A 57,671-nucleotide genomic window follows, 5' to 3' on the forward strand; every position below is an offset into this window, starting at 1 on the left:
TTCATGATAAATTGTTGATTCGTCTTTCCCCCTTCGGACCAGGAAATATGATTCCCCTTTTTCAAAGTAATCAAGTTTACCAAACTGCCCCACCCACCATTTTAAAGGAAGCTCACCTGAAATTATTTGTTCAAGATCACCCTGAAAATCCGGCTATGGAAGTCATTGCCTTTAATCTGAGAGCCGACTTCTACGAGGGCTTAATGGATGCCTATTTGAATCAAAAGCCTATTTCATTGGTCTATCATTTGGAAGTAAATGAGTTTAGAGGAAACAGAAAGCTACAATTGAGGGCATTGGATATGGCTTAATATCGGTGGCTTCGAGTACATCAGCCACCGAATATTTACAAGATTGGTAATAATAATTCACAAGCTTGTTATAAACCTAAAGCAGTCGACTTCGAGAACCTCAGTCGACTGTGCGCCATTACAAGTTGGATGAGGTGCTCGAAGTTGGCTGAGGCTCTCGAAGCCAACTTGATCCAATATTCGACATTACAAATGTCGAACAGCAGAATATTACTTATCGAATAAAACCTAAAGCAGTCGACTTCGAGAACCTCAGTCGACTGTGAGCCATTACAAGTTGGATGAGGTGCTCGAAGTTGGCTGAGGCTCTCGAAGCCAACTTGATCCAATATTCGACATTACAAATGTCGAACAGCAGAATATTACTTATCGAATAAAACATACAGCAGTCGACTTCGAGAGCCTCAGTCGACTGTGAGCCATTTCAAGTTGGCTGAGGTGCTCGAAGCCAACTTGCACAATCTAGTAATTTCAAGAGCCCTAGCCACCCGGGAGCTGATGTATATCATTTTTAATTCTATCACCTTCTCTTAGTTTTGAAGCAAAGGATTTAGGTTATGGAAAGAAAAACGATCATTTGGTTCAGTAGAATCTCCTTATTTATCATATACTTCTGGTTCGGCGCATTAAAAGTGATAGGCATTTCACCAGCAGAAAAATTAGTAGAACACCTGTATGAAGCAACTTTGCATCAAGCCTTAGAGCTTGAAACATTTTCTTTCTATTTTGGATTCATAGAATGTGCCTTAGGCCTGATTTGGTTATTTCCTGCCATAACTTCTTGGGCTTTTTACGCTTTGGTTTTACACCTTATCACCACTTTCCTCCCAACCATATTTCTTCCAAATGACACGTGGCAATTCATTTTCACCCCTACTTTGATTGGCCAATACATTATTAAAAACTTAGCACTTTTATCTACCGCTTGGTTTATACGTGAGGCACATTCCTTGGAAATAAAAATACAGCAAGAAGCATAGATATTACGCTGGCTTCGAGTACCTCAGCCACCGAATATTTACAAACTTGTTATAAACCTACATCAGTCGACTTCGAGAGCCTTAATCTACTTTGGAGCATTAAAATTGGCTTATCCACAAGAAGTTGGCTGAGGTTCTCGAAGACAACTTTATCTAATATTCAACATTACAAATGTCGAACAGCAGAAATAAAACTACTGCAGTCGACTTCGAGAGCCTCAGTCGACTGTGAGCCATTACATTTTGGCTGAGGTGCTCGAAGTTGGCTGAGGTGCTCGAAGCCAACTTTATCTAATGTTCGACATTACAAATGTCGAACAGCAGAAATATTTACAAGCATAGTAATAATTCACAAGCTTGCAATAAACCTACAGCAGTCGACTTCGAGAGCCTCAGTCGACTGTGAGCCATTACATTTTGGCTGAGGTATTCGAAGTTGGCTGAGGCTCTCAAAGCCAACTTCACTCAATCCTTATCTTCTTCTTTTTTCTTTACCGGAAAAATAAAAGCAGCTCTTTTAGGCCCAGGAAAGGGAATATTTCCTTTTAACCCATGCCAAAGCACTCGATTAAAGGCTACATCATTATTGGCATCTTCCTTGTCAAAATTGAATAATTCGGATTGTCTTTGCCATTCATTTCGAACCACATTTTTTTCCAATAAATTAATTTGAGGAATAATGGCTTTAAACTCAAATGGCTTTGCCACTGAATCAAAACTCCTCCACATAGGCGTTGCCGCGGCATCATATTGAGTCATTGGGGGCAAACCCAAAATCAACTCCATGGTTCTTAACATGGAGCTCGTGGTATACATCGTATGATCTACAAAATTACGTTTCACAAAACCTCCTGCCACATAAGCTGTACTGCGATGGGCATCCACATGGTCAGCTCCATTTTGGGCATCATCTTCCAAAATAAATACTGCTGTTTCATTCCAAATAGGGCTTTTTGCTAAAGTCTCGATCAATTGACCCACCGCTAAATCATTGTCCGCTACATGCGCATAAGGCGTTGGTCTTCCAATCCGTAATCCTTCCGTATGGTCATTTCCCATACGTAAAGAATTAAACTTAGGAACTCTATTTTCCTTAACCATTTGTTCGAATTCCTTCTTCCAAATAGACAAACGCGTCGTATCTTGAATGGATAAATTATAACTAGGAAAAGTAGGGTGAAAATGATTATTCAATACTGGAATATTCGCCTTTCCATTGGACACAAATTCACCATAAGTTCTAAATGAAACTCCATAACGGTTACACTGATCCCAAATATATCCATTCTTATTTTGAGAAACACTTCGCTCCGCTTCTCCATATATTCCGCCTCCACGGCCTCCATAGCTAGTAGGCCAACTTTTCTCCATGTAATCCGTAGCATAAGCTCCCATGGTCCAATGGTGACCATCCGCACTTACTTCGGCATCTACATAAAAATTATCTAACAAAACGAATGATTCTGCAATGGCATGTTGATTTGGTGTATATTTTCTTCCAAAAAGCAGTAAGGTGGTATCTCCATTTCCACCTTTCACATCAGCCAAAACTTGATCATAGGTCCGATTCTCTTTAATGACATAAAACACATACTTAATGGGAGACTTTTGCCCAGCCTTCATGGGAATAGGGAAAGTTGGAGCCTGCTGATCTGCCAAATCGGATTTATCAGGCTGATACGCTGAGTTTCGATAGGCTGCCTTCGTATAAACAGGTAATTCATTTGCTTTGGGACTCGGAATGACACTCATCGATCCTTTAAACATAGAACCAATATATTGTACTTCCTTCGGTGCATTGGAATCTCCAGCGTGCAAATTCACTTCTTCTCCTTTACGAATAGGTCTTGGCCCATAAGGATTAGCCATGGAGGTATTCCCCTTTCCATTAATAACCCAAATTTGATTTTGAATCACTTTAACATTGCTTGGATACCATCCCACAGGAATAAATCCCTTCGCTTGACTCTTTCCCGGATTACTTACATCAAAAACAGCAAGGCAATTATTATCCGCATTAGCTATGTATACATAATTATTTTTTGGATCTATAGCTAAGCCATTTGTGGTGGAGCCTGCAGGAGAATTAGGATATAAAGCTACATCCAAGGTTTCTATTACTTTTTGTGATTTTAAATCAATCACCGAGACACTGTTGTCGTTAGCATTGCAAACCAATAAAGACTTCCCGTTGGGATGAAGGACCATTTCATTTGGATTATCTCCAACCTCTATGGACTTTTTCCATAGATTAGTTTTTAAATCGAATACCAAAACCTGGTTACATCCCCAACATGAAACATACAATTCGTTTTTGGTTGGACTTAACACACACATATAAGCCTCACCATCCATCCCAAATTGTTGAATCACCTGGTTACTTTTCACATCAATGATGTATAAACTCCGATTATCTCTTGTGACAACATATAATCTTTGACGCAGATCATCAAAGGCTAAACCCGATGGGGCTATTCGATTAGGCCAAGCATCTCCTAACTTAATTTCTCCTAACAAGCTCAATTTGCCGGCACCTACTCCTAAGCGAAGTATTTTATTATCATGCCCGCCTGATACAAATAGCTGGGAGTCATCTGAATTAAAGGCCAAACCATACCAAGCCTTTGCCACAATCATAGAATCAACTACTTGCTGCTTGGCAATATCAATAAGGTATACGCTGTGTTTACTTTGCCCATTATTGGAGACTGCAGCCCATTTTTTGGAATGACTAATTACCATATTGAGAGGTAAATCCCCTAATGGAAATGATTTTCCTGCTGGACTTAACTTCCAGCCATTGGGTAAAGAAACGGTTGCACCTAAATGCTGGGCATAAGATAGGTAGGAAAGGCATAATATGCCTAAAAGCAAACAAAGCTTTTTCATAGTTGAAGTGAGGTTTATACGAGCAAGATAAGGTAAGTCCCTAGTAATACCAATAGGTATGTGTAAAGACCTTGTTAAATATGCCTAAATCCCTCTATTTCAAGCTACAAGCTTATCCTTATAAAAGCACCTGTATTCAATTTTTCAGCCTTGAACGGTCCATAATAATCGAAGTTCATTCCGAGGCCATAGGTAAACTTTTGGCGACTTATACCCGCCCGAAATTGATATCCGCTACGGGCATGTATTCCCCCTTCAATCACTTGATTATACAAAACTTGGGCTCTCGTATACAGTCGGGTTTTAGGACTAAGCACAGGTTTGAATTCTGCTAAACTCACAACCTCCATATTTGTGGTTGGTAAAAAACAAATATTGGGGGATACCAAAAGCAACCAGGTTGGATTGGCTTTAAAATATTGTACTCCCAATATGGGTACTAATCCCAATTTAAAATGCCACTGTGCTCCAGCACCGGCCTTAAAATTGCTTCCTAAATCATAATTAATAGAATTTACGACTACAATCTCCGTTTCTTCATTTTTATTATGATAATCCACCGCGCCATTAGTCACGTTGAAAAAGGAGAATTTTCCCTTGGCATCGATGGGTTTATTGAGTATCAACTGGAAGTTCATGCGGTTATTTCCAAACATTACCTCTACAGGAATGGGAGCAGGTGGTGGACCAACTTGCTGAGCAATTAAGGAACTACTTCCCATGAGTAAAATTCCTAAAAATAATAAAAGACCATTTTTCATGGCGACAAATATAAAAAGGAAAAATGGGCAGTGAACTATATTCGGCAAACGAACAAGCATAAAGCGACAAAAACCAGAAATTAGCAGGATGAAATGGAATAACTAATTGAAAAACATCTCGTCAACCAAAAATAAGGCTCGTTTATCTTTTGCGGGATGCCAAGCAGGAATTTTCTCCAGTGGCTTAGCCACTATTTTGATGTATTTAACGTTGGCTGTTTTGAATTTTGTCCCAATCAAAGGAAGGTTATGCGGAAAGTTTTCCTTAGGAATAATGGGTTTAAACTTGGTAATAAGCTTCCATTGGTTCTCCCCACTTGCCCCCCAAACTTCCACCAATTCCGGAGGGAAAATCCCAGTTTGGGTTTCTACCATAATTCTTAATTCCACAGAGGAAAGAGGAATAGCCTGCTTAAACATGGACACTAATACTAAGTCATTATTTCTAACTCCCGCCCAATTATTAGCCCAAGCTGGACTATTGGCATTAAAAGTACCCAATCTACCATCAAAAAATGTTTTGGCACCCGCGGCTTGATGAACTCGGTTGAGTGGAGTCAATAAAACGGCACTATCAGGTTTAAAATGACCACGATAAAAATCAAAAATAGCCTCATCACTACCTTTCCATCCCGGTTTAAAGGCCCTCGCCCGAATAGACGTATTCTGATTCAATCGTAAATTTCCAGCAAATACAGGCGACTGTGCGCTATCTGGTATACTACCATCGGTGGTATATCGGATTTCCACTCCTTTAATCGGATGACCTAGCTGGGCCATGATAAACTCATCAAAAATGGTAGATGGATTTTTTACTTGAGGGGGATTAAGTTTCAATGGATTGCTTCCATCATCTTGGAATCCTCCTATGACTTGAATTCCTTTTACCTGTTTTTGAAGTATTTGAATATCTTCTCGACTCAACCCAGCATCCCAAACATATACCTTCTTTAGGTTAGGGATGGCTTTTAAAGAATTAGCCAAGCCTGCTGCTTTTAACTTAGTTCCGGAAAGGGATAAGACCATTAATTCTTTTAATCCATTCAATTCTTTCAATCCCGCTTCCGTGATATCGGTAAAATTCAGGTTTAACGTATGAAGGTGTTCTAGATCTTTTAAATATGCCAAATCAGAATTCTGTACAGGCATTTTGGCGAGACTTAAGGTAACTACTTGCTCTTTGATCTCTTTAAGCTCCTCTAATTTTTGGGCTTTATATTGAGCCTTATTAAAAAAGTTAACCGATAAAGCTGGCGAATCTTTGGCAAACAACATTATCGTTCGATACTCATTGGAAAGCTTTTGAATAGTCTCTTCATCTGCTTCTGGGAAATCATACACCTCTTCTTTCGGGCCAGCGGAAGCAAGGAGTTTAGCAGAAAATATCCGTAAAGAATCATTGGAGGCTAAATCCACCACTTTTTTAGTAAAGGAGGCTTTTTCCTTAACCCACCAAGTTAATAATTGCAATTCATCATCGCTTAACTGTGGCCTACCGATTGGCGGCATATGTTTTTTGTCGTCTATGGACAAATGGGCACGCTGAATCAATAAACTCAATTCCGGCTTTCCGGCTACCCAAAGTGGTCCTGTTTTACCCCCCTTAGCCATGGACTTCGCATCTGTTAATAAAAGCTCTCCTTTGATTTTATCTGGATTATGACAAGCCACACATTTCTTTTCTAGAATAGGCTGTACTACATCTTGAAATACGACTGCTTCTTCCAAGGGCACTGATTGACTTTTAATCAAAGGCTCTAGGACAAAGTTTCCTCCGTGAGTAAGATTCCCTCCAAAATGGCCCACTAAAACGAGCAGCAAAGCCATACCAATCGAAGTACTCTTGGCTATATTGGCTTGATACCAATTCTTATTTCGAATCCAATATATCAGAGCTGCCAACACATAGGTGCTTACACCCAACCAGCGATGCCAATATAAATCTCCTCCTCCATAGCCAGGCTCTTTGGCAAGGAAAATACCCATAATAACCGTTATTCCAGCACTTAAGGCCCCAACAAGCAGCAGGTATTCTGTCAACTGAAGATAGGTCTTGTTTTCATGTAAGCTAGCTTGAAAACGGAAAAATTCCATGAACATAGCCAGTAATAACAAGACAATGGGGAAATGCAGAAGAAGTGTGTGCAGTCGACCGATTGGTTGCAAATACACCGGGATTTTTAATTCACTTTCGAATACCAGTAAAAAGCCTACAAAGAAAAAAGAGGCTAATAATATCTGTTCAAATATACCGGTAAGCTTACTGTTCTTCATATAAAGCACTTAACTAATGATATCTCGAACCACTTTTCCTGATACATCAGTTAAACGGAACCTACGACCCATATGTTTATAGACTAATTTTTCATGATCTAAGCCCAATTGATTCAATACAGTTGCTTGAAAATCATGTACATGGACTGGATTTTTTTGAACGTTATAGCCCAATTCGTCCGTTTCACCATATACCATACCAGGCTTAATGCCACCGCCGGCCATCCAAATACTGAAACAACGTGGATGGTGATCTCGACCATAATTTTCAATAGTCAATTTACCTTGACTGTAGCAAGTACGGCCAAACTCTCCGCCCCAAATGACTAATGTTTCATCCAACAATCCTCGTTGCTTTAAATCAGTAATTAAGGCTGCAGATGCTTGATCTGTATCTTTCGCCTGACTTTGAATTTCAAAAGGCAGATTTCCATGTTGATCCCAACCTTGGTGATATAACTGTACAAAACGTACCCCATTTTCAGAGAGTTTTCTAGCTAAAAGGCAGTTCGCCGCAAAGGTTCCAGGAACCAAACAGTCTGGACCGTATAATTTGATGATATCATCCGACTCTTTCGACAAATCCATCACCTCAGGAACGGCGGTTTGCATGCGGTAAGCCATTTCATACTGCTTGACTTTGGCAGAAATTTCTGGATCTCCAAACTCTTGGTATGACAAATCATTGAGTTCCGCTAAATGGTCTAGCATCTCTCTTCTTTCTTTGCGACCCATACCTTCTGGATCTCTCAGGTATAAAACAGGATCCTCTCCTTTGCTAAATTGTACTCCTTGGTGAATGGAGTCTAAGAAACCATTGGACCACAATTTTGAATATACCCCTTGCCCATTACCAATGCCACGTGAAAGTAATACAGTAAAGTCAGGTAAATTTTTATTCTCGTTTCCTAAACCATAACTCAACCAGGAACCCATACTAGGACGGTTTCCCTGCTGAGAACCCGTCTGAAAAAAGGTCAAGGCAGGGTCATGGTTGATAGCTTCCGTATACATGGACCGTATGATGCAAATATCATCTACAATCTTAGATGTATAAGGCATAATATCACTTATCCAAGCTCCCGATTGTCCATATTGTTTGAAATTCGTAAAGGAAGGCGCCAAAGGGAAACTTGCCTGATTGGCCGTCATTCCCGTCAAACGCTGCGAACCTCGTACAGAAGCAGGAAGATCTAAACCCATCATATCACAAAGTTTGGGCTTATAATCAAAAGTCTCTAACTGAGAGGGTGCCCCATTTTGAAATAGGTAAATTACCCGTTTTGCTTTCGGGGCAAAATGAGGAATACCGGGTGTAAAATCTGCTCCATCTTGGTCGCCACCATTTAATAAACTAGGGACCAAAAGGGAGCCCAAGGCCACACTTCCTAGCCCTAGACTCATCGTAGATAAGAATCTTCTCCGATTAAAACTTAGCCCGTGCTCTAATATCTCTTTTTCTAACATCAGCTTAGGTTCTAGTAATGGTTTCCTCTAAATTATAAATGGTATTTACCACACGCATTAAGGCCGCTAACAGTTGTCTATCTACTTGATTAGGAATAGGATATTCCCCCACGGCCAATATTTTATTGGCTTGTTTCAAATTGATTTTCTTCAACTCTTTGCTATAATAAGTGGTCAAGATAGTCAATTCCTTATCCGTAGGTTTTCGACAAACAATCAATCGGAATGCTTTTTTGATTTTATCAGGAACCTGATTATTTTCTTGTAAAAGCTTAGCTGCTAAAACTCGTGAAGCTTCCAGCACGGTCGGATCATTCATCATAACCAAAGCCTGTAAAGGGGTATTGGTTTTCAACCTTCTTACCTCACAAACATCGCGATTACTCGCATCAAAAATACTCATGGTGGGAGGAGGAACTGTTCTTTTAATTAAGGTATACATTCCCCGACGGTACAAACTAGCCCCATGGTCTTGAACATACATAGACAATAAACCGCGGCCTGATGTAGCACCCTCCCATAATCCAGGTGGTTGATATGGCTTCACACTAGGTCCACCTACCTGAGGTACTAACAAACCACTGCTAGACAAAACCACATCGCGAATGAATTCAGCATTGATACGTGAACGAGAAGAACGAGACAAATAGATGTTCTCTGGATCTTTGGCTAATTTTTCTGGGCTGAGTTTGGCTGACTGACGATAAGTGGCTGACATCACCATTTGCTTGACTAGGCGTTTGATATTCCAGCCATGCTCCATGAAGTCTACTGCCAACCAATCCAATAAGGCTGGATTAGTAGGTAATTCTCCTTGCATACCAAAATCTCCCGCCGTTTTAACAATACCCTTACCAAAAAACTCCTGCCACATTTGATTCACAAAAACGCGTGATGTTAAAGGATTTTTTCTGTCAAATAACCATTTGGTTAAACCAAGCCTATTCTTAGGCAAATTTTTAGCAAATGGCAAAATAACACTCGGCATGGCTGGTTGAACCACATCGCCAGGGGCATCATAATTTCCCCTTTTTAAAATAGTGCTGACACGTGGGGTATCTAAATCACTCATAACCGACACGATCAATCGCGATGTATCCTGTTTATTGATAAACTTCAAAATCCCTTTGACATCTTCATTACTAATTTCCATCAAAGGCTTTTTGGCATAGGTTTCTGGACCACCTATCACCGACTCTATCCCTACTTCCTTTACATTATTAAAAAAGGCAAATGTCTGGTAATAATCTTTCTGTGTAATGGGGTCATATTTATGGTCATGACAACGAGCACATTCCATGGTCACCCCTAAAAATGCTTTTCCAAATAAATCGCTTCGGTCGGCCACATAACTGACCCGATATTCCTCTTGAATGACGCCCCCTTCTTCCGTAATTTTATGATTACGGTTAAAACCCGTGGCCAATAATTGCTCCTTAGCTTGCGCAGGATTAGAAGTTGGTACTAAATCCCCTGCCAATTGCCACGTAACAAACTGACTGTAAGGAATATTTTTGTTGAGTGCATGAATGACCCAATCTCTCCAAGGCCATTGAGTACGATAGCCATCATCTTGATAACCATGTGAGTCGGCATAGCGCGCTAAGTCCAACCAATACACCGCCATCTTTTCACCATAACTTGGATTTCGCAATAACTCATCCACCATTTTTTCATAGGCCTTGGGTGAATTATCCGCCAAAAAACGATCCATTTGTCTAATGCTTGGAGGTAAGCCATTAAGATCCAACGCGACCCGCTTCAATAAACGCTCTTTGTCGGCTTCCTCATTCGGGCTTAGGTCTTTTTGCTCCATTTTATGAAGCACAAAATAATCAATCTCATTTTTTACCCAGTCCTTCTGATCTACCTCGGGAAGTGCGGGTTTTTTAGGCGCCACAAATGCCCAATGCTTTTCGTATTTAGCACCCTGTTTAATCCATTTTTCTATTAAGTCTATTTCCCTCGCAGAAAGCTTCAGATGCGATGCTTTAGGGGGCATCATTTTGATGGTATCCTCGGTAGTGATACGAAGAAAAACTTCCGATAATTCTGGCTTTCCAGGTACTAAAGCATAAGCATTCGGATGCTCTTTCAATGCCTTAAATACACTAACGGAATCGTCTAGTCGTAAACCGGCTTCTCGTTTGTTGGCATCTGGTCCGTGACAAGCAGAGCATTTATCAGAAAGAATAGGCCGTATATCAAAATTATAACTGACCAATTCGGGTATTGGCTCTTCCTTTACTTGAGAAGCGCTACTTGAAGAGCATGCATCTAAAGTCAGAACAAAACCAAGTGCCAAACAATACGTATAAAAAAGGTAAATTCCTTTCATTAGGCTTTTATCAATAAATCTTTGACTACTTGACCTTTACCATCAGGTGTCGTGTAGAAAGGTCTTTTTTCAATTTCATACTGTGTATCAGGTTTGATTCCCAAAGCATGGTACATTGTTTGGTGAATTCCCGCAATTTTCACTGGATTTTCAATGGTTTTACATGGCCTTTCATCGGCTGTTTTACCATAAACATGTCCACGTTTAATGCCTCCTCCAAACATCAGAATAGAGCAACCATCTGTAAAGTGACGATGCATTCCATAAAACTTCATATCATTCAGAATTTCTGGCTGGTTCACCTGTTCTTTCACGGTTTGATCAGGGCGCCCTTCTACCATCATATCTCTACTGAACTCTGATGCCACAATGACTAAAGTTCTATCTAAATGGCCGGTTTTATCCAAATCTTTGATCAATTGAGATATAGGTCCATCAATTTGTTTTTTCATACCCGCCATGCGCGTATGGCCATTTTCATGGGTGTCAAAACCAAAGAATGGTTCGTATTCAGTGGTCACTGAAATAAAGCGAGCTCCTTGTTCCGTTAATCGACGAGCCAAAAGACATCCTAAACCAAAACGGCCTGTATTGTAAATATCATAGCTTTCTTTGGGTTCAGAGCTTAAATTAAAGGCCTTAGATTCTGGAGAATTCAATAAAATATAAGCCTGCTCCATAGAACGGCGAAGAGATTCTTTTTGATAATCACTGCCAAAATCTCCAAAAGGACTCTTGCTGATTAAATCATTGTATAACTTATTTCTGCTTTCAAAACGCTTCATGTTCATTCCTACAGGAGGGCGAACGCTGTCCAATCCCTGACTTGGATCTGGGATGAAAAATGGACCAAACTCATTTCCTAAAAATCCTGCCGAATGAAAAGCTTTTAATTCTTCTCCTTCACCTACGGTGAATCGCTGGCCAATGTCAATAAACGCCGGAATTACTGGATTTTTAGGGCCTAATTCTTTGGCTATCCAAGCACCCATGTGCGGAGCAGCTACCGTTTGAGGAGGTTCATAACATGTATGCCAATTGTACTGATGGCGCGTGTGTAAGATGTGACCTAAGTCGGCAGCTACATAAGAACGGATTAAGGTTCCTTTGTCCATAACACTTCCTATTCCTTCCAAACCTTCTGAAAAATGAATGCCATCTAGCTTAGTAGGTACTGATTTAAACGTACTTAAAACCCGATTCCCTTCCATACCTTTTTCATAAGGAGTATATCGTTTGGGATCAAAGGTTTCCGTATGAGCCATTCCACCTGCCATCCAAAGTAAGATAACGGTATCTGCCGTAGCGGCTCTTTGGGCAATTGGATTATTAGAACCTGCGAGCAAACTTGCCATAGGCGAGTTCATTCCCATAGCTGCCAAAGTGGCCATGCTCGTATTCTGTAAAAATTCCCTTCTGTTATAATTCGTCTTCATATACAAAAATACACGATATTCTATTTCAAAACTTAGATAATTAATTGAAATTCAGGAAGTAGGGTAATAGCCCAAACAAAATCCTGAACACCTTCTACTGTAGGCTTTTTGCCCAAGTACCTAATAGCCAATTCCATCTCGCGAGGACTCGGATTACGACCCAATGCCTGACGATACAAGGTATTTACCAAAGCGTCACTGGTAGCATATTTAGCAACCCAAATCTTAGCGCCCGTATTTAAGGTATAATTAAATTTAACACCATTCGTCAATTCCAAAGCTTGTAATAAGTTAGCTTGTGAGGTTCTACTGGTAGAAACCGTCTCCCGGTTAGGTCTTCCTAAAGCCGTTAAGAATGGATCGTTTTTAACCAAAGCTGCCCGAGCAAAAGGAATTTCTTTCTTGATATCAGCTGGTAACATTTTTACAGCTAGAGCAGAATCTGAATATAAGGGGAAGAACGATTGACTCACGGCATCAGCAAATTGTTCCGCTGTTAAGCGTCTTTTCGTCATTCCTTTAAAGACATAATTGGAAGCTGTCAACATGGATACCTCTTTGAAGCCAACCGTCGGCAATTGGTAAGTTTTAGACGTCAATATCTGATACATTAAACGCTTCATATCTGAACCATTATTGGCAAAATCATAGGCTAAGTAATCCAACAAATCCTGGCTCCATGGTTCATTATCCATCACATCCACTGGCTCCACAATTCCTCTTCCCATTAATTGAGCCCATACCCGATTCACCAAAGTACGGTATAGGCGGCCATTTTTCTTCTGAACTAAAATATCCGCTAATTGCACTAAACGATCAGCTGTAATCGGGGTTTCTTTAATTTTACCTAAAGAATTATACAAAACACCTCGGCCAGCCATGCGGCCTGTAGGTAAGTCGCACTTATGAATTTCTAAGGTTTGATCCGCAAAAACATTGGCAAAGGCATAAGCATCATCCAATTTCCAATCACTGATAAAACTGTCGTGGCAGGAAGCACATTTTAAATTTAATCCTAAAAATACTTGAGCTACGTTTTGAGCCGCCTGCATCTCGGTACTTTGGCTAGAGTTGATGGTTCCTCTCCATTTAATTCCCTTAATAAACCCTTCAGACTCTTTGTTTGGACTGATTAATTCCTTGACAAATTGCTCATAAGGTTTATTGTTTTTCAATGAACCATAAAGCCATTTGGAGATGGCAAATCGGCCACCCGTGATATAACCGGTTCCTGTATAATCATTCCGCAAAGCATCATTCCAGAAACTAAACCAATGCTGGGCATAAGCAGAATTATCGTTCAGTAAAGATTGAACTAATTGCTCCCTTTTGTTTGGACGCTTATCTGTAATGAAATTTTGGATTGCTTGTGGAGAAGGTAATAAACCTTGAACATCTAGATAAACCCGACGGATGTAGGTAGCATCATCCACTGGTTTTTTCCAAGCAATTTTATTTTTCTTGAAATATTGATCCACGAATAAATCAATGGGCTGCTGAGCCTGGGCATTAGCCGCAGGTAAATTAGGTAAACGAGGCTCCAAGGCAGCTACTCGATACAAACTTTTTTCTGGACCAGTTGGCCAAGGAGCACCTTGTTTAATCCAAAATTCGAGTAAGGCAATGTCTTCCTTGGTTAAACGCTTTCCTTTAGTAGGCATGGCATCATCATGACCTTCCGGCAATTTAACCCGACGAATGATATCACTTTTCTCTGGATAACCAGCTACTAAAATAGGCCCGTTTTCACCCCCTTTAAACAGAAATTCCTTTTTGTCTAAACGAAGTTTTCCTTTGGTTTTGGTGGCATTATGGCAACTATAGCAATTATGGGCTAAGATGGTTCGAACTTTTATGTTCAATTCATCTACTTGATTCGCATTTAAAATTTGTGCTGCTGGACTTACTGTAGCACTTTCTAGTTCTTGAAAAGCAGCAGGAGCAGGTCCAGTAGGTAGGTCATTAGAAACTGATAAATCTGTTTCTTCAGGCAAAGCTAAAGGACGAGTGGTGTTGAGAGAATTAGGCCAAGGAGCGCCCTGCTTAATCCATGTTTCCAATACTTCAATTTCTGCTTTGGTCAGGCGCTTACCCTTGGTAGGCATAGCGTCATCATGACTAGCAGGTAATTTGATGCGATGAATGATATCGCTTTTTTCTGGATGGCCGATAATCAAGGCCTTTCCATTTTCTCCCCCTTTTAAGACGTATTTTAATTCGTCAAGACGAAGTTTTCCTTTTACTTTTTTGGTACCATGACAACTGGTACAATGTTTTGTCAAAATACTTCTAGCCTCTATGGCTAAAGCTTCTTTCTGATCGACGTTGATGTCGCCTTGTAATTTTTTAACATCTATTTTAGGGGCTACCGAAGTAGAATCTTTGGCTATTTCAGGATTCCAAACAGAACTCAAATAATCGTCACCATGGGTTAACATGGCTCCATAATGTCCGGCAAAAGTTACGCCAAACACGGAAAGGATTAACAAGGCCCGATAGGATTTGGTCTCATCCGCTTTAAATGCTAATAAGGCCAAAGCAGCCAACACGAGGGTTGCAATACCCGACCATTGGTGCCAGACTACAGTATTACCTGCATAATCATCTTGATTGGCTAGTATTAAGCCGAAAGTCACTGCCAATAGCGCAGAAATACTTACGACCCAAAGCATCAAATGAATGGCAGGTTTAAATTGATTGGATGATTGCTTCCAAGAAATGGCTTCAAGCAGCAATACTACCCATAATAAACTTAGGGGGAAGTGAACAATCAGCGGGTGTAATCGACCCAAAAAGGTAATAAATTCAGTACTATTTTGCACAGAAATGTTTGTTATAATAGGTTTAAATCTTTGTGTTGCCGAGGCTTGGAGAGCAAGTCCAAGCACTCGGCAATTTTACAAAGATTAATCTAAATAAAAAATCCCTTAGTTATACCCTGGGTTTTGGGTTAATTTACTGTTAATCAAAATTTGAGGAGCAGGAATAGGTAGGTAATATTCAAAATCAGAATATACATAATCCAAAGCGTTGAAGGCAATTCCTCCTCTTGAAACGGTAGGATTTGCTTTTTCTCTAGCTCCATGAGCATTCATAAATGCCGTCAATTCAGAAGGAGTCATGGTTCTTTGTAAATCAAACCAGCGGTGATTTTCAAAGGCTAATTCCACACGACGCTCTTGCATGATAGCTGCACGTAAACCTTCTTTGGATAAACCTGCCAATTCAGCCAATCCAGCTCTTTTTCTTACGGCATTCACATACCCTAATGCTTCGGCTGTTGGTCCAGCTGATTCATTGATTGATTCAGCTAACATCAATAATGCATCGGCATAACGCAATACCGGCCAGTTATTATCCGAGCGACCAGAAATGGTGTGCGGATATTGGTATTTAGCTACGAATGGAATACCAACAAAAGTACCGTTCAAGGTATATCCTGTTTTCAAGGAAATATCTTTACGCAAGTCTCCCGCCTCATAGGCGTTGATCATATCACGAGTAGGGATATTTCTACCACTTGGCGTTGTATTTGCATATCCTGTTACAGCACCTTGAGATAAACGAGGGGCAAACACATAAACAAAGTTACTTTGCTCTCCTAAGTCGTTACCTCCTTGATATTGAACTTCAAAGATGGACTCAGGCCCATTTTTCCTAGCTGGATCAAAGTTGTCTTTGTAATTCGCATTCAAAGAATACCCTAAGCTCAAAATATCTTTTAAGGTAGTAACTGCGGCTGTGTAGTTCTTTCTAGTTAAATAAACTTTTCCTAACAATGCCACGGCAGCTCCTTTGGTAGCCTTTCCTCTTCCTGAAGCAGGATATGAAGCAGGTAATAACTTGACTGCATCACCCAAGTCTGTTTCAATCTGCTTGTAAACCTCAGCTTGAGGAGAACGAACTAAATTAAATGACTCATTAGGATTTGATAAAGTCTTCGTTGCTAAAACCACATCTCCGAAATAACGCGTTAAGTTGAAATAATGGTAAGCACGTAAGAATTTCAATTGACCTTCAATCGCTCCCTTAGCCGTTGCATCAATAGTAGAAGCAGCTAATTTTTCCAAGGCATAATTGATGTTGTACATCGTTGCATAATGGTTATTCCAAAGTGTATTGATTTCTCCATTTCCTTGGTTAACCGTTGAGAATTCAAATGCCTCCCAACCAGCTGCACCTCCACGATCCAATGGATTGAAGTCTAGCGTGGTATTGTCTGACATAAATTCCTGCTGAATATAGGCCGAGTTGGTGATCGTTTGCAATTGACCATATATTCCATTCAAAGCTTGATTGAATTGAGTTTCGTTTTGATAAAACAAATCTCGACCAATCCTCGTAGGGTCTGTTGTCTTCAAAAAGTCTTCTTGACAAGAAAACTGAATGAAGCAAAAGGATAATAATATTGAAGCTGTTATTTTTTTCATTTCTGTATAATTAGAAGTTTAATTTAACACCAAGAGCCACTGTTCTAGGAACTGGATATGACTCATCGTCATTGTTCAATTCCGTTCCACCTCTAACACCTGCGTCCGGGTTATTTCCTGGGTAATTGGTAAATAAGAATAAGTTATTCGCAGTTAAGAATACTCTAGACTCGCTGAATATATTGTTCATTTTAGGAAGTTTATACCCTAAAGTCACTGCCTTTAACCAAACATAACTTCCGTCATATACATAACGCTCACTACTTTCACGAGACCACTTGAAATAACTAGTTCCTCCTTGTGAGTTTTTGTCATTCGGATTGGTACCCGGATTAGTAGCCGATCTCCAACGATCTTTGGCTTTATCTAATACGTTAAACACACCGTCCATGTTCATGGTAGATGCTTCAATGTTACGGTAGATATCAAAATCTTGAGCTCCTACAAATAATACGTTCAAATCCCATTGACGGTAATCAGCAGCCATGGTCCAAGCCCAAGTAAAGGCAGGATTTGGATTTCCAATTTCAGTCATGTCTTGTGTATCATATGAAATAACACCATCTCCGTTCATGTCTTTGAACTTCATTCCGCCAGGAATTACACCATCTTGCTTAGCCCAAGCATCAATTTCTGCCTGAGTATTGAAAATGCCTTCTTTTCTGTAACCGTAAATCATACCAATCGGACGACCCACTTTCATGACGTTATACCCACCATAAAAACTACCATACCAAAGTATGTCATTGGCTCCTTTGATGGCCAAAATTTTACTTTGGTTCATCGTTAAGTTCATGTTAGTTCTGAAATTCACAGGACCAAAACTAGTGCGATAATCTGCGCTTAATTCAACCCCTGTATTTTGAACCTGACCAATGTTGTCCAAACTGGTAGTAAAACCAGAAACCGCTGGAATCGAAACTGGTAATAACATATCGTTGGTTACTTTCTTGTAGTACTCAAAAGTGAAGGTCAACTTATTGTTAAACGTGGCTAAATCTAAACCAATGTCCAACTGATCTGATTTTTCCCATTTCAAAGAAGAGTTAGCAAAGTTGCTAATCACTTTACCTGGTGCAAAACTGTTTCCTAAGATGTAGTTATTTGCCCCTACGAATGCCAAGCTTGGATAGTTACCAATGTTATTGTTACCTGTAACACCCCAGCTCGCACGAATTTTCATGTCATTGATAAAGCTGATATCCTTCATGAAAGGCTCTTCTGAAATTCTCCAACCTACCGATGCTGCTGGGAAATCTCCAAACTTATTATTCTCTCCAAAACGAGAGCTTCCTTCTCTACGGAATGAAGCAGAGAAAAGGTATTTATCTTTTAATGCATAGTTTACACGAGCAAAATAGGCTAATAAAGACCAGCTATACTCATAAGAGTTAGATGAACGGATAGATCCAGCACCTAAATAAGGAACTAAATCATCAGGGAATGTATTGGCAGAACCATCAATGCCATATACTTGCTCTTTTTGAGAAGTAAAACCTAGCATTGCATCCAATTTATGGTCTTCTCCAATTTTTGGAGAATATGTCAATAACTCATCAAAAGAAACGTTTTGTAATTGCTCAGAAATATCACGAGCTGTGGCAATTCTAGGAGGTGCACCAGCTGTTCCTGAAGCTACAGATGCTCCAATGGTAGAGGGCACAAACTCCTTGAAGCGGTTAAAGTTCATTTTTCCATTGATGGAAGATCTAAACTTCAAACCCTCCATGATGGTAAACTCCGCAAAAGCATTGGCTAAAACATCCGAAATGTTTCTTTTACGAATAACATTCTTTAATAAGAATACAGGATTAGGGAAACCAAAAGCTCCATCTACTCCACCGATATAAGGACGCATCGATCCGTCTGCATTATAAATAGGCTCACGTGGATCCATCAATAATGCGCCACCTACTAAGGCACTACGACCATCTGTATTCGCTACATTTTGACGAGTCAAACTTCCGTTAACATTCAATCCAACGGTTAAAAACTTACTCACCTGACCACCGTTATTTGAACGAATAGAAATACGATCATAATCGGTATTCATGATAGCTCCATCTTCCTTGTAGTAACCTACAGAAAACATGGATTTAATTGGCCCTTTACCTGAACTAATGGTTAGGTTGGCATCTTGATATGCCGAATTCTTATTCAGGATAGCACCAAACCAATCTGTCGAATATTTAGTCTGCTCAGGAAAACGATATCCTAGCGGAACCTCCTCAATAGATGGCTCTCTTTTTTGTAAAATACGGATGGCATCCATGAAAACATCTTTCTTGAATTGCGCAAACTCCTGGCCTGTCAACATTTTCACACGACGAGAGTCAGGAATGGAGTTAACTCCATAGTCTACGGAGAAATTTACATTCACTTTTCCTTCTTGCGCATTCTTGGTAGTAATTAACACTACCCCGTTTGAACCCCTTGCACCGTAAATTGCCGTAGAAGCAGCATCCTTTAATACGGAGATACTTTCTATGTCATTTGGGTTAAAGTTAGCACCTACGGATGTACCTACAGGGAAACCATCGATTACATATAAAGGATCACTACCAGCTCCCAAAGAACCTATACCACGAACTCGAACCTCAAAGGCTCCACCCGGTGTTCCGGCTTTTTGCTTTACCACAACTCCGGATGCACGGCCTTGTAATAATTGGTTCATGTTATTGGCAGGTTGTTCTCCAATATCCTTCATACCGATCACAGAAACGGCTGAAGTAATATCTTGCTTTCTTTGGGAACCATATCCCACAACAACCACTTCAGTTAATTCTTTTTGATTTTCTTCTAAAAGGACATCGATTACCGTACGGCCTTGAACGGCTTCTGACTTAGGTAATAAGCCTACTGAAGAAAAATTTAGAACGGCATTTTTGGAAGATACTCGGATCGAGTACTCTCCATTTGCATTGGTAACTGCACCGTTGGTCGTTCCTTTCTCCAACACCGAGGTGCCAGGAACGCCTACTCCTCCGGTAGTGCTAACCTTACCTCGGACTTGCACACTTTGAGCAAGTCCTTGGTAAACCAGGAGCATACAAAAAATTAGTAATGATAGTTTTTTCATAATAAGAGGTTTGAGTTTGGTTATAAAAGGTTGAATAAAAGCTGCTTCATAAATAGAACTATTCATAGAAACAATAATATTATAAAGTACAACTAACTCATTTGAGCATAGTCAACCATCCTTAACTATCCTTATAAATTTATAGAGCTGTTTATTGTATCTTTTTGATAATCAAGCAGAAACAACGAAAGGTTGATTATACGGCAATGCGGAAAACATGACTTGGTCAGATAAAATGCTTTTTTATCAAAAAAAAATTAAATTATAGTCGTATCGTGAATCCTTAGAGGCCAATTCTCCCTCAAAGCATACTTTTAAAAATAGTAACTATTCAAGATTCAAAACTGCGGTATACAAAATATTTCTACCTTTGAACATTAAATATATGCCATGATTCATCATTCCGTTTTACTTCAATTTAAGTCTACGATAAACCAAGAGCAACAGGATCTTTTCTTTGTTGAAGCTAAAAAATTAGCACAAATACCAGGCGTACAAAACTTTCAGTGCCTTAAAGAAATTAGCCCTAAAAATCCATACGAATTTGGGCTAATCATGCAGTTTGAAAACGTAGCCTTATATGAAGCTTATACAAACCATCCTGACCATGTTCATTTCGTTGAAAACATATGGATACCATCGGTAGCAGATTTTCAAGAGATTGATTACACCGTAATTCCTTCCTAGCAATGACAGAAAACTCAGTCTTGAACAACATAAAAAAACTCATCCACTTGACGGAGGCTGAATGTACATTGATAGAGAGTACCTGGAGAAGAGTGAAACTGAATAAAAAGGACTTTTTGTTTGAACGAGGAGAGGTAAGCAAAGATGCAGCCTTAGTCATTTCAGGTTGTTTAAGATCCTTTTCTGTGGATGAAAATGGATTTGAACACATCATGCAATTTGCTCCTGCCAATTGGTGGATAACTGATATGTACAGTTTTATTTCACAAAAACCAGGAGATCTGAGTGTTCAAGCCATCATGGACTCAGAAGTCATGCTCCTCAGTCGAAAAGACCAATTAATGCTTTTTGATCAAATACCCGCCTTAGAAAGATATTTTCGGATATTAACAGAAAACTCATTGGTTGCCTATCGACAAAGGCTCATAGATAATCTTAGTCTAAGTGCTAAACAACGATATGCTAATTTTTGTCAGACTTTCCCATCATTAACCAATGATATCCCCCAAAAACTTGTTGCAGCCTACATAGGGGTTACTCCCGAATTCCTAAGTAAAATGCGAAGCGAATACCTTCGTAGCCTATCCTAGTATCCATAAAAACAAACCTTGAATCTCCTTCTTGGTTTGACTTCACTAGTAAAAGTTTTATTGGCAGGTCTTAGAAAAATTCAATTTCTGGGCATTTTTATAGGTCGTATCCTATGCTTTGAATCCATTAGAAGAATAATGCAAAACTGACGAATCTCATAAAAAAACATTGTTGAACTCATTTTTTTATTCAAAAATCTCATTTCCAAAATATGGCATTTAGCTATATATTTTTCTGAATTTCATATTTTATGATGGTAAAATCCTTACCAAAACATTTATGTCTTCTTTTAAAAATTCTTTTAAAAAGGAATAAACATATGCCAACAAATTAATATTTGTGCTGAATTTAAAATAAAAATCAAAATTTTTATTTTAAATGAAAATGTAATTTTATAGCCTTCAAATAGCATATGACAAATATTTGTATTTTAAATTGATTTAAAATGTTCTCATTTATCAATTAATGGCTTCAAGATTTGCTGCGAAAGTCTACTAAGCCAATCTACTTGATTATTTTATGATAAATATGGTACTATATTTGCGTCAACAAGAAAAAATAGTAACAGGCTGATTGAATTTGAATTTTTGAAATGAATCACAATAACCATTAAAAAAAACACAAATTCGACCATAATAATAAGACTTAAAAGTCATTGAAAAGTACTATTTCTCTTCGTGTTTCTAAATTATAATCAAAATTTGTTTTTGAAAGACAACTTGGATCATTATCGTCACACAAAATGAATACGTGTGACGAATCCTTGTCTGTCTAAACCCAGTACATGTGATTATAATGCTTGGAAAATCTTCAGGATTTTGACAGGGAAATTATTGTGCCTGTTGGTCTAACTGAATAAAGTATACTCTGTGTTAAAAAATTATATATCAACATAAACGATGAAAAAGAATTTCATTACCAATTCCTAAATATGTGTTCTAAACTTGCTACTACTATTGGCGCTTGCGATTCCATCGTTAGCTGCCAATATGCAAGTAGCGGAAGTTGGATTTACGGTATCAATAGAAAGTCGTTCATATAATAGTACCACGAACAAATCTATTTTCTTGTACAAGATTACGCAGAAAGAAAGTCAGCAAACTGGTTTTAGCCATTTTATAATTCAAAACTTCTGCCTTCCTTCAGGTTCAGGAATTAAAGGGGAAAATTCTCCTAATGGTTCAACAGAATGGGAAACTATTTCTGCAGACAAAATGAATACTACCGATGGTAGCACAACAGAGTGTCAAGATGGCTTTGGGACTTTATTAAAATTTAGCTACAACAGCGGAGGAACAATTAACTATTACCGCTTGACTTTGAATGGTTACTTTTTGCCGACTGATGGCTACAGTATTTTACGTTGGGGAGGAAAATCAGGAACTGTTACTTGTGGACAAATCATCCGTGGCAAGATTGTAGGAGAATAAAAATCAACATACGAATAATACACAAAGCCCGTTCATTTGAATGGGCTTTGTTTTTTCTTTAAAGCCTTTTTACTTTCTTAATCTAGATTATCTTTTTCGCTTTTATTAGTTCAGATCTTTGTATCGCTAATTCAAAACAATATGAAAAAGAGCATCTTTCACAAAGCTGAATCCAGAGGCCAAGCCAACCACGGATGGTTGGTTAGCGCTCATACTTTTAGTTTCGCCAATTATTACGATCCGGAAAGAATTCATTTCGGAGCACTTAGGGTATTGAATGATGATTCTGTAAAAGGGGGAATGGGTTTTGGACAACATCCCCATGACAACATGGAAATCATCAGTATCCCCTTAGAAGGAGATTTAGAACACAAGGATAGTATGGGAAACCTAGCGGTCATACGCCAAGGAGATATTCAGGTGATGAGTGCAGGTACGGGTATTTACCATAGCGAGTACAATCACCATAAAGAACAAGCCGTCAAATTCCTGCAAATTTGGGTCTTTCCGAATAAGAAAAATGTGACACCACGATATGACCAACTTACCCTTCAAAATAAGGATAGCTTAAATCAACTTCAACAAATTCTATCACCCAACCCAGAGGACGAAGGCGTTTGGATACATCAAGATGCTTGGTTTCATTTGGGGCATTTTGAAGCAGGAAAAACAAGTCATTATCGGATAAAAAAACCGGGAAATGGCGTTTACGCTTTTGTCTTAGAAGGTAATTTCCAAATCGAAGGATATGATGTAAACCGTCGAGATGGTCTAGGCTTATGGGATCTAGATAGCTTTGATTTAAAAGCTCAAACTGATAATTCAAAAATTCTACTCATGGAAGTTCCCATGAATATTTAACGTAACCTTAATCAAACTAACAAACAACATGGCAAATTTAAATTGGGCATTAGACCCGACACACTCCGAAATTCAATTTAAAGTAAAGCACTTAATGATCACTAACGTGACCGGTGGTTTTACCGATTTTAATGTAATTGCAGAAAGCGCTGATGAGACTTTTTCTGATGCAAAAATTAGCTTTACCGCAAAGGCCGCTAGTATTTCAACAGGAAACGAACAGCGTGACGCCCACTTGGCAAGTGCAGATTTCTTTGAAGCTGATAAATTTGAAAACATTAGCTTTAGCTCCACAGGAATAGAAAAGTCAAGCAGTGACGAATTTAACCTATTGGGTAATTTAACCATTAAGGATGTAACTAAACCGGTCAAAATTCATGTAGAATTTGGTGGCGTAGCTAAAGATCCATGGGGACATTTAAAAGCAGGATTTACCATTAATACAAAAATCAACCGTACGGATTTCGGATTAAACTGGAATGCCGCTTTAGAAACAGGTGGTGTTTTGGTAAGTGAAGAAATCAAGATTGCTGGAGAAATCCAATTAGTAAAAGCCTAATCACAAAACCCCAAAACCAAAACATGAAAAAAGTAAATGTTTTAGTTGTTGGTAAAAACGAAGCAATCGTAGAATTGCTTATCAGACTAGTGAATAAGTATCCTGAGCTTTCCGCTCAGGGTACTTGTAATCTAGAGGAAATAGAAAGCTTATGCCTATCCTCATCCACTATGGAGCTAATAATATTGAGTAGTGGTTTGTCGACAACACAAGAGATGGATATTAAAAATATCGTCTCAAAAATTCATCCAAAAGTAAAATGCTTGGAGCATTTTGGAGGAGGTAGTGGTCTATTGCGCACAGAAATTATTCAAGCCTTGGGTTACCTTGTAGCCTGCCCTGAATAATGATGCCCTCCATTAATCACAAATTTCAATCGATAGTCCTTTTTTAGGAACAGGGCTATAAGCCTTACATTGGGCACACATCTTATCCTCCGGTAAAGCCGAAATACTAAAATAAAACTCATCTCCTTCCTTCAGATTTTCTGGAAAAGAACAGATACTTTTAAGGGCAAAAGCCTTGGTATACACTTTATTTGTCATGGGATTCTGCCAAGCCAATTCCACTTTACTACTATCTACCTGGCCTTCTATCACTTCAATGACATAGTTCATACAAACTCCTTTCAACGCTAATCTGCCTTTTAAGCAAGTGGCCTTGGGGAGCTCTTCTCGTTTACAGGAAGAACTCATGGTTAAAAACAGGCCAAAAAGTAGAAATAAGCCGCTATTTTTCATATTTACTTCTTTAAATCGTTTTCTTTATCAAAGCTTCCTCGCAGGCCTTTCGCCCATAGGCAATTAAATCTTTAGCTCGATCAAAATCAAATATAGAAGAAGTTGATTTAGGAATTTCAATTAAGATATCTGGGGGATATTTATCCAACATCATTTCCGTCACTTTATCTTGGGTCATTTCATAAGAATAAAACAAAATATCACTCAGGGATTTAGTACTTGCCAGGGCAGATAAATCTTGGGGAGCTGCATTCACCCAATATTTTCCTAACCAATCTTTTATGCCTTTTAAAAGTTCTGAATCCTCTGAATCATTTTTTTCAGGTAATACAAAAAACGGCGAATCTCCATTTAAATCCACGGCGATAAGCAGTTCTCCCTCTTGCTTTTTTACAACGTTTAAGGGCAAAGGATTGAGTACTCCTCCATCTACTAAAACATGCTCTCCATCGATCACAGGAGTAAAAATGCCAGGTATTGCAATCGAGGCCCTTAATGCCCGGTATAAATCCCCCGATTGAAACCATACTTCTTTCTTGGTATTCATATCAGCCGCTACTGCCGTAAATGGAATCTTAAAATCTTCAATTTGGGGTACATTAATGAATTGAGACAATACTTCAAAAATACGCTCACCTTTCACAAATCCGTGTTTACCCAAAGTAAAGTCCAAGAGACTAAACACCTTTGCTTTGGTCAGTTCCAGTGCCCAGCTTTTATAGGCTTCATGGAAACCCGCTGCATATATTCCACCAACTACTGCTCCCATGGAACAGCCTGTCACACTGATAATTTCATATCCCTGCTCCTCTAAAACATCAATAACCCCCATGTGGGCAAAGCCTCTGGCTCCTCCACTTCCTAAAACCAGGTGTACTTTTCTATTCCTATCCATCCCAATTTTGGTTTAATTAGTTTTTTATAGATCAAACTCCGAACTCAACAATACCCCCATTGGAAAACAATTTTTCTATCAAAGGACAATAAATTATTTCTTCCAACGTATGGATTGTAGTCTAAAAAACGATGAAAAAGTACGGAATATTACTCTTATTGCCACTTCTTGTACAGTGCAAAAGTGCTGAGAAAATTAGTCCAACCTGCTACCAAGGCAAATTTGTTTTACAGGGCATCTGCATGAATTATGTGATTGAGGCCATAAATAAGGACATTGATACCTCAAAGGTAGAGGTCAATTGGAAAAACCCCGAAACGGGTAAATCATATCAACATGTTTTTGCTTTGGCAAACCCCTGTAGCGTTACAGCGCGCATCAAAGAGGGAGAAATTTTCACCTTTAAAATAATGAGTCCCCCAAAAGAAGCCACCTGCGCTCAATGCTTAGCTTACAGCCCAACGCCCAACAAAAAACTCTATATTGAAATTTGTCCTTAAACTAAATTCCTTTCTAAACTTGGGATAATCAGGCCTTCAATATGTTCCTCCATTTTCTTTAGATCTGGCAACATATCCTTCCAGTTAGGAATCTGCAAGGACTTATAATATTCTACCCCAGCGAGTAAATTTTGCTTGAATGTTTTCAAATAGCGCTCCTGCTTTACATTCATATTTTCCATACTTTCAGCGAGTTCGTTTTTAAGGTAGTCAACATAAAGTCCTAATTCCTTCACAAATAAGTTAGGCCGTTCCTGGGTATTCAGGATATTGATTCGACCATAGATATGATCTACCATTTCTTTCAAGGAATATACTCCTGAAAAATAGGCCAAATTGGGCCCAGGACAAATTGCGATAGCATGTAAATGATGCTTTGGTTTGATGCCATAGTTTTTTAATGCAGAAGTCCCCAAACCGGTACATAGACAAGCTTTTTCGGTAATCTTATCCACTTGTTTTTTCAATTCTTGACTTGGTAAATTTTGAGCTTCCAACTCCTTAATTTTGGCATGCTGGTACTGCCTTGAAGCAGTACAAATGGGCTTTTCCGTGAATTCGGTATTCGTAGACAAATACTCCAAATTACATGGACTACCCGGCCTACCCTTTTCTATTCTTTCTAACCGCTGTTTTTCAGAACTACTCTTTCTAAAATTGTTAAAAGGAACACCTAGAGGAGAGGCGTGGCTCATGTAATAATCGGACTCTTCAGCTGTAGCCAAGGCTTGTAAAGTAGCTTCATCTACATTCGTTGCTTCAGGTACCAACAAAAAAGGACTTCCCCAACCTGTCCCCTGGGTTTCATAATGATCAAGTAAAAATTCATTTTCTTCGCTTGTACCTATTCCCCCTTGCACGGTGATACGCATCTCGGGTATATCCGAAAAATGCGTGAGTCCTTTTTCCACCAAGACTTTTTGGCACATATCAAAAAGCTCCTTTTTCATGTCCGCACGACTTTGCTTAAATTCTTCTAAAATGGGCCCTAATAATAATCCATCCGTCGCAAAAGCATGGCCTCCACAATTCAAGCCTGATTCAATACGGAACTCAGAAATCCAAAGTCCCTTTTTGGCTAATAATTTACCCTGAGTCAAGGCACTCCTAAAATCACTCACTTTTAAAATAATTTGCTTCTTTAGTCCCCCTTTTTCATTTGGGAAAAAATCTGCAAACTGGTCGATGTAGCTGTATAACAATGGATTATATCCTGCTGAAAATATGACGGAAGATTTCAAGTCACTCAAGGCATATCCTCGTAAGGCAGATAAGGCATCTGAAAATTCTTTTTCAAGAGCTTCACCATCTTTGGAATAATTGGTTTTATTTACCTTAGACATGATGTTCACGTCAATGGAACCTGGAATGATGCTTTCTCTCAAATAATTTTCCAATGCCTCCTCTTTCGAGATTAACCAGCTTTGATATACCTGTTTTAAGGCTGAGGACTCTGGTAATAACTCAAAATACCGATGTAAGTCTGTTCCTTCCTCGAATGATTGATGACGCATAGCCTCCATCTTTTCATTCACTAATTCATTGACCAAATTCAAATACGCTTGTATGCGCTTAGCTCGGTAATCGTTTTCTGTTTTTAAAATAGTTTGAAAAGGTCGATTATTCGCTTTAGCATGAACTTCCCTCATTTCCTCCACCAGGTGGTCATCCATAATGGATATAACCGAGGAAATTCCTAAATGAGCCACTTTTACTGGAGTATCAATGGTAAAGCCTAATCCCATAACAGGGATATGAAATGAATGTGCGAGCTTTTTAGACATAATCTAATTTGATTTGTCGCAAAGTTCAAGCCTAAGAAACCAAATAACTATGACCTTCGTCAGGTATGACTTTATATTAATGGCCCTTAAATAGACAATACCTCACAAAAATACCCTTGAGCAAAACCTATTATCGCTTTTTGTAAATTCTCTTTTCCCCCAAAATCCATAAAGGTTGATTTGGATTTTTCCGAGGAGGGATACGTTTCTCCGATTTGGTTTGAATATGATTGATGGCCAAGGAAATATCATCCGTAAATAAGATATAATCAAAGTCATTGGGACTTACGGTTTGCTCATGAATCAAGGATTCGAAATAGGCCATCAATTTTTCATGGTATTCTAATCCCATGACCACAACAGGAAAGTGATTGATTTTTCCGGTCTGAATAAGGGTTATTACTTCGAAAAATTCATCCAAGGTGCCTAATCCTCCAGGCATAACCACAAAACCCGAAGAATATTTCCTTAACAATTCCTTTCTTACTGAGAAATATCGAATGGTAACAAATTTATCTAAATAGGGATTAGCCATTTGCTCAAAGGGTAATTCAATATTACAGCCAAGTGATACTCCTCCAGCTTGCATAGCCCCTTTATTTGCCGCTTCCATAATACCTGGCCCTCCGCCTGTCATGATGGCAAAACCAAGTTTGGATAGTTCTTCAGCCAACTTTTCGGTAGTTTGATAATAAGAATGATTGGCGTCAAATCGAGCTGAGCCAAAAATGGTAATACAGGGTCCTATAAAGTGGAGATTTCTAAATCCTTTGATGTATTGAAAAAGTACTTCAATGGAGAAAATTAACTCTTTCCAACGTGCTCGTGGTCCTTTTAAAAAATCAAACTCATTTGTCCATTTCATCTGTTTTCTGTTTTATGCTATACCAAACGAATTTACACGATAAATCAGATGTGGCAAGCATATTAAAATAAAAGATATGGGCTACCTCATACTCAAAACATCCAAGTAAGGATACTATAAGAAGTAAGAAATGCTACCTTGTAAGTAATTTAATTTCATTTCCTCTTACCTGTTCATGAAAAAACATTTTTTAGTTATTCTATTAACGATTACCACCCTCTCTTTAGCTTTTGGTCAAGGTAAGGTGTTATCAGGTAAATTGGTCGACAAACAAAGTCGACGAAATATTGAATTCGCCAACGTCAGCCTTTGGAAAAAAGACTCCACAGTTTGGAAAGGAACATTAAGTGATACATTAGGAAATTTTACTTTTAAAGAACTCCCCTCCAATCTAGCTTTCATAAAATTTCAAGCTCTTTCCTATAAAACTCGAATCATTAGTTTAGCTGAATTCTTTTCTATTAAGTCAAATGAGATTACTCTTGAAGCAGAAAATCAAACACTTAGTGAAATTATTGTCAAGGGAGAAAAAGCGGTTTCTGCTCTTCAAATAGATAAACAGACCTTTCAGACCAAGCAATTTCAAAATGCTGCCAACGGGACAGGTTTAGATTTAATGCAAAGACTCCCCGCAGTAACAGTCAATACGGAGGGAGAAATTTCCTTGAGAGGGAGTACAGGTTTTATATTATTAATTGACGGAAAACCGTCTACTCGGACTCCCGCTGATATTTTAGCCCAAATACCCGCTAATTTGATTGAAAGTATTGAACTAATCACAAGCCCTTCGGCTAAATACGATGCCGACGGTAAAGCGGGGATGATAAACATCATTACCAAAAAAAATACGAGAATTGGAAGCGCATGGTCTGGAAACATCATGAATGGGGGTACGCTACCTTTACGATTTAGTAGTGATCTGCAATGGAGTTTTACCGACAAAAAATGGAGTGTATTTGCTGCAGCAGATTATAGAAGGTACGATATTGATGGCTTTCGAGTGGGAGAAATTCGTACAAAATTCCTGGATACGCTTAGCTACATGCCTTCCGAAGGCGTCAGAAATTATATGGATTTTCAATATTCCATCCGAGCAGGTGGTACCTGGCAGGCAAGTACCAATGACCTTTGGAATTGGTCTGCCTATGTAGGAGAAAAACAAACCGACCGAACCGCGAACCTTCACTACCAGGACTTTATTCAAACACAATCAAGGGGTGACCTTTTTTCCTCTTTCCAGTCTACTATAAACCCATATAGGCAATTTTTCAACCAAAATTTATTTATTAGATCGGGTAAATTTCAAACTTATAACGTCGATTATTCTCACACCTATGCTAATCAAGCTAAGTTAAGCCTACTGGGTTTATATGAATATTCAAAATTAGGTGGACCTCTAAATAATTATGATACCTATGAGGGCAGCAACAAGCTCTTATTATGGGAAAGGTCTACCGAAACTAGTCCTTTGAGTGCATGGAGGTTCCAATTAGATTATAGCCTACCGCTGCCAGCCAAGAATAAACTTGAATTTGGTTATCACTTTAGATATGTTAATCATCAAGGAGATTTTCTATTTGAACGTTTTGCTGCAGGAACCAATAGCTGGTACTCTGATCCTAATTACACAGATAAGATGGAATTGGCGCAAAGTATACATGCACCATATGTTCAATTAAACGGAAGTCGTCAGAAGTTTTCATATGCCTTGGGATTAAGGTCAGAATGGATGGACCGTAATCTTACTCATGCCGGAGAACCAGGTAAAACCTACACCCTAAATCAAATATACCTATTCCCCTCTTTACAAGGAATCTGGAAATTAGAAGGAGAAAAAACCCTTCGCATGGCATATAGTAGAAGAATTGAACGCCCTTCGAGCAAATTAATGTCGCCTTTTAAAAACCATCGCCATGCTGAAACGATTGAAACAGGAGACCCTAATTTATTACCAGAAATAGCCAATGTTTTCGAATTAGGCATAAGTAAAGGCTTCCAAAATATCTCCTTTACCGCAACTGCCTATGTCAATTTTCTTCAAGATAAAGTCTTTCGAGTGAATGAAATTTACAGTCGGACAATATTAGGAAGAACCTATACCAATGCGGGAAGTTCTCAATCCACAGGAGTGGAATTTTTAACGGAAATAAGACCTAGTAAAATTTGGAGAGTATACTTATCAGGAAATCTATATCAGTTTGATGTTCAAGGAAATTTTAGAGGAATAGAAACCCAGCAAAGCAGCTTTAATTACAATTTAAACGGTAATACTAGCCTAGACATCAGTCCTAAATTACGTTTTGTTTGGGATTTCAACTATTTATCTAGATCCGTGACTACACAAGGTTACGACTCTGATTTATTGCTTTCCAATGTTAGCATAAAATATGCGCTTTGGGAAAATCGGGCAAATTTGAATTTACAATGCCTCAATGTTTTTAATACCAACATTCAAACCATTGTCACTCAAACACCTGATTTTTTCTCTAGTACAGATTATCGCAAATGGGACCGAGTGATTCAGTTGAGTTTTGGTTTCCGAATCAATGATCGAGGACAAAAAACGAAATCGACCAAAACAGATTACGGAGAAAAAGATTTTTAATAAAAAAGCCCCGAATTCGGGGCTTTTTCCTACAATGATTTAAGATAACTTATACTTAAAGGTACATTGACCATTTCATTATCGCTCTCATCTTCAATAAAGCAATGTTCCACACCCGCTTTTTTACCTAATTGGATAATCTTTTTCCAATTTCCCTGGCCCGTTCCTACGGGAACGTCATTGATGGCTGGAGTATGACCCGTTAAATCACCAACTACCCCCTTGCGTAAATCTTTCACGTGCATTAATTTCCAACGACCTGGGTATTTTTTCAAAAGCTTCACTGGCATTTTTTCGCCCCCTCCATGCAATGTCCATAATACATCCATTTCAAAAGAAACATAAGCTGGATCAGTCTTTTGAATAATGTAGTCTAATAAGGTGCCTTTTTCAAATGCATGAAACTCGTATCCATGGTCATGGTAGCAAAGCGTAATCCCATTTTCTTTCAAAACCTTACCCGCTTTATTAAATACGTTTACTGCTTTCTGAGCGTCTTCTAAAGTAAAATCGTTTCCTTTATGAGGAATCCATGCACACATGACAAATTTAGCTCCCAAGACTTTTGCCTTTTGAACTACAGCCATGGGGTCTTTTTCTAACTCTCCAAAATCTGCTCCAGTAGAGGGAATAGAAATACCCCTAGCATCACATTGCTGTTTAAATTCCTGTAAAGTCATACCTTTAGCGCCTCCACCTTCCAACTCCGTAAAACCCATTCCTTTGATAATATCCAAGGTTTTGAGTGGATCTTGAGGAAATTGTTTTCTAAAAGTATAAGCTTGTACCCCTAATGGATAGGTGTACACTTTTTGGGCATAAGCACCCCAGCTAAGACAAATTCCCAATAGGGCAATCATTAATCGATTCTTTTTCATGTGTATTTTGTTTTATAAGTTCTTTTTTTTCAATTCGTTCACTGCATGATTAGCCGCGCGTGCGGTTAAAGCCATGAAAGTTAAGGTAGGATTTTGTGTCCCTGTGGATGTCATACAGGCTCCATCGGTGACAAATACATTTTTACAAGCATGTAATTGATTCCATTCATTTAACAGGGAATCCTTAGGATTTTTCCCCATTCGAACACCGCCCATTTCATGGATATCAGCACCTGGAGCAGATTTTGAATCAGCTGTTCTAATTTGCTGAAATCCTGCTTTTTCAAACATTTCCTGCATTTGCTCTCTAAAATCTTTGACCATTTTGACATCATTTTCTGTCCAGTCACAAGAGAACACAATTTGCGGTATGCCATATTTATCTTTCAAATCGGCATGTAACCTAATGTGATTTTGTTCCGTAGGCACTGTTTCTCCCATCATCCAAGCGGAGATATTCCATTGGCCCAATTGACGATTCAATAAGTTTTCTCGCAGCGTATCTCCAATTCCATCTTGTTTTGAATATTCACCTCGTCCTCCTCCTACTCCCACGGCATAGCCCCGTAAAAAATCGGTCTCTTGCCTTAATACATTTCTAAATCGCGGGATATAGGCATTGCTTGGGTTTCCTCCCGCTGTCTTTTTATCTTTAAACCCATCATAACTGGCATTTGCCGATCCGCGGTAATTATGCCAAGCTATGTATTTCCCCAAAAGTCCTGAGTCATTTCCCAAACCCTGGGGAAACCGACTAGATATTGAATTCAAAAGTACGGCATTGGTATTGATGGTAGACCCATTCACAAAAATCACCTTGGCATAAAAAGGAATCATTTCATGACTGATGGCATCAATGACCTGAACACCAATGGCCTTTTGCTTTTTCTCATCGTAAATAACAGAATGTACCACCGAATGAGGTCTTAAAGTCAAATTTCCTGTTTTGGCAGCCCAAGGTAAGGTGGAAGAATTACTACTAAAATATGCCCCATAATTACATCCTCTATTACATTGACGCTGACTTAAACACCTACCCCGACCTTGTTTAAAATGAATTTCCTGAGGATCCGTCAAGTGAGCACATCGACCGGCTATCACCCAGCGATTACCATAGGCTTTTTTTAATGTCTCTTTAAGATGCTGTTCTAAACAATTTAATTCAAATCCAGGCTGAACTATACTATTAGGTAGCTCCGCCAAATTATCATTAAAACCCGCTATACCCGCAAAAGTCTCGACATGGTCATACCAAGCAGCTATATCTTTGTATCGTATGGGCCAATCCGTCGCAAAACCATCACGGATAGGACCTTCAAAATCAAAATCAGACCAACGCTGCGTTTGTCTTGCCCATAATAATGACTTCCCCCCGACATGATATCCACGCGTCCATCGAAATGGTTTTTCATACACCACAGGTTGTTCATCATCTGGCAAAGCCCAATGTTTGGTTTCTTCCCGCATAAAGCCACTGGCTGAAAAACCTTGTTTGTCCGCCAAAGTAACTGTCCCACGATGTTCAAACTCCCAGGGGGCTTTAGAGGCGGTAGGATAATCTTCTACATGTTTTACTTGCCTGCCCCGATCCAAAACCAAAGTCTTTAAGCCCCGTTCACAAAATTCCTTGGCAGCCCAGCCTCCACTAGCTCCAGAGCCAATGACAATAACATCATAGGTGTTTTTCTTGGCACTATTTATATTCAAATTGGCCATAAACTATACATTTACGCACCCATGGTAAAAGCCAGGTGCCATGACATAATGATAATGCGCTGTTAATACATACTCGGAGCTAGTATATCCACGAATGGTTTCAGCCCTCAACGTGGTATAAGCCCAAAGATGCTCAGCTGATTTCTCTAAGTCCATGAGCAAGGCTTCTCGTTGAGAGGTATTACATGCTCCAAAAGTCAGGTGATGGTTTAAATCTGCTTGAAGCGACAAAGCCTTCATCGCTGATTTTATTTTATTTTGATCCTCCACTGTATAACAATCGCTAAATAGTTTTTCGAGAAAAAGCTCTACACCTACTCCATTTCCCCCTTTTGACTTACCCTCCGGAATGAATGTCCCTACTATCAGTCGAAGCATTTCCTTTTCTTCGTTTTTAAAAACTGAAATGGGTGCAATACTTTCTTTATTCCAAGCTTCCGCCCAGCTTGGTAAAGCGACCAAAGCCCCAGCTGAAAGGGCTAATGATTGTAAAAGCTTTCTTCTTTTCATTTTAAATTTTATGGCTGAAATTTGAATGAAATCAGTTGGAAAATTACCATTAGCTGCCCTGATTTCATTCAAAAAATTCGTATGTGAAAATGTAGTGCTTATTTCAATTGACCTATTTGTTCTCGGTAATACTGAACCGATCGAATGACAGATGGCAGATTACTTGGCTTCTCTTGGGTATCTCTTTCAATATTGATATTCCCTTGAAAACCTTGGCGCTTTAACTCAGCAAAGACTTCAGGAAAATTTACTACTCCCGTTCCTATAGGTACATCCCTCAATTTTGGATTATTGTATTCGGCTATATCCTTTAAATGGATAGCAATAATGCGCCCTTGTAATTTTTTTAATGCATCTACCGGATTTATACCACTTTTAGGGTAATGTCCTAGGTCTGGGCAAGCATAAAAATTTGGATGATTTTTCATGGCTATTAATAAAGAGTCTGGTGTCCAATAGACACTTGTACCTTTCCAGTGATTATGAATGGCGACCTTAATCTTATATAAATTGGCCAAACTATCTACCCCATCCCATAAATGCACGGGAGGTTCGGCCGTTACATAATTAACTTCCAACTCTTTGGCTATATCAAATTCCTTCTTCCAGCGGTCAATCGTTTTGCCTCCAACTAAATAGATGGATTCCATCTTGAGCCCCTTGGCTTTAATCATCTGTTTCAGTTGTCTGATTCCAGATTTTGATAAATTCATCACGGCAGAGTCTTTCAAGACAGCCCCCGCTTTTCCAAAAGTATAACCCTCAATAAATTTCAAGCCTGCGCTATCCGCTTTGGCTAATTGTTCTGGAAATGAAAATCCGTTAAATGTATATAGGGCCACACCCAAATGCCAATCTTTAGGAGCGAATTTTGCCATATTTGATTTTTTATTCACATATTTATTGGGCTGTTTAGCTAAATTGTCAAAGGTTATACCCAGACAAAAGCTTATAGTGCAGAAGACAAGTATTTTTTTCATATTGAAGTTTTTATTTTCTTTGGATACACTCAACCAGGTGGATCTAAATCAAATTAAATGAAAAAAATCAGTATTATCCTTATATAAAGCTGCAAAATAACAAGGCAAACAACTCAAATTTATTCCTAAAAACATACCATTAAACATTGAACCAAACAACTACTATGAAAAAAACGCTTATTCTATTACTTATTAGCTTTTATGGTTGGGGACAAGCTAAACAAAAGCCAAACATCATTTTTATTATTTCAGATGATCATACTTCTCAGGCCATCAGTGCATATGGAAGTAAATTGGCGAAGACACCCAACATTGATCGAATTGCTAGAGAAGGAGCTATATTATATAATAATGTAGTTACCAATTCCATTTGTGGTCCAAGCAGGGCCACTTTGTTAACTGGAAAATTCAGTCATAAAAATGGCTATAAGTTCAATGAAAAGAAATTTGATATTGAGCAAGCCGTCTTTCCAGAAGAATTACAAAAAAATGGATATCAAACGGCCTGGGTGGGAAAAATGCACTTGGGTACCTTACCACATGGTTTTGATTACCTAAATATACTTCCTGGGCATGGAAGTTACTATAATTCTGATTTTGTAGATAGTCAAAATAAAACCACGCGCCATGAAGGCTATGTCACGAATGTCATTACGCAACTCTCCAAAGAATGGCTAGACAAAAGAAATCCCGACAAACCCTTTTTCATGGTCGTTGGACACAAAGCTACTCACCGTTCATGGTTACCTGATATTCCCGATTTAGGGGCATACGACCATGTAACATTCCCTATTCCTGACACATTTTATGATCAATATGAGGGAAGATTAGCTGCCGCAGATCAAGACATGACCATTGATAAAACCATGATTCTAAGCCAGGACCTAAAAATCCATGGTAAATATGAAGGAGTGGGCGATGGTGGCAATTTCAACCGTTTTACTCCTCAGCAAAGACCGGCTTTCTATGATTATTATGAAAATAAAATAAGTAAAGAGTTTGAGGAGAAAAAGCTAAGCGGTAAAGCCTTGGCAGAATGGAAATACCAACGATACATGAAAGACTACCTTTCAACAGCCAATTCCTTAGATAGAAATATTGGTGAATTATTGGAATATCTAGATAAAACAGGTTTGGCTAAAAATACCGTAGTGGTATATACTTCGGACCAAGGCTTTTATTTAGGAGAACATGGCTGGTTTGATAAACGCTTCATATATGAAGAATCGTTAAAGACCCCATTTGTTATTCGTTACCCAGGAGCCATCAAACCGGGCACTAAAGTGAGCCAAGTAGTTTCTAATGTAGATTGGGCACCAACTCTGCTGGATATTGCTCAGACTAAAGTCCCAGCAGAAATTCAAGGAAAATCTTTTTTACCTGTTTTAAAAGGTCAAGGGAAAAATTGGAGGAATGAATCCTATTACCATTATTACGAATACCCACAACCTCATCATGTTTACCCACACTTTGGTTTAAGAACAGCCCAGTATACCTTAGTTCGTTTTTATGGACCCAAAGACTTTTGGGAATTATATGACATCAAGAAAGACCCAAAAAATTTGCACAATATCTACAGCAAAAAAGAAAATGCGCAAATTATTGCCGATTTGAAAAGAGAATTAGAAAAGAAGATGATTCAGTATGATGACAAAGAGGCACTAGAAATATACCGTAAAGGCATATAAAAAAACAACAACAGGATAAAAAAGCCTATCGCTAATAACGATAGGCTTTTTGCATTCCTGTGTTCTATAATTGTATACTGTCTTTAATCTCACTATTCATTTAAATAACTCTAATTAGAATCATGTAAACGAGTCATCTTTTTAAAATATTAGAATCAAAAGATTTCTATTATTAAATCGATTCTTCAAAACTAGGAGAAATCTTGTAAAAATTTCAATAAAATCTTAGTTATTAGTACAATTTAATAATTCAGTACTAATTTATTCACTATTGCTCGCCCTGCCCAGGGGCGTAAAAATGGAGTTAATGGTTAGGCATTTTCTTATTATTTCGAAGATTAAACTGTAATTAGTTAGTTTTTTTAACAAAATAATGTTTAATTTTAGAAAAATAATTTTTTCTTTTTTAAGTAGCCACCAACTATTTAGGTATAGAATTTGAATTTTAGGACAAAGGAATTTGCCTTTCAAATTCAGCTCCGATGAAGCTTACCTAACTTAAAACTTTAACATGATAATACCGTTCTAAATTTATAAAAATTACTAATTAAGTAATTCAATTGGCGTTGAAAGCATCCATCAGATTAACAATTTTAAAGTTAATCGGTTAAGAAATTGTAAATCCTTTCTAGGGGCTTTCCATGAATTACTTTGTTAGTTTAGTTCTAGCATCCATGTTCTTAACCTTACCTTTTCTATCACTTCTATTTTCGATTATCATCGCTTATTTTAACTATAAGAAGAATAGAGGCATTATTTTCCTTTCCATATTTTACTTTTTGATTGGTATAATCAGTCTATTATACTATTTGTTCACTTACGATGAACAATTACCCTGGCTTTTAGCCATATTATATGGGCACTTCTCCCCATTGTTTTTTTTGATTGGACCAGCAGCATATATATATGTCCGTAACACCGTAACTGACCAAGAAGGTCTATCCAAAAAAGATGTGTGGCACCTACTTCCCAGTATTTATATGCTGATTGGGCTGATTCCTTATTTTTTAAAACCGTACCAAGAAAAAATGGCATTGGTTATTAAAATTCTCAACCAACCAGGAGAGCTTTATCTCAATCAAATTCATTTGCTTACCTCCAATCTAGTCAATGATTTTATTCGTAATTTCTTGTATGTCTTGTATGCTTGGATGATGATCATGTTATTAATTAATGCAGCATGGACTCATAACCCAAAATCCAACGATTCCTATGAAATTCAAAGACGCATTACCTTTCAATGGCTCATCATTTTTGTGGCTTTCAATACTTTTATTGCCAGCATTTTACTTTCATCTAATTTCATCGTTCTTTTTAGTCCAGAAAGAGACTTCAGTAACTTAAATGAATATCTACCCTATTACCGTATCCTAATCATGTTCGCCTTTGTCATGCCTTTGCTAATCTTGCTATTTCCAAGGGTATTATATGGTATACCAAAATTAACTTTAGAAGAACTAGAACTTATCCAATCTAAAAAGAAAAAAAATACTTCCGATAAAATGGAACAAGAGGTAGACGATTCATTTTTTGAATTATCGGATATCATCATGAAGTACATTGAAAATGAGAAACCCTATTTGAATCCTCGCTTTTCTATCCGAGATATTGTGGTCACCCTAAATATTCCCCAGCATCATGTCTCCTTTTGTTTTAACAAAATTTTGAATACTCCATTCCCAACCATAAAAAACAAATACCGCATTGAATACGTAAAAGAACTTATATTAAAGGATAAGGAAAAGCGCTATTCTTTGGAGGGATTAATGAAAGAAGCTGGTTTCACATCCAAAAACAGCTTTTTCCAAGCGTTTAAAGAAATTGAAGGTTGTACACCTAAAGTATGGTCAGAACAACAAAAAATTGCTTAATTCCATCAATATGTTTTTATAAAAAGCCGAGTACACGAGCTTTTTAATAACTTAGGTTTTTCAAATCTATACCTTAACATGAAAAACCTATTCGTTCTAGCCCTGATGGCTATGCAAGTCTTCTCCGTAAATGCGCAAGCATGGAAACCTGCAGGAAATAAAATCAAAAGCCCCTGGGCAGATAAAGTAGATCCCAATAATACTCTTCCTGAATATCCAAGACCACAAATGGTCCGTGATCAATGGCAAAACCTAAATGGCTTATGGGATTATGCCATTCTCAACAAAGGGAGTAATATCCCAAGTCAATTTGAGGGCAAAATTTTAGTCCCATTTGCTGCAGAGTCTAGTTTATCCGGGGTTCAAAAAACGGTGGGAGATCAAAAAGAACTTTGGTATCATCGCACATTCATGATTCCAAGCACCTGGAAAAATAAAAATATCATCTTACATTTTGGTGCAGTAGATTGGAAAGCAGATGTGTGGGTCAATGACATCAAGGTAGGGACCCATCAAGGAGGTTATACTCCATTTAGTTTTGACATTACCGCCTTTTTGCAAAAAGATAAAGAACAAAAAGTGGTGGTCAAGGTTTGGGACCCGAGTGATTTAGGTTTTCAACCTAGGGGTAAGCAAGTGAACAACCCTAGGGGAATTTGGTATACTCCCGTAACTGGAATATGGCAAACGGTTTGGTTAGAGCCAGTAGAATCAACGTTTATCAGTCAGTTAAAAACGGTGCCTAACATAGACGGAGGAAATATCAGCGTTCAATCCAAAATAGAAGGAGCTAATCCCACGGATATCATCGAAGTAAAAGTCTTAGATCAAGGTAAACTAGTTTCTTCAGGAAAGGCAGCCCTCGGACAAGAAGTTTTGGTGGCCATTCCGGATGCCAAATTATGGAGCCCAGAGTCTCCCTTTCTTTATGATTTAGAAGTTTCCGTTTTACGCAATGGTTTAGTTAAGGATAAATTGAAAAGTTATGTAGGGATGCGTAAAATATCCACGAAAATTGATGCTAATGGGATACACCGACTTCAGTTAAATAATAAAAATGTATTTCAATTAGGTCCCTTGGATCAGGGTTGGTGGCCAGATGGATTATATACTGCACCAACGGATGAAGCGCTCTTGTATGACATTAAAAAGACCAAGGATTTAGGTTACAACATGATTCGCAAGCACGTCAAAGTGGAACCTGCCAGATGGTATACGCACTGTGATCGTGAGGGAATTTTAGTATGGCAAGATATGCCAAGTGGCGATAAGGATCCGAAATGGGTAACCAGAAATTATTTCAACGATAAGGAATTCATTCGTTCAAAAGCCTCTGAAGAAAACTTCATGAAGGAGTGGAAAGAAATTATGGACCTAAGCTATTCTAATCCAAGTGTAGTGGTTTGGGTACCATTTAATGAAGCATGGGGACAATTTAAAACACCAGAGGTGGTAGAATGGACAAAAAACTACGATCCATCTCGATTAGTCAATCCTGCAAGTGGAGGAAATCATTATGATGTAGGTGACATGCTGGACATGCATAATTATCCTGATCCTAAAATGGGCTTATTTGATTCCAAGCGGGTGAATGTCTTAGGAGAATATGGTGGTATAGGTTTAGCCCTAGACCAACACCTGTGGGAATCAAATCGGAATTGGGGATATGTACAATATAAAACAAGCGAAGAGGCCACGAAAGCGTATGTTGACCTGGCAGAAAAATTGAAAAAATTAATCCCTTTCGGTTATTCAGCCGCGGTTTATACGCAAACCACCGATGTAGAAATTGAAGTAAATGGTTTAATGACCTATGATAGAAAGGTCATCAAGCTACTTGAAGATAAAATCCGCCAGGCCAATATCGAGATTCGAGAAACATTGAAATAACCTGGATATCTAAGAACCCATGGAGTATTTCCATGGGTTCTTTAAACTCATCATACCATGAAACTAAATCAAAAATGGGTATTTAGCTTTACCCTTTTGCTTGGCTTTAGTTACCTCATGCAATGGCAAGGAGCTGCCCTAAAAAATAGCTTTACACCCATGGGGATTATCCACTTGGAGTTTGCTCCTTCGGCTGAGCTATTTCAAAAGATACTTAGTCAGTGGGACCTCCAAACTCTTCGATGGAATTTAGCGCTTGACTTTCTATACATACCTGTTTACACCTATTTTTTTCGGCTTACTTTAGCGCTATTAGCTCATAGACATCGGAGTAAATTTGTCCAGCAAATAGGATTACTTTTAAGAAATATGGCATTGCTTGCCTTCTTATGTGATATCCTAGAGAATATAGGGATGATCATTTCCCTGGGAGGCTTAACATCCACTTGGATTTACTCCTTAACCAATAAGCTTGCAGGAGTTAAATTCGCCATTATTGGCATCAATATGATATATATTTTAGTCTCTTTACCTACTTTATTTTTACGGAACAAAGAGGCTTAGTCTCTCTCTGGATTAACTTATTCCAGCTGCTTTCTTCATAGCTGATGCTGTTTTATGCTGACCCGTATGGCTCCAACCTGGGGGCATAAAAATGTATAACAACTTATTCCATAGTCCTGGCGCATGATAGACATCCCTAGCCAAGGCGACAATTTCTCCAAAATAGGCATCTAAAAAATGATTGGGCTTCATCTCTCGGGTAATCCCATACTCTATCTTGACATCATCTAATTCGGGTTGATAGGTCTTAAAAACTCGATCCCAAATGTTTAATAAATTACAAAAATTAGTATCCATATACTGTACATTTCGAGCATGATGTACCCGGTGATGCGAAGGACTGAGCATAAAATTACCCAATTTGCCTAGGCGAGCATCTTTAATCCAATGATCTCCAATATGTATAAAAGCTCCCCAAGTTCCGTCAATGAACATGATGGCAAAAAGCATGGCTGGAGGAAGTCCTGCCAAAATACATATACTAGCCCGAATGATATCAGCATAAGGCCCCTCCAAGAAAAAATGGGCATAAGAAACCGCTAAATTCATGTTTTCTGGTGCATGGTGCGTTGAATGTAAACACCAAAATAACCGAACCTTATGCGCTAAATAATGATAAATAAAATGGGCAAATTCCCAGATGATATAGCCATAAACAAACCAATACCAAGTAAATGATACTTGAAATAATGCCTTGGGTTCAAAAAAACCGATGCATATAACCGTCATCCCCAAGGATAAATATTTTCCAATGAAAGCATTCAGCAGGTAACTAAAAAAGGGAATCTTGTAGTTTGACAAACCAAAGCTTTTGAAAATTAAACCCCGCACTAATTCTAGTACTAGGGCGATGGGAAATAAAGGTCTTATTAAAACTTTTAATCCCTCATAGCTTAAAAAATCAGCAAAGGTTTTCTCTTGTAGAAATTCCCATAAATCATCAAATCCAAAAAATCCTACGATCCAATCTCCAATGGCTTGTAATATTTCCATACGTATTTTATTAAACAGGTTGATTCACCAGCAAGTGAATTAGTATTAAATTTTTAAATAGCTTCTTGGTCCACATAACACTCTACATGAGGGTGCATCCATAGGAATGTAGCCGGACAGCTCGTCGTAATTTTTTTCTCCATGATTGTTTTAAAAGCATCCAGCTTCCCTTTACCCGTAATCAAGAAAATGATTTTCTTTGATTGCAAAATACCCTCCATCCCCACACAAAGACCAAAAGCTGGTTCTGCACCCTGTGATAATGCAGGATCATGCTGGATGGTTGACTCTGCTAGCTTAGCCTTATGAAAAGGCGCTTGCAAATATTCTCCTGGTTCGTTAAATGCGATATGGCCATTTTTCCCTAATCCCAAGATACAAATGTCCATGGGTCCTTCTTGCGCAATGATGGTTTGAACCCGATCACATTCTGCTTGATAATTTGGAAGGTTTGTATCAAAACTAATATATCGGTCATCTGAAATATTCAGCGGTCCTAATAAATGCTTTTTTAAATAACTTTCACAAGAATCAGGATGCTCAGATGGGATTATTCCCCATTCATCCATTTTAATGGTTCTCATGGAAGAAAACAAGCTTGGATTAGCCACATGTGCCTGATGCATGTGCGCATACATTCCAGTGGGAGATCCACCGGTGGCAGCACAAAATAACAAATCAGGTTTCTCTTTGACTGAATGAATGATGCTTTGACTAGCTAGTTCACTCAATTCGGCATAGTTCTTTACGTAGGTAATTTTCATAAACTTATGAGCTGTTTCAAGGTTCTATTTCAATTGGGAAGTATCCACACGACTGGGCGTATCTTTCCCAGAAATAATGGTTTGGGCACTTAAAGCGATCGATTTAATGATGGCCGTCATGTTCTCCAAATCCAAGGTTTCAATTTGATCACTTGGCTTATGATAATTAGGCTCACTGTCCATTTTAGAAGTGGAAATCGTATGAGCAGGAACACCTAACCTAGCCAAGGTGGCATTGTCTGATCGGTAAAATAAATTTTGATCGGTATAAGGATCTGGATGAAATGTAAAACCCGTTCCTTCCAAATTTTTCTGCAAAATAGCCCCCATATCCGTCTTCTCAAAACCTGTTATGTAAGCACTATTTTTACCCCATTTACTTTCCGTACCAATCATTTCCAAATTAAACATGGCTTTTACGGAAGCTGGATCAAACTGCTCAGAAAAATAGGACGCCCCATATCCACCACTTTCTTCCGCAGTAAAAGCTGCAAACACTAAGGTTCTCTCATTTTTATTCCATTTCTTAAAATACTTGGCTAGCATCATCATACCCGTGGTGCCAGCAGCATCATCGTTTGCCCCATTGTAAATAGAATCTCCTTTTACCGCACGGTTTGGCATCACTCCCAAATGATCATAATGACCTGAAAAGATAACATATTCATGCGCCAAAGATTTACCTGGAATGATACCGACTACATTACTTAAAGGCATGGGCGTAACTTCATTTTCAACTTCAATATGGAAGGTACTTGCTGCTTTATTTGATAAAATAAAGGCTACATTTACTTGGCTCACTCTTAGCAGATTACGGTTACTCAAACGGGCAAACATGGCTGCAAATTCCTCATCTACCCATACCACCGTAGGAGTTTTACCCGATATAAATCGATAAGCCGACTGAAAGAAATTTTCCCCTTTGGCTATTGTTGCCTGAGCATAAGCTGAACTTTCTCGAATTTGAGTCTTTGTCTCTTTACCAATCACCACGACTTTTTTGGCATCAAAATTCTCTCCATTGACTGTCGCTTTTAATGACTTCAAGCTAGGCTTGTAGACCTGAAAAGTTTGCAAATAAGAAGCGGACTTCCCCCAAGGCTTTAATTTCGTTTGGGCAAATTCCTTTGAAATAAAAGTTGCGGCCAATTCTATTCCTGGTGTAAATGGTTTTCTTCCGGCCAATTCATCTGAAGCTAAATACCGTTCGATACGCTCCACTTCTTTCACGTTGATGATTTTGTCAATCGATTGCCCCAAAACGGAAAAAGAACAGATTAGTCCGACGAGTATTAAATAGGTTTTTCTCATATAGATGGTTGATTTACACTAAATTTCAAGCTTTAAAAGTATTAAAATAATATCAATCATTCTGTCCAAATTAGCGATTTTACTATAATTGAATTTTCTTTGTCAAATTCCCCCCTGTAATATCATGCTTAAAATCTTCCTTTGTTTATTAATAAGCCCACTTCTGGTAGCACAAGCTTCTTTGTTTAACACACCTGGCCAACAAGCCGATTTTTGCCTAGGGTCATCAGGAAAAATAGAATTGGTTTTTGGTCAAAAAAATAAGATTTATTATTCCTTTTCTTCGGATCAAGGGCAGCATTTTTCAGAGCCTAGTTTGGTTGATTCTTTAGTTGGTTTACACTTAGGAGCCTCTCGAGGACCTAGAATTGTCAGTTCAACATCACAAACCATCATTACGGCCATCGATAGGGCAGGAAATGTCTATGCTTTTAGAAAAACCGAAAATGGGACTTGGTTAAAAAATCAAGTTAATGATGTTCCCGAAGTTGCCAAGGAAGGTTTTAATGCCATCGCTGCCAACCAGAATCAGTTTACGGTCATTTGGTTGGATTTACGGGGGAACAATAAAAACAAATTGATGTCGAGCAGCTCCCAAGATGGGGGCAAATCATGGCAAAAAAACCAACTCGTTTATAACTCTCCAGAAAACAGTATTTGCGAATGCTGTCAACCTAATATCATCATGAAAGACCAACATATTGCTATTATGTTTCGGAATTGGTTAAAAGGTTCTAGGGATATGTATGTGATTGAATCAAAAAACGGAGGGAAAAGCTATGGGCCAGCTAAGAAATTAGGGCAGGGCACTTGGGTTTTGGAGGCTTGCCCGATGGATGGCGGCAGTCTTAGCTGGACAGCCCAAGGTGAAATAGCCACTGTTTGGCGAAGAGCAGAAAACCTCTACATTTCAGGCACCAAAGGAGAGGAAAAATTACTGGGTCCCGGTAAAAATGCCTCCACGGCCATTTTATCCTCAGGTCAATGGATGATTTGGAGCCATTTGGGACAAATTGTTTTGCAGTCGAATGCTACTGGAATAAGTAAGCCCTTAGGCCCTGGTCGTTTTCCAATAATGAAAGCCCTCAATGCCCACCAGGCCTTCCTCGTTTGGGAAAACAAAGGTCAGATTTTGGGACAATTACTAGAAGATTAACTGAGATTAGAAATGATTTCAATGGGGTGACTGTATACTTTATGAATTGGACACATATTAGCTATGCTCAACAATCTTTCCCTTTGTGCTTCATCCAAATTCCCTGACAACTGAATATTTCGATGAATGGTGGTTTTGCTGAACTCCTTATCCCAAACCATATCTATTTCTAAATTCACTTCTTTTAAATCCCAGCCTTTACGGTTGGCATACATCTGCAAAGTAGCCGTAGTACAGGCTGCTAAGGCCGCTCTAACTAACTCATCGGGTGAAAAACCCAAATTGCCTCCACCCAGTTCCAGAGGCTCATCGGCTAGTATTTGATTCCCAGAATCACTATGAATTTCTACTTGAAATGGAGCTGGTCCACTATTTGATCTGATTTTCCCCATAACTTATTTATTCGTTAAACTAGGATATGGAACAAACTCATTTTCCTCTCCTTTAATTTTATCAAAGCGCTGATTTTTCCAATCTTCCTTGGCTTTTTCTATCAAGGCTTTATCGCTGGAAACAAAATTCCAATTGATATATCGCTCTTCTGGAAATGGCTCTCCACCAAAAATATAAATGGTTGTATGAGCCTCCATGGTAAATGTACATAAGCTTTGGTCTTTAGCTACCAGCAATTGCTTGGGACCAAAGGTATTTTCATCATCAGTCAGGGCACCTTCTAAAATATAAATGCCAGATTCACCATAAAGCTGATCACCCAGAGAAAGCACTGTTTTTTCTTGACTTTTAACCTCAATCATATAAAGCGGGCTATAAACAGGAACGGCAGATTCTCTCCCAAAGGCTTTTCCCGCAATCAAGGTAAATTGAGAATCCCCATCCGTCCAGGTAGGTAATTCATCTTTAGCTATGTGCACAAAGGAAGGGTCCATTTGTTCTAATGCTTTAGGCAAAGCCACCCAAATTTGTAATCCATGCAATATTTTGTCGGAATGCCTCAAATTCTCAGGCGTTTTTTCCGAATGAACAATCCCCCTTCCTGCCGTCATCCAATTTACCTCTCCCGGTTTTATTTCTAAAGCTGAACCTAGGGAATCTCGGTGCATGATGCTTCCTTCAAATAGATAGGTCAAAGTAGATAAACCAATGTGTGGATGAGCTAACACATCTAAATTCTCTCGTTCACTCAACTTGGTTGGTCCCATGTGGTCAATGAAAGAAAATGGACCTATCATCCTTTTTTGCCGAAATGGCAATAAACGACCCACCATAAATTGACCTATGCTGGCTGCTCTCTCCTCGATAATTAATTGAATATTTGACATAGAATCCAAGATTTATAGAACGAATTTACAGGCTTTCTTGAGGAATAAAACTTAATCTAGATGAAGAAAATTAGACGCAAGCCTAGAGCTAATTTTATGGAAATTTAATAGATGCCAAAACATCAAGTTAAATTCCGAAGGCACTTTTGTGAAAACCTTAACCAAGATGATGCACAAAAATAAATTTATCCAACTAATTCTTTTTTTTTTACTATTATTATGTAATTTGGGTCTAGTAATTACACCAAAAAATTAACCAAAATTTCTAAGCCCCCCTCTTTTATCTTCAGAGGTAGGGAAAACTAATCAACCTAATAATTAAACTTTATGAAAAAAAATCAGACCATGAGACCCGCTGTCTCATACCTGAGAATGTGTATTCTCTCTTTTGCCCTAATTTGTGGAGCCGTCCACTCGTCTTGGGCAGTGGTAGCACCCCTGTTTGAAAAATCAGTTTCTGGAAAAGTTACTGAAGAAAACGGCGCTCCTATTCCGGGAGTTTCCGTTACCCAAAAAGGTAGCACACGTGGAACGACCACTGACATCAATGGAAATTTCAAAATCAATGTCGACAGTGACAAATCGATACTTGCATTTTCTTTTGTTGGTTATATTCCTCAGGAATTAGAAGTAGGAAGTCAAACTAATATCACCATCAAATTAAAAGTTGATACCAAATTATTGACTGAAGTGGTCGTGGTAGGTTATGGTAGCCAGAAAAAGGCCAATTTAACTGGAGCAGTAGATCAAGTTAGTAGTGAGGTATTTGATAATAGGCCATTAACCAATTTAAATCAGGGTCTTCAAGGTGTTATGCCCAATTTAAATATCAAAATGGGAGATGGTAAACCTAATCAAGCCCCTAGTTTTAATATACGTGGTACCACATCCATTGGTCAGGGAGGCAATGCTTTAGTGTTAATAGATAACGTAGAAGGGGACCCTAGCCTTTTAAATCCGAACGATATTGCCACCATTACCTTATTAAAAGATGCAGCATCTGCTTCAATTTATGGTGCTAGAGGCGTATTTGGGGTTGTATTAATTACTACCAAAAATCCGACTAAAGGTAAAACATCGGTTACTTATTCTTCAAATTATTCCTTAAAGAACCCTATTGCTGTACCTGATTTGGTAACTGATGGTTACACTTTTGCCTCCATGTTTGCCGAGTCCTTTGTCAACTTTCAAGGTAGTTTTCCTCAAAATGTGAATAAAACCATGAAATTCTCGCAGGCTTACTTGAATGAATTTAAACGAAGAAAAGAGGTTGGCGGCTTACCTGATTATGAGATTGATCCGGTAACAGGGGAATATGTCTATTATGGTAGTACAGATTACTATGGTCATTTATATAAAAAATCTACTGCGTCTAAAGAACATAACCTAAGTATCTCAGGAAGTAGCGATAAAGCGAGTTACTTATTAACTGGTCGCTATTTTGGTCAGGATGGTTTATTCAGATATAATTCAGACGACTATCAAATGTTGAATTTTTCTGGTAAAGGGAGTGTACAACTGTATCCTTGGTTAAAAGTGACCAACTTTACACAATTCTCTAACATGAAATACCATAACCCACTCAATGTGGGAGAAGGAGGCGGTATTTGGAGAAATATAGCCGATGAGGGTCACCCCATGTCACCCATGTTGAATCCAGATGGAACTATATCGTTTTCCGCAGCTTATAGTATTGGGGATTTCTATTATGGAAAAAATGGAATTGACAACGACAAGCGTGTTTTCAGAAACACGACGGGTTTTGCCGCTGATTTCTTCAAAAACAAATTACGTGTGAAAGGTGATGTTACGATTCAAACGACTGACAATAACGATAGAACCAAAGCAGTACCCGTTCCATATAGCGTAAAACCAGGCGTTATTTCCTATGTGGGAACGACCACCAATTTCATCAATGACGTCTACAGGGAAACGAATTACATGACAACTAACCTGTATACAGAATATGAAAATACCTTTCATGAAGATCACTATGTAAAAGTGATGGCAGGTTATAACTACGAAGAATCTAGATTTAAGCGATTATCTGCCCAACGAAATGGTTTGATTTTTGAAGGAGCGAATGATATAAATTTGGCCTTAGGTCAATCCATCGTAACAAGTGGAGGCTGGGAAGTATGGAAAATCATGGGGGGATTCTCCCGCTTAAATTACTCATTTAAAGACCGTTATTTATTGGAAGTGAATGCTCGATATGATGGCTCTTCTAAATTTCCTAGTAATCAACGATTCGCCTTCTTCCCTTCCTATTCCTTAGGATGGAGATTATCTAAAGAAGCATTTTGGAATGTACCTGAGAAACTAATAACAGACTTAAAATTAAGAGCTTCCTATGGTTCATTGGGAAATGGAAATATCAATTCCTATGCCTATTTGGAACAATTTAATATCGCCCAATCTGGTTTAGTTTTAAACGGCCAAAGACCTCAGTTTACCACGAATCCCACCGTGATTCCAGAAGGCTTAACTTGGGAAACAGCTACGACAAAAAACGTTGGAATAGACTTATCTATGTTAAATAACCGCTTGCATTTTAATGCGGACGCGTATATTAGAACGACAACCGATATGTTTACTGTAGGTTTAACTTTGCCTGCGGTATTTGGAGCAACGGCCCCGAAAGGAAACTATGCTGACTTAGAAACCAAAGGCTGGGAAATGTTGCTATCCTATAATGACCAAGTCAATGTGGGATCAAGTCCTCTAAAGTTCAATGTTCGCTTAACCCTTTCTGATTATACAGCTACTATAAAAAAGTACAATAATCCTCAAAAGTTATTAAGTGATTATTATGAAGGACAAGTACTGGGCGAAATTTGGGGCTATACCACTGCTGGATATTTTACTTCGGCAGATGATGTTGCTAAAAGCGCTAAACAAGATTTATTCCGAAGTGCCAACAGTGGATTGTGGTTTCCAGGAGATATCAAATTTGTTGATTCCAATGGTGATGGTAGAATTACCCCTGGTACCAGTCGGGTAAGTAACCCAGGAGACAGATCCATCATCGGAAATTCTACACCACGTTATACCTATGGAATCATGTTAGGTGCTGATTGGAAAAACTTCTTTTTCTCAGCCTTTTTCCAAGGTGTAGGACAGCAAGATTGGTACCCAAGTAGAGAGGCCAATTTATTCTGGGGGCAATACAATAGACCCTATGGAGATATTCCAAAAAGCCAATTAGGTAATATTTGGAAAGAAGATAATGTCAATGGTTACTTCCCAAGATATGTTTCTCGTATCGCTAGTAATGCCAATGGAACTTTATCCGCTCCTCAAACCAAATACATGCAGGATGTGCGTTATATCCGTTTAAAAAATATCCAAATTGGCTATAATTTACCCAATCAGATTGCGTCCAAAATTGGTTCTTCCGCTGCCCGAGTATATGTTTCAGCTGAAAACATTTGGACAGCTTCACCGCTATTTAATATTACTCGTGATATAGATGTTGAAAATGCCGTAGCATCTGATCAAGTATTCTCTCCTGGAGGAAACTCAGGTGATGGGTATAACTATCCATTGATGAAAAGTGTAACACTTGGTTTATCTATTACATTTTAATGAGCAAGGATTTAAAAAATATTCTCTGCCCGTAAAGCAACCTAAAATTTTAATTTAAGATCATGAAACTTAACTATATCTTCTGCCTACTTTTCACATCCATTTTATTTTTTGGGTGTAGTTTGGAAGAAATTCCAGAGGCAACGACCACCAAAGGCCCCATTTTCAGTAGTGAAAGCGGCCTAATTTTGTATACCAATTCATTCTACAATATGATGAATGGTAAAAACTTGCATCGCGCCGATGCGATGTCAGACTATTTAGCCAGAAAAGACACCCCTGCTTTTATCACGCCAGGTAACTTTAGTGCAGAGGTAAGTTCAGGGTGGTCTTGGTCTGACCTAAGAAATATTAATTATTTCATTAAAAACTGCAACGACCCCAAGATTCCTTTGGCAGTTCGAAACAATTACATTGGTATTGCTAGATTCTTTCGCGCTTGGTTTTATTATGAAAAAGTGAAACGCTTTGGTGATGTACCTTGGATCAATAAACCTTTGGATGTTTCTGATACCGAACTATTGACTAAGGGTAGAGATTCCCGTGTCATGGTGATGGATTCTGTTATTGCTGATTTGAATTTTGCTTGTGCCAATATCACGGCGAAAACGGAGGGAACGCGCAGTTTGGTAACTAAATATGCTGCTTTTGCTTTCAAATCACGTGTTTGTCTATATGAAGGGACACTCAGAAAATACCATACTAACCTAAATTTGGCTTCTAGCTCCGCTGGTTTATTAACCCAGGCAGCTGCTGCGGCCAAAGTAGTAATGGATGAGGCTGGTTATAAATTATACGATGGTGCTGGAGTAGATAAATCATACCGCCAAGTTTTCATTAATCCGGCTCCAGTGGCAACCGAAGTGATACTTTCCGCCGTTTGTGACTTGGCTTTGAATAACCTAAACGATGGTAACTGGTATTGGACTTCAGGAACCTATGGTGATAAAGCTAACTTTATTCGTTCATTCATAAATACCTATTTGAATATTGATGGTACACCATTTACTAATAATCCGGCATATAAAACGATGTTATTTAAAGACGAAGTAAAAGGCCGAGATAAACGTCTCCAACAAACCATCCGCTCTGGGGATTACAAACGTTTAAATAATGGCGTATTGGAAGCTGCTCCACCTTTATTCTCTTATACCTTTACGGGGTATCAACCTATAAAATGGGCATTGGATGATATGTATTATGATACTAGAGATTTAAATATTAATTCTGTTTCCATCATACGTTATGCAGAAGTCTTACTTAATTATGCGGAAGCAAAAGCCGAATTAGGTACTTTAACAGATGGGGATTGGGCAGCCTCCATTGGTCTATTAAGAAAAAGGGCAGGTATTACTGGCGGTATTACTAGCTTACCAAAAGTGATAGATACTTACCTTCAATCAACCTACTTCCCTAATATTTCTGACCCAATCATTTTAGAGGTTAGAAGAGAAAGAGGCATTGAATTATGCCTTGAAGGTTTCCGATTTGATGATATTGTCAGATGGAGAAGAGGTGAACTTATGCAAATGGAATGGAATGGTATGTATGTGCCAAGCTTGGATACTCCTTTGGATTTAAATGAGGATGGAAAATTGGATGTAGCCTTTTACCAAAAACTACCTGCTAGAGTATCTGGGGTAACCTATGTAGAAGTTTCCCCACTCATCAGTGGAAAAGCAAATCCGCAATTGCTTTCAAAAGGCACTTCTGGAGAATTAACTTGGTTCAATAACATCGTCAGAAAATGGGAAAACAAACATTACTTGTACCCTATTCCTGCAGGAGATATCATTACAAATCCTAAACTCGGTCAAAATCCAGGGTGGTAAGAAAAAGGCCTACTCTATTTTAGTAGGCCTTTTTCCTTAAATTTTTATGAACATATTGATACTTGTATTAATCTATGAGCCTTTTTAACAATTTTTATAAAAAAATCACGTTTGCTTTGGTGATGAACCCCAATCAGCTATTGTGAATTAAAAAGAATCTATATAATTTAAGTGCATTATAAGAATTTAGTTTGTTGATGAAGTGTAATGCAAAAAAGTCACCTGATGTTCATGTGACTTTTTTTATTTTCCCATAGCATAAAATGGCCAGGTTCAATTGGCGAAACCCTCTACTCTATACCAAAATGAAACGATACACGCTCATTCTTCTACATCTGACTCTCTTCATCTTTCATTTTCCAGCCTACTGCCAAAAGCTCTTCCCTGATGCCTTGGTAAAATTTAGCCCCATGGTTAAAGAGTCCATTTTTTCAGGCACAGGCACAGCTACTTGGGACGATCAAATCCGAGAAAGAGGCTTCATTCTTAAAGAAAAAGACGGCTATCATTTATGGTATACAGGTTACTCCAAAAATAATCCGATCAAGAAATTAGGATATGCCACCTCCCAAGATGGCATACGGTGGAAGAGGCATGAGGCTAATCCCATTAATCCTAAACAATGGATTGAAGATGTCTTTGTCATTAAAAAAGGTCAAAACTATTTTATGTTTGCTGAGGGTAGAGGAGATACAACTCACCTGCTTGTGTCGAAAAATAAAACCCATTGGAAAGAGTTGGGAAACTTAAGAATTCGAAAAAGCAATGGACAAGCCATCGACAAAGGGGCCTTTGGAACTCCCTGCGTTATCGCCGTTAAGGACACTTATTATCTATTTTATGAAAGAGACGACAAGGGTATATGGTTAGCCAAATCAAAAAACCTAATCGATTGGACTAATGTACAAGATGAACCCGTTTTACAGAAAGGACCAGAAGCCTATGACAGATACGGGGTAGCTATGAACCAAGTGATTTATCATAAAGGATATTATTACGGCTATTACCACGCCACAGCTTTTCAAGACTGGCGAGAATGGTCTAGCAATGTAGCTGTTTCAAAAGACCTCATTCATTGGACTAAATACCCAAACAACCCTATTATAGGGAATAACGAATCCAGTAATATCATCCTCCTAGAAGGTAAAGGATTCCGAATGTATACCATGCATGCTCAGGTCCATGTGTATCAATCCAAATAATTTTTTTACATGGCTAAAAACAAGAAAGCCTAGACTTGAAGCAAGTCTAAGCTTTACGTAACCCGTGTTCTACTTATTTCTCTAATAATTAATCAAATTATCATGAAAGAATGATTCACATCTATTCCTACAATCAAACTAATTTTTTTGAAATCATTTTTGTGATTTACGAACTACAAATTTAAAAAATAAAGAGTAAATTATTTTTTATTTTAAGGTACTAAATAAGTTCATTTTGTTACTAAAAAGTAAATTTATGTTACTTTTAGAGAAAATATTGATTCTTTTGCATAAATGAGCCTTACATCGCACTTTTTCCTGAAAACAATTTACACAAATCTGTTTTTGAGCCTTTTAGGGATGATGCTTTGCTTACAAAGCTTGGCACAAGACACGGTATTTGTCAAATCATACTCTTTACCTGAAAAAATCGCCAATATTGATGGAGATGGACGGAATTTAATTGTCCGTACAGATAATCACCTATATAAATTCAACTCAGGTCGTTTTGATGAGTTAAAGTTTACGCCCAAAGACAATGATCGATTTACTTGGATCAGCAAGACGGATAATCAGGAGATTTTTGGCACTTTTAGCACCTTACAATTTCCAGAGAGTCATCAAGTCGACCATAAATCCCTTCTTAATATTTTACCTGGCTATGACCAGTATAATATGACGCAAGCGACCATCGGAAACTTATATTATTTGGCCTACAATGGTCTCCTGCTGGAGTACCGTATTCATAAGTTCTATCGAATTCAACATCGCGGGAAGTCGATACGCCACATATACAATGATGATAAGATGCGGGTAGTGGCCACCTATTCGGGTATTTTTATTGATACCGTCGGTGAAGTTTTTACTAATAAACCTATTCCTGGCACCTATTTCTCCAGTGGAGAATGCAATAAAATTAATGGGCAATATTATTTAAATTCTGACCCCATTTATCGTTTGATGGATAATCAGTGGGTTCGATTACCCATTGATACCGATATTCAACATTTCAAAAAATTACTAAAGATTGGCCAGCAAACTTATTTCCAATCAAGCCATGCCATTGGAATTATTAATCTCAACAACAATGCCTTTAAAAAGGTCATTACCCATACCTCTGCCTTCCATGATATGGAAAATATGGGCAATCTTCTTTTGTTAGGAAATGCAAATGGAAAGTTATATATCTATGATCTGAACAAGAAAAAATTGGAGTCCATACAAATGGGTTCCGCCATTTATGATATCACCATCAAAGGCGAGCAAATCATTTTGTCGTGCAATGACGGGCTGTATGAATTCAATTTAAAAACAAAAAAAAGTGTTCTACTTTTTCGCCATAAACACATCATTCAATCCATCTTTATTGGCAATAATATCCTATTTACCAGCTTTGAAGGGCTTTTCTTATATAATCAGAACAAAGAGGTATTTCAAATCATAGAAAACGTAGAATTCAATAAAAGAGCATTAAGCGTCTGGAATGAAAGAATATTTGCTGGATCTACTGAGGGTCTTTATGTAATAAATCTTCCACAGCTAATCAATGAAGTTTTACCAAGTTTAGAGCCTGCCATCATTGACGACGGCCAAGAAGATTACTCCATGATAATTGCATTAGGATTTACCATCCTAGTTATCTTAGGTAGTATACTTTTCATTCGATATAGAAATCAAGGAATACCTGAAAATTATAAGGCGCCAAAAACTGATATTACTCCCGAAAGAATAAGGGAAGACATGATAAAAAATGAGCATTTAATTAGCGTAGAAAGTATCGCTGAACATTACCAAATTTCTAGGGTTCACCTGAATCGATTATTGAAAAAACACGATAAAAACACCTTAGACTTAATTAAAGAAATCAAAAAGGAGATTGTATTAGATCTAAAAAGTAAACAGGTACCCATTGAAAAAATAAGCCAACGGGTTGGCTATACCACCAAATACATCAAGCAACATTTCCTTAAGAAATAGGCTCTTTATTTTTAGTTTACACAGATATTTGTACCCGTAAATGTATGAGAATTGGTACAGGAACTATTCGATTTCTGACCTGTAATCCAATCCCATATTTTAATGGAATCTCCTTCCCCACAACGCATTCTAAATTGGATAATTCCCGCAGACATACAAGTCAAAAGTCCAATAAAAACGATAGCGGTGAGTATCCCGAAATAGTCTGCTATGACTCCGGTCGTTAATGCGCCGATCGCATATCCAAGGTCGCGCCATAACCTGAATATCCCCATGCTTTTAGCCCGATCCATGGGGTGAGTATTTTCCGCTATTGTAGACAAGAAAGTTGGGTAAACCATGGCAGTACCCCAACCCAGTAGGACAGAAATAAGTACAAATTGGAATAGGCTATTTGCCCAAATCAACAGAATTAAAGCAATTCCTTGCAAGAGCATACCGACAAATAACATATCTTTTTTACAAAACTTATCCGACATTTTACCCGTCAACAATTGACCTAGACCCCAAACGGCCGGGTATATAGCGGTTATCAAACCAATCTCCTGCAATTGAAAGTTTTTGGATGCCAAGAGGATAGGAAATATGCCCCAAACCATACCATCATTCAGGTTATTGATCAAACCTGCTTGCGTAACTGATCCTAAATTTCTATTTGCCCAAGTGGTTTCTATGAAAATATTGGTCAAACGTGGGACACGACTTTGCTGCTCTTCTTGAATGACATGTTGTCGGGTATCTTGTATGAAAAAATAACTACCGAATAAGCCCAAAATAACCAGCACAATTCCGAGGTAAAAAGGATAAGGTCGTAGACCATAATGATTGGCGATATAGGCTGAGAAAAAAGCAAAAAGGGCAACCGCTAAATAACCTGCTGATTCATTAATTCCCATGGCCAATCCCCGCTGCTTTTCTCCCACTAAATCTATTTTCATCACCACTGTGGAGCTCCAAGCTAAACCCTGATTAATGCCTAAAAAGACATTGGCCAATATTACCCAATTCCAATGAGGAGCAAACATTAAAATAAAAGGGATAGGAATGGCCATCATCCATCCAAATACTAATAAATTTTTCCGCCCCATTCGATTAGCTAAAGCCCCGGCAAAATAATTAGTCAGGGCTTTAACTACACCAAATACAATGATGAATGATAAGATTGCCGTTTTTGCTGCTAATGCGAATTCTTTCTCTGCTATTTGAGGTAAAATAGAGCGCTCCAAACCCACCATTCCACCCACAAAAGCATTGATAAGCACAAGTAAGCTAAACTGCTTCCAATTTTCCTTTAGACCTAATTGAACCTTTTCCATAAAATTTATGCCTGACCATATTTTAAGACAATAGCTAATTGTCCTGCATGATAAGCCGTATGTGAAACAATCCGACCAAATGCCTCGGCCTTAGTTTTTGTCCCAAATTCCTTAGTAGAAATACTTTGCTCCCAATCTGCATCGCCTTGCTGGGAAACAATGGTATGCAATTTTTCAAAAGACTCCTCTAGGTAGGCTTTTAATTCCTCCAAATGTATCCACTCCCCTGTATCTTTTTGGTCAATAACTGTTTTAGCCACCACCCTTACCGATGAATCTCCAAAAACATTTTTGGCAAATAATAATTCTACATCGCCGATATGACGAATTAAAAATCCAGCAGAATTCGGTGAATCACCTAATTTCTTAGCTAAATCATACTCGGTCATGTTTGCCAATAATTTGGTAAATCGTGTCCTAGACTCGATCCACATCTCAAGCATTAGATTTGTCGTAGTTTTCATCTTAAATCGAATTTAGCAACATCCTGAGCCTGGCTGACAAGTCTTTTCTTCCATCGGTTTTTGTGCAAATACGGAAATAGAAAAAATCCCTGTTTTTCCAGAATTAAATTCCTCAATCTCCTGAGCACTTAAATAATGACTTAGGATATCAGTGGGAATAATGATAGGCTTTTCTTTTTGAATTTGCACATTTGTAAAGCCAGTATGCT

General features: G+C 38.4%; 44 protein-coding genes (2 of these 44 cut by a window edge). 19 read left to right on the forward strand and 25 right to left on the reverse strand.

Annotation, left to right across the window (positions count from 1 at the left end; translation table 11 throughout):
* Positions 1 to 311: the end of a single-stranded-DNA-specific exonuclease RecJ gene (gene recJ, locus SKC36_RS09585; RefSeq protein ID WP_459465719.1), read on the forward strand. It extends 1,420 nt beyond the left edge of the window; only the last 311 of its 1,731 coding nucleotides appear in the window; its start codon lies off the left edge, out of view; it ends in the stop codon at positions 309 to 311.
* Positions 312 to 868: 557 nt separating this feature from the next.
* Positions 869 to 1,291, forward strand: coding sequence for a hypothetical protein (locus SKC36_RS09590; RefSeq protein ID WP_459465720.1), 423 nt, complete (start codon positions 869 to 871; stop codon positions 1,289 to 1,291).
* A 465-nt stretch (positions 1,292 to 1,756) separates the two neighbouring features.
* Here SKC36_RS09590 and SKC36_RS09595 read toward each other — a convergent pair whose 3' ends face one another.
* The 9 genes from SKC36_RS09595 to SKC36_RS09635 form a co-directional block, all read right to left on the reverse strand.
* Positions 1,757 to 4,180, reverse strand: coding sequence for a bifunctional YncE family protein/alkaline phosphatase family protein (locus SKC36_RS09595; RefSeq protein ID WP_459465721.1), 2,424 nt, complete (start codon positions 4,178 to 4,180; stop codon positions 1,757 to 1,759).
* Between the two features lie 104 nt (positions 4,181 to 4,284).
* Positions 4,285 to 4,941 (reverse strand): hypothetical protein, encoded by a 657-nt coding sequence (locus SKC36_RS09600; RefSeq protein ID WP_459465722.1) that lies wholly within the window; start codon positions 4,939 to 4,941, stop codon positions 4,285 to 4,287.
* Between the two features lie 102 nt (positions 4,942 to 5,043).
* The gene (locus SKC36_RS09605; RefSeq protein WP_459465723.1) at positions 5,044 to 7,215 is read right to left on the reverse strand and encodes a c-type cytochrome domain-containing protein; all 2,172 of its coding nucleotides are present in this window, start codon (positions 7,213 to 7,215) and stop codon (positions 5,044 to 5,046) included.
* 9 nt (positions 7,216 to 7,224) lie between these two features.
* Positions 7,225 to 8,682, reverse strand: a complete 1,458-nt coding sequence (locus tag SKC36_RS09610) for a DUF1501 domain-containing protein (RefSeq protein ID WP_459453807.1) — start codon at positions 8,680 to 8,682, stop codon at positions 7,225 to 7,227.
* Between the two features lie 4 nt (positions 8,683 to 8,686).
* Positions 8,687 to 11,020: a PSD1 and planctomycete cytochrome C domain-containing protein gene (locus SKC36_RS09615; protein ID WP_459465724.1), complete on the reverse strand. Its 2,334-nt coding sequence runs from the start codon at positions 11,018 to 11,020 to the stop codon at positions 8,687 to 8,689.
* Entirely contained in the window at positions 11,020 to 12,456 is a 1,437-nt protein-coding gene (locus SKC36_RS09620) for a DUF1501 domain-containing protein (RefSeq protein WP_459453805.1), read from the reverse strand. Before SKC36_RS09620 ends, SKC36_RS09615 begins: the two co-directional genes overlap by 1 nt.
* 32 nt (positions 12,457 to 12,488) lie before the next feature.
* Entirely contained in the window at positions 12,489 to 15,278 is a 2,790-nt protein-coding gene (locus SKC36_RS09625) for a DUF1549 domain-containing protein (protein WP_459465725.1), read from the reverse strand.
* Between the two features lie 105 nt (positions 15,279 to 15,383).
* Entirely contained in the window at positions 15,384 to 16,886 is a 1,503-nt protein-coding gene (locus SKC36_RS09630; protein ID WP_459465726.1) for a RagB/SusD family nutrient uptake outer membrane protein, read from the reverse strand.
* A 10-nt stretch (positions 16,887 to 16,896) separates the two neighbouring features.
* Positions 16,897 to 19,965 (reverse strand): SusC/RagA family TonB-linked outer membrane protein, encoded by a 3,069-nt coding sequence (locus SKC36_RS09635; RefSeq protein WP_459465727.1) that lies wholly within the window; start codon positions 19,963 to 19,965, stop codon positions 16,897 to 16,899.
* Positions 19,966 to 20,355: 390 nt separating this feature from the next.
* Between SKC36_RS09635 and SKC36_RS09640 the strand changes: the two genes are divergently transcribed.
* The 6 genes from SKC36_RS09640 (at position 20,356) to SKC36_RS09665 (ending at position 24,440) form a co-directional block, all read left to right on the forward strand.
* Entirely contained in the window at positions 20,356 to 20,652 is a 297-nt protein-coding gene (locus SKC36_RS09640; RefSeq protein WP_459465728.1) for a Dabb family protein, read from the forward strand.
* 20 nt (positions 20,653 to 20,672) lie between these two features.
* Entirely contained in the window at positions 20,673 to 21,242 is a 570-nt protein-coding gene (locus tag SKC36_RS09645) for a Crp/Fnr family transcriptional regulator (RefSeq protein WP_459453800.1), read from the forward strand.
* Between the two features lie 945 nt (positions 21,243 to 22,187).
* Positions 22,188 to 22,673 (forward strand): hypothetical protein, encoded by a 486-nt coding sequence (locus SKC36_RS09650; protein WP_459465729.1) that lies wholly within the window; start codon positions 22,188 to 22,190, stop codon positions 22,671 to 22,673.
* Between the two features lie 141 nt (positions 22,674 to 22,814).
* Positions 22,815 to 23,534: a pirin family protein gene (locus SKC36_RS09655; protein WP_459465730.1), complete on the forward strand. Its 720-nt coding sequence runs from the start codon at positions 22,815 to 22,817 to the stop codon at positions 23,532 to 23,534.
* Between the two features lie 28 nt (positions 23,535 to 23,562).
* Positions 23,563 to 24,093: a YceI family protein gene (locus tag SKC36_RS09660; protein WP_459465731.1), complete on the forward strand. Its 531-nt coding sequence runs from the start codon at positions 23,563 to 23,565 to the stop codon at positions 24,091 to 24,093.
* Between the two features lie 23 nt (positions 24,094 to 24,116).
* Positions 24,117 to 24,440: a hypothetical protein gene (locus SKC36_RS09665; RefSeq protein WP_459453796.1), complete on the forward strand. Its 324-nt coding sequence runs from the start codon at positions 24,117 to 24,119 to the stop codon at positions 24,438 to 24,440.
* Between the two features lie 12 nt (positions 24,441 to 24,452).
* Here the strand turns inward: SKC36_RS09665 and SKC36_RS09670 are convergent, their stop codons facing one another.
* Both SKC36_RS09670 and SKC36_RS09675 read right to left on the reverse strand, forming a co-directional pair.
* Positions 24,453 to 24,833 carry a hypothetical protein gene (locus SKC36_RS09670; RefSeq protein ID WP_459453795.1) on the reverse strand — a complete coding sequence of 127 codons (381 nt, stop codon included), beginning with the start codon at positions 24,831 to 24,833 and terminating at the stop codon, positions 24,453 to 24,455.
* Between the two features lie 10 nt (positions 24,834 to 24,843).
* Positions 24,844 to 25,728, reverse strand: coding sequence for a patatin-like phospholipase family protein (locus SKC36_RS09675; protein ID WP_459453794.1), 885 nt, complete (start codon positions 25,726 to 25,728; stop codon positions 24,844 to 24,846).
* Positions 25,729 to 25,859: 131 nt separating this feature from the next.
* Here SKC36_RS09675 and SKC36_RS09680 point away from each other — a divergent pair, with 131 nt between their 5' ends.
* Complete coding sequence (locus SKC36_RS09680; protein WP_459453793.1) at positions 25,860 to 26,228, forward strand: hypothetical protein; 369 nt, start codon at positions 25,860 to 25,862, stop codon at positions 26,226 to 26,228.
* Here the strand turns inward: SKC36_RS09680 and SKC36_RS09685 are convergent.
* Positions 26,225 to 28,012 carry a hypothetical protein gene (locus SKC36_RS09685; RefSeq protein ID WP_459453792.1) on the reverse strand — a complete coding sequence of 596 codons (1,788 nt, stop codon included), beginning with the start codon at positions 28,010 to 28,012 and terminating at the stop codon, positions 26,225 to 26,227. The genes SKC36_RS09680 and SKC36_RS09685 overlap by 4 nt on opposite strands.
* A 130-nt stretch (positions 28,013 to 28,142) precedes the next feature.
* The gene (locus tag SKC36_RS09690) at positions 28,143 to 28,877 is read right to left on the reverse strand and encodes an LOG family protein (protein WP_459453791.1); all 735 of its coding nucleotides are present in this window, start codon (positions 28,875 to 28,877) and stop codon (positions 28,143 to 28,145) included.
* Between the two features lie 175 nt (positions 28,878 to 29,052).
* On the opposite strand from SKC36_RS09690, the gene SKC36_RS09695 reads away from it, so the two are divergent.
* Complete coding sequence (locus tag SKC36_RS09695) at positions 29,053 to 31,482, forward strand: TonB-dependent receptor (protein WP_459453790.1); 2,430 nt, start codon at positions 29,053 to 29,055, stop codon at positions 31,480 to 31,482.
* 29 nt (positions 31,483 to 31,511) lie between these two features.
* Here the strand turns inward: SKC36_RS09695 and SKC36_RS09700 are convergent, their stop codons facing one another.
* From SKC36_RS09700 to SKC36_RS09715, 4 genes are all read right to left on the reverse strand, one after another.
* The gene (locus SKC36_RS09700; RefSeq protein WP_459453789.1) at positions 31,512 to 32,360 is read right to left on the reverse strand and encodes a sugar phosphate isomerase/epimerase family protein; all 849 of its coding nucleotides are present in this window, start codon (positions 32,358 to 32,360) and stop codon (positions 31,512 to 31,514) included.
* Between the two features lie 12 nt (positions 32,361 to 32,372).
* Positions 32,373 to 34,076, reverse strand: coding sequence for a GMC oxidoreductase (locus tag SKC36_RS09705; protein WP_459465732.1), 1,704 nt, complete (start codon positions 34,074 to 34,076; stop codon positions 32,373 to 32,375).
* A 3-nt stretch (positions 34,077 to 34,079) separates the two neighbouring features.
* Positions 34,080 to 34,586: a gluconate 2-dehydrogenase subunit 3 family protein gene (locus tag SKC36_RS09710; protein WP_459465733.1), complete on the reverse strand. Its 507-nt coding sequence runs from the start codon at positions 34,584 to 34,586 to the stop codon at positions 34,080 to 34,082.
* 98 nt (positions 34,587 to 34,684) lie between these two features.
* Entirely contained in the window at positions 34,685 to 35,464 is a 780-nt protein-coding gene (locus SKC36_RS09715) for a sugar phosphate isomerase/epimerase family protein (RefSeq protein ID WP_459465734.1), read from the reverse strand.
* Between the two features lie 266 nt (positions 35,465 to 35,730).
* Between SKC36_RS09715 and SKC36_RS09720 the strand changes: the two genes are divergently transcribed.
* The 4 genes from SKC36_RS09720 (at position 35,731) to SKC36_RS09735 (ending at position 41,579) form a co-directional block, all read left to right on the forward strand.
* Positions 35,731 to 37,254 (forward strand): sulfatase family protein, encoded by a 1,524-nt coding sequence (locus tag SKC36_RS09720; RefSeq protein WP_459465735.1) that lies wholly within the window; start codon positions 35,731 to 35,733, stop codon positions 37,252 to 37,254.
* 641 nt (positions 37,255 to 37,895) lie between these two features.
* Positions 37,896 to 39,125 (forward strand): AraC family transcriptional regulator, encoded by a 1,230-nt coding sequence (locus SKC36_RS09725; RefSeq protein WP_459465736.1) that lies wholly within the window; start codon positions 37,896 to 37,898, stop codon positions 39,123 to 39,125.
* Between the two features lie 78 nt (positions 39,126 to 39,203).
* Positions 39,204 to 41,015, forward strand: coding sequence for a glycoside hydrolase family 2 protein (locus tag SKC36_RS09730; protein WP_459465737.1), 1,812 nt, complete (start codon positions 39,204 to 39,206; stop codon positions 41,013 to 41,015).
* A 57-nt stretch (positions 41,016 to 41,072) separates the two neighbouring features.
* On the forward strand, positions 41,073 to 41,579 hold the full coding sequence (locus tag SKC36_RS09735; RefSeq protein WP_459465738.1) for a hypothetical protein: 507 nt from the start codon (positions 41,073 to 41,075) through the stop codon (positions 41,577 to 41,579).
* Between the two features lie 12 nt (positions 41,580 to 41,591).
* Here SKC36_RS09735 and SKC36_RS09740 read toward each other — a convergent pair whose 3' ends face one another.
* Genes SKC36_RS09740 through SKC36_RS09750 form a run of 3 tightly spaced genes read right to left on the reverse strand, consistent with a single transcriptional unit; the run spans position 41,592 to position 44,647 of the window.
* Positions 41,592 to 42,572: a sterol desaturase family protein gene (locus SKC36_RS09740; RefSeq protein WP_459465739.1), complete on the reverse strand. Its 981-nt coding sequence runs from the start codon at positions 42,570 to 42,572 to the stop codon at positions 41,592 to 41,594.
* A 53-nt stretch (positions 42,573 to 42,625) separates the two neighbouring features.
* Positions 42,626 to 43,336 carry a 6-phosphogluconolactonase gene (locus SKC36_RS09745; RefSeq protein ID WP_459465740.1) on the reverse strand — a complete coding sequence of 237 codons (711 nt, stop codon included), beginning with the start codon at positions 43,334 to 43,336 and terminating at the stop codon, positions 42,626 to 42,628.
* Between the two features lie 24 nt (positions 43,337 to 43,360).
* Entirely contained in the window at positions 43,361 to 44,647 is a 1,287-nt protein-coding gene (locus SKC36_RS09750) for a M20/M25/M40 family metallo-hydrolase (RefSeq protein ID WP_459465741.1), read from the reverse strand.
* A 124-nt stretch (positions 44,648 to 44,771) separates the two neighbouring features.
* On the opposite strand from SKC36_RS09750, the gene SKC36_RS09755 reads away from it, so the two are divergent.
* Positions 44,772 to 45,803: a sialidase family protein gene (locus SKC36_RS09755; protein ID WP_459465742.1), complete on the forward strand. Its 1,032-nt coding sequence runs from the start codon at positions 44,772 to 44,774 to the stop codon at positions 45,801 to 45,803.
* Here the strand turns inward: SKC36_RS09755 and SKC36_RS09760 are convergent.
* Positions 45,800 to 46,195, reverse strand: a complete 396-nt coding sequence (locus tag SKC36_RS09760; RefSeq protein ID WP_459465743.1) for an OsmC family protein — start codon at positions 46,193 to 46,195, stop codon at positions 45,800 to 45,802. The genes SKC36_RS09755 and SKC36_RS09760 overlap by 4 nt on opposite strands.
* 3 nt (positions 46,196 to 46,198) lie before the next feature.
* Entirely contained in the window at positions 46,199 to 47,083 is an 885-nt protein-coding gene (locus SKC36_RS09765; protein ID WP_459465744.1) for a pirin family protein, read from the reverse strand.
* 327 nt (positions 47,084 to 47,410) lie between these two features.
* Here SKC36_RS09765 and SKC36_RS09770 point away from each other — a divergent pair, with 327 nt between their 5' ends.
* From SKC36_RS09770 to SKC36_RS09785, 4 genes are all read left to right on the forward strand, one after another.
* Complete coding sequence (locus SKC36_RS09770) at positions 47,411 to 50,671, forward strand: SusC/RagA family TonB-linked outer membrane protein (protein ID WP_459465745.1); 3,261 nt, start codon at positions 47,411 to 47,413, stop codon at positions 50,669 to 50,671.
* 62 nt (positions 50,672 to 50,733) lie between these two features.
* Complete coding sequence (locus SKC36_RS09775; RefSeq protein ID WP_459465746.1) at positions 50,734 to 52,503, forward strand: RagB/SusD family nutrient uptake outer membrane protein; 1,770 nt, start codon at positions 50,734 to 50,736, stop codon at positions 52,501 to 52,503.
* A gap of 410 nt (positions 52,504 to 52,913) precedes the next feature.
* Positions 52,914 to 53,705 carry a glycoside hydrolase family protein gene (locus SKC36_RS09780; RefSeq protein ID WP_459465747.1) on the forward strand — a complete coding sequence of 264 codons (792 nt, stop codon included), beginning with the start codon at positions 52,914 to 52,916 and terminating at the stop codon, positions 53,703 to 53,705.
* A 360-nt stretch (positions 53,706 to 54,065) separates the two neighbouring features.
* Positions 54,066 to 55,682, forward strand: coding sequence for a hypothetical protein (locus tag SKC36_RS09785; RefSeq protein ID WP_459465748.1), 1,617 nt, complete (start codon positions 54,066 to 54,068; stop codon positions 55,680 to 55,682).
* Positions 55,683 to 55,693: 11 nt separating this feature from the next.
* On the opposite strand, the gene SKC36_RS09790 is transcribed toward SKC36_RS09785, so the two are convergent.
* The 3 genes in view from SKC36_RS09790 to SKC36_RS09800 are tightly spaced (at most 12 nt apart) and all read right to left on the reverse strand, a layout consistent with a single transcriptional unit that may run on beyond the window.
* Positions 55,694 to 56,998 (reverse strand): MFS transporter, encoded by a 1,305-nt coding sequence (locus SKC36_RS09790; RefSeq protein WP_459465749.1) that lies wholly within the window; start codon positions 56,996 to 56,998, stop codon positions 55,694 to 55,696.
* A 5-nt stretch (positions 56,999 to 57,003) separates the two neighbouring features.
* The gene (locus tag SKC36_RS09795; RefSeq protein WP_459465750.1) at positions 57,004 to 57,462 is read right to left on the reverse strand and encodes a DinB family protein; all 459 of its coding nucleotides are present in this window, start codon (positions 57,460 to 57,462) and stop codon (positions 57,004 to 57,006) included.
* A 12-nt stretch (positions 57,463 to 57,474) separates the two neighbouring features.
* On the reverse strand, positions 57,475 to 57,671 hold the final stretch of the coding sequence (locus SKC36_RS09800) for an arsenite methyltransferase (protein WP_459465751.1). The gene runs 649 nt beyond the window's last position; 197 of the gene's 846 nt are visible here — the last part of the coding sequence; the start codon falls outside the window, past its right edge; it ends in the stop codon at positions 57,475 to 57,477.

It is taken from the genome of Aquirufa sp. OSTEICH-129A, assembly GCF_054558355.1.

Coding starts and splice junctions, on each gene's coding strand:
- SKC36_RS09590 (WP_459465720.1), top strand. CDS start 869: ATGGAAAGAAAAACGATCATTTGGTTCAGTAGAATCTCCTTATTTATC.
- SKC36_RS09595 (WP_459465721.1), bottom strand. CDS start 4,180: ATGAAAAAGCTTTGTTTGCTTTTAGGCATATTATGCCTTTCCTACCTA.
- SKC36_RS09600 (WP_459465722.1), bottom strand. CDS start 4,941: ATGAAAAATGGTCTTTTATTATTTTTAGGAATTTTACTCATGGGAAGT.
- SKC36_RS09605 (WP_459465723.1), bottom strand. CDS start 7,215: ATGAAGAACAGTAAGCTTACCGGTATATTTGAACAGATATTATTAGCC.
- SKC36_RS09610 (WP_459453807.1), bottom strand. CDS start 8,682: ATGTTAGAAAAAGAGATATTAGAGCACGGGCTAAGTTTTAATCGGAGA.
- SKC36_RS09615 (WP_459465724.1), bottom strand. CDS start 11,020: ATGAAAGGAATTTACCTTTTTTATACGTATTGTTTGGCACTTGGTTTT.
- SKC36_RS09620 (WP_459453805.1), bottom strand. CDS start 12,456: ATGAAGACGAATTATAACAGAAGGGAATTTTTACAGAATACGAGCATG.
- SKC36_RS09630 (WP_459465726.1), bottom strand. CDS start 16,886: ATGAAAAAAATAACAGCTTCAATATTATTATCCTTTTGCTTCATTCAG.
- SKC36_RS09635 (WP_459465727.1), bottom strand. CDS start 19,965: ATGAAAAAACTATCATTACTAATTTTTTGTATGCTCCTGGTTTACCAA.
- SKC36_RS09640 (WP_459465728.1), top strand. CDS start 20,356: ATGATTCATCATTCCGTTTTACTTCAATTTAAGTCTACGATAAACCAA.
- SKC36_RS09655 (WP_459465730.1), top strand. CDS start 22,815: ATGAAAAAGAGCATCTTTCACAAAGCTGAATCCAGAGGCCAAGCCAAC.
- SKC36_RS09660 (WP_459465731.1), top strand. CDS start 23,563: ATGGCAAATTTAAATTGGGCATTAGACCCGACACACTCCGAAATTCAA.
- SKC36_RS09665 (WP_459453796.1), top strand. CDS start 24,117: ATGAAAAAAGTAAATGTTTTAGTTGTTGGTAAAAACGAAGCAATCGTA.
- SKC36_RS09670 (WP_459453795.1), bottom strand. CDS start 24,833: ATGAAAAATAGCGGCTTATTTCTACTTTTTGGCCTGTTTTTAACCATG.
- SKC36_RS09675 (WP_459453794.1), bottom strand. CDS start 25,728: ATGGATAGGAATAGAAAAGTACACCTGGTTTTAGGAAGTGGAGGAGCC.
- SKC36_RS09680 (WP_459453793.1), top strand. CDS start 25,860: ATGAAAAAGTACGGAATATTACTCTTATTGCCACTTCTTGTACAGTGC.
- SKC36_RS09685 (WP_459453792.1), bottom strand. CDS start 28,012: ATGTCTAAAAAGCTCGCACATTCATTTCATATCCCTGTTATGGGATTA.
- SKC36_RS09690 (WP_459453791.1), bottom strand. CDS start 28,877: ATGAAATGGACAAATGAGTTTGATTTTTTAAAAGGACCACGAGCACGT.
- SKC36_RS09695 (WP_459453790.1), top strand. CDS start 29,053: ATGAAAAAACATTTTTTAGTTATTCTATTAACGATTACCACCCTCTCT.
- SKC36_RS09700 (WP_459453789.1), bottom strand. CDS start 32,360: ATGAAAAAGAATCGATTAATGATTGCCCTATTGGGAATTTGTCTTAGC.
- SKC36_RS09705 (WP_459465732.1), bottom strand. CDS start 34,076: ATGGCCAATTTGAATATAAATAGTGCCAAGAAAAACACCTATGATGTT.
- SKC36_RS09710 (WP_459465733.1), bottom strand. CDS start 34,586: ATGAAAAGAAGAAAGCTTTTACAATCATTAGCCCTTTCAGCTGGGGCT.
- SKC36_RS09715 (WP_459465734.1), bottom strand. CDS start 35,464: ATGGCAAAATTCGCTCCTAAAGATTGGCATTTGGGTGTGGCCCTATAT.
- SKC36_RS09720 (WP_459465735.1), top strand. CDS start 35,731: ATGAAAAAAACGCTTATTCTATTACTTATTAGCTTTTATGGTTGGGGA.
- SKC36_RS09725 (WP_459465736.1), top strand. CDS start 37,896: ATGAATTACTTTGTTAGTTTAGTTCTAGCATCCATGTTCTTAACCTTA.
- SKC36_RS09730 (WP_459465737.1), top strand. CDS start 39,204: ATGAAAAACCTATTCGTTCTAGCCCTGATGGCTATGCAAGTCTTCTCC.
- SKC36_RS09735 (WP_459465738.1), top strand. CDS start 41,073: ATGAAACTAAATCAAAAATGGGTATTTAGCTTTACCCTTTTGCTTGGC.
- SKC36_RS09740 (WP_459465739.1), bottom strand. CDS start 42,572: ATGGAAATATTACAAGCCATTGGAGATTGGATCGTAGGATTTTTTGGA.
- SKC36_RS09745 (WP_459465740.1), bottom strand. CDS start 43,336: ATGAAAATTACCTACGTAAAGAACTATGCCGAATTGAGTGAACTAGCT.
- SKC36_RS09750 (WP_459465741.1), bottom strand. CDS start 44,647: ATGAGAAAAACCTATTTAATACTCGTCGGACTAATCTGTTCTTTTTCC.
- SKC36_RS09755 (WP_459465742.1), top strand. CDS start 44,772: ATGCTTAAAATCTTCCTTTGTTTATTAATAAGCCCACTTCTGGTAGCA.
- SKC36_RS09760 (WP_459465743.1), bottom strand. CDS start 46,195: ATGGGGAAAATCAGATCAAATAGTGGACCAGCTCCATTTCAAGTAGAA.
- SKC36_RS09765 (WP_459465744.1), bottom strand. CDS start 47,083: ATGTCAAATATTCAATTAATTATCGAGGAGAGAGCAGCCAGCATAGGT.
- SKC36_RS09770 (WP_459465745.1), top strand. CDS start 47,411: ATGAAAAAAAATCAGACCATGAGACCCGCTGTCTCATACCTGAGAATG.
- SKC36_RS09775 (WP_459465746.1), top strand. CDS start 50,734: ATGAAACTTAACTATATCTTCTGCCTACTTTTCACATCCATTTTATTT.
- SKC36_RS09780 (WP_459465747.1), top strand. CDS start 52,914: ATGGTTAAAGAGTCCATTTTTTCAGGCACAGGCACAGCTACTTGGGAC.
- SKC36_RS09785 (WP_459465748.1), top strand. CDS start 54,066: ATGATGCTTTGCTTACAAAGCTTGGCACAAGACACGGTATTTGTCAAA.
- SKC36_RS09790 (WP_459465749.1), bottom strand. CDS start 56,998: ATGGAAAAGGTTCAATTAGGTCTAAAGGAAAATTGGAAGCAGTTTAGC.
- SKC36_RS09795 (WP_459465750.1), bottom strand. CDS start 57,462: ATGAAAACTACGACAAATCTAATGCTTGAGATGTGGATCGAGTCTAGG.